70 protein-coding genes and 1 other RNA gene (1 of these 71 running past the window's edge) are annotated in these 56,177 nt (G+C 34.0%); 53 read left to right on the forward strand and 18 right to left on the reverse strand.

Features of this window, described 5'->3' with window-relative positions:
- Positions 1-188: 4a-hydroxytetrahydrobiopterin dehydratase (locus tag ACSSV5_RS04685; RefSeq protein ID WP_454244975.1), on the forward strand; the 188-nt coding region annotated here is incomplete at its 5' end.
- Here ACSSV5_RS04685 and ACSSV5_RS04690 read toward each other — a convergent pair.
- Genes ACSSV5_RS04690 through ccoS form a run of 7 tightly spaced genes read right to left on the reverse strand, consistent with a single transcriptional unit; the run spans position 189 to position 6,265 of the window.
- On the reverse strand, positions 189-896 hold the full coding sequence (locus ACSSV5_RS04690; RefSeq protein WP_454244976.1) for a sulfite exporter TauE/SafE family protein: 708 nt from the start codon (positions 894-896) through the stop codon (positions 189-191). It lies immediately after the preceding gene.
- Positions 896-1,342 carry a FixH family protein gene (locus ACSSV5_RS04695; protein WP_211065967.1) on the reverse strand — a complete coding sequence of 149 codons (447 nt, stop codon included), beginning with the start codon at positions 1,340-1,342 and terminating at the stop codon, positions 896-898. The genes ACSSV5_RS04690 and ACSSV5_RS04695 overlap by 1 nt, the downstream gene beginning before the upstream one ends.
- A gap of 11 nt (positions 1,343-1,353) precedes the next feature.
- A complete protein-coding gene (gene ccoG / locus ACSSV5_RS04700; protein ID WP_454244977.1) occupies positions 1,354-2,766 on the reverse strand; it encodes a cytochrome c oxidase accessory protein CcoG in 1,413 nt (470 codons plus the stop codon).
- A gap of 18 nt (positions 2,767-2,784) precedes the next feature.
- Positions 2,785-3,675, reverse strand: coding sequence for a cbb3-type cytochrome c oxidase N-terminal domain-containing protein (locus ACSSV5_RS04705; RefSeq protein ID WP_454244978.1), 891 nt, complete (start codon positions 3,673-3,675; stop codon positions 2,785-2,787).
- Positions 3,672-3,857, reverse strand: coding sequence for a CcoQ/FixQ family Cbb3-type cytochrome c oxidase assembly chaperone (locus ACSSV5_RS04710; protein WP_211065965.1), 186 nt, complete (start codon positions 3,855-3,857; stop codon positions 3,672-3,674). Before ACSSV5_RS04710 ends, ACSSV5_RS04705 begins: the two co-directional genes overlap by 4 nt.
- Before the next feature lie 17 nt (positions 3,858-3,874).
- Positions 3,875-6,070 carry a cytochrome-c oxidase, cbb3-type subunit I gene (gene ccoN / locus ACSSV5_RS04715; RefSeq protein WP_454244979.1) on the reverse strand — a complete coding sequence of 732 codons (2,196 nt, stop codon included), beginning with the start codon at positions 6,068-6,070 and terminating at the stop codon, positions 3,875-3,877.
- Between the two features lie 3 nt (positions 6,071-6,073).
- Positions 6,074-6,265, reverse strand: a complete 192-nt coding sequence (gene ccoS, locus ACSSV5_RS04720) for a cbb3-type cytochrome oxidase assembly protein CcoS (RefSeq protein WP_211066815.1) — start codon at positions 6,263-6,265, stop codon at positions 6,074-6,076.
- Positions 6,266-6,416: 151 nt separating this feature from the next.
- Here ccoS and ACSSV5_RS04725 point away from each other — a divergent pair, with 151 nt between their 5' ends.
- The 8 genes from ACSSV5_RS04725 to ACSSV5_RS04760 all read left to right on the forward strand — a co-directional run bounded on the left by ACSSV5_RS04725 (position 6,417) and on the right by ACSSV5_RS04760 (position 15,993).
- On the forward strand, positions 6,417-7,730 hold the full coding sequence (locus tag ACSSV5_RS04725) for a TolC family protein (protein ID WP_454244980.1): 1,314 nt from the start codon (positions 6,417-6,419) through the stop codon (positions 7,728-7,730).
- 6 nt (positions 7,731-7,736) lie between these two features.
- Entirely contained in the window at positions 7,737-8,816 is a 1,080-nt protein-coding gene (locus ACSSV5_RS04730) for an efflux RND transporter periplasmic adaptor subunit (RefSeq protein WP_454244981.1), read from the forward strand.
- Between the two features lie 15 nt (positions 8,817-8,831).
- Positions 8,832-12,026 carry an efflux RND transporter permease subunit gene (locus ACSSV5_RS04735; RefSeq protein ID WP_454244982.1) on the forward strand — a complete coding sequence of 1,065 codons (3,195 nt, stop codon included), beginning with the start codon at positions 8,832-8,834 and terminating at the stop codon, positions 12,024-12,026.
- 32 nt (positions 12,027-12,058) lie between these two features.
- A complete protein-coding gene (locus ACSSV5_RS04740) occupies positions 12,059-12,364 on the forward strand; it encodes a hypothetical protein (protein ID WP_211065960.1) in 306 nt (101 codons plus the stop codon).
- A gap of 20 nt (positions 12,365-12,384) precedes the next feature.
- On the forward strand, positions 12,385-12,570 hold the full coding sequence (locus ACSSV5_RS04745; RefSeq protein WP_211065959.1) for a YgaP family membrane protein: 186 nt from the start codon (positions 12,385-12,387) through the stop codon (positions 12,568-12,570).
- Between the two features lie 112 nt (positions 12,571-12,682).
- The gene (gcvT, locus tag ACSSV5_RS04750) at positions 12,683-13,765 is read left to right on the forward strand and encodes a glycine cleavage system aminomethyltransferase GcvT (protein ID WP_454244983.1); all 1,083 of its coding nucleotides are present in this window, start codon (positions 12,683-12,685) and stop codon (positions 13,763-13,765) included.
- 282 nt (positions 13,766-14,047) lie between these two features.
- On the forward strand, positions 14,048-14,860 hold the full coding sequence (locus ACSSV5_RS04755) for a sugar nucleotide-binding protein (protein ID WP_371815929.1): 813 nt from the start codon (positions 14,048-14,050) through the stop codon (positions 14,858-14,860).
- Positions 14,861-15,213: 353 nt separating this feature from the next.
- On the forward strand, positions 15,214-15,993 hold the full coding sequence (locus ACSSV5_RS04760) for a copper resistance protein NlpE N-terminal domain-containing protein (RefSeq protein ID WP_454244984.1): 780 nt from the start codon (positions 15,214-15,216) through the stop codon (positions 15,991-15,993).
- A gap of 41 nt (positions 15,994-16,034) precedes the next feature.
- On the opposite strand, the gene ACSSV5_RS04765 is transcribed toward ACSSV5_RS04760, so the two are convergent.
- Positions 16,035-18,683 carry a valine--tRNA ligase gene (locus ACSSV5_RS04765; protein WP_454244985.1) on the reverse strand — a complete coding sequence of 883 codons (2,649 nt, stop codon included), beginning with the start codon at positions 18,681-18,683 and terminating at the stop codon, positions 16,035-16,037.
- Positions 18,684-18,805: 122 nt separating this feature from the next.
- Here ACSSV5_RS04765 and ACSSV5_RS04770 point away from each other — a divergent pair, with 122 nt between their 5' ends.
- A complete protein-coding gene (locus tag ACSSV5_RS04770; RefSeq protein WP_454244986.1) occupies positions 18,806-19,180 on the forward strand; it encodes a DUF1573 domain-containing protein in 375 nt (124 codons plus the stop codon).
- Here ACSSV5_RS04770 and ACSSV5_RS04775 read toward each other — a convergent pair.
- On the reverse strand, positions 19,177-20,514 hold the full coding sequence (locus ACSSV5_RS04775) for an aspartyl protease family protein (protein WP_454244987.1): 1,338 nt from the start codon (positions 20,512-20,514) through the stop codon (positions 19,177-19,179). The two genes, ACSSV5_RS04770 and ACSSV5_RS04775, sit on opposite strands and share 4 nt — an antisense overlap.
- 82 nt (positions 20,515-20,596) lie before the next feature.
- Here ACSSV5_RS04775 and ACSSV5_RS04780 point away from each other — a divergent pair, with 82 nt between their 5' ends.
- From ACSSV5_RS04780 to ACSSV5_RS04820, 9 genes are all read left to right on the forward strand, one after another.
- Positions 20,597-21,787: a pyridoxal phosphate-dependent aminotransferase gene (locus ACSSV5_RS04780; RefSeq protein ID WP_211065953.1), complete on the forward strand. Its 1,191-nt coding sequence runs from the start codon at positions 20,597-20,599 to the stop codon at positions 21,785-21,787.
- Positions 21,788-22,801, forward strand: a complete 1,014-nt coding sequence (murB, locus tag ACSSV5_RS04785; RefSeq protein WP_454244988.1) for a UDP-N-acetylmuramate dehydrogenase — start codon at positions 21,788-21,790, stop codon at positions 22,799-22,801. It begins immediately after the preceding gene.
- A gap of 73 nt (positions 22,802-22,874) precedes the next feature.
- Positions 22,875-23,948 (forward strand): 2Fe-2S iron-sulfur cluster-binding protein, encoded by a 1,074-nt coding sequence (locus ACSSV5_RS04790; protein ID WP_454244989.1) that lies wholly within the window; start codon positions 22,875-22,877, stop codon positions 23,946-23,948.
- An 18-nt stretch (positions 23,949-23,966) separates the two neighbouring features.
- On the forward strand, positions 23,967-24,923 hold the full coding sequence (paaA, locus tag ACSSV5_RS04795) for a 1,2-phenylacetyl-CoA epoxidase subunit PaaA (RefSeq protein ID WP_454244990.1): 957 nt from the start codon (positions 23,967-23,969) through the stop codon (positions 24,921-24,923).
- 132 nt (positions 24,924-25,055) lie between these two features.
- Positions 25,056-25,664: a uridine kinase gene (gene udk, locus ACSSV5_RS04800; protein WP_211065949.1), complete on the forward strand. Its 609-nt coding sequence runs from the start codon at positions 25,056-25,058 to the stop codon at positions 25,662-25,664.
- 18 nt (positions 25,665-25,682) lie between these two features.
- Positions 25,683-26,003, forward strand: a complete 321-nt coding sequence (locus ACSSV5_RS04805; RefSeq protein WP_211065948.1) for a septum formation initiator family protein — start codon at positions 25,683-25,685, stop codon at positions 26,001-26,003.
- A 3-nt stretch (positions 26,004-26,006) separates the two neighbouring features.
- The gene (locus tag ACSSV5_RS04810) at positions 26,007-27,305 is read left to right on the forward strand and encodes a methylmalonyl-CoA mutase family protein (RefSeq protein ID WP_454244991.1); all 1,299 of its coding nucleotides are present in this window, start codon (positions 26,007-26,009) and stop codon (positions 27,303-27,305) included.
- A 13-nt stretch (positions 27,306-27,318) separates the two neighbouring features.
- Positions 27,319-29,448 (forward strand): methylmalonyl-CoA mutase, encoded by a 2,130-nt coding sequence (gene scpA / locus ACSSV5_RS04815; protein ID WP_454244992.1) that lies wholly within the window; start codon positions 27,319-27,321, stop codon positions 29,446-29,448.
- Between the two features lie 13 nt (positions 29,449-29,461).
- Positions 29,462-30,343 (forward strand): SDR family oxidoreductase, encoded by an 882-nt coding sequence (locus tag ACSSV5_RS04820; RefSeq protein ID WP_454244993.1) that lies wholly within the window; start codon positions 29,462-29,464, stop codon positions 30,341-30,343.
- Here ACSSV5_RS04820 and ACSSV5_RS04825 read toward each other — a convergent pair.
- Positions 30,340-31,257 (reverse strand): glycerophosphodiester phosphodiesterase family protein, encoded by a 918-nt coding sequence (locus tag ACSSV5_RS04825; protein ID WP_454244994.1) that lies wholly within the window; start codon positions 31,255-31,257, stop codon positions 30,340-30,342. The genes ACSSV5_RS04820 and ACSSV5_RS04825 overlap by 4 nt on opposite strands.
- Before the next feature lies 1 nt (position 31,258).
- Positions 31,259-32,665 (reverse strand): class II fumarate hydratase, encoded by a 1,407-nt coding sequence (fumC, locus tag ACSSV5_RS04830; protein WP_454244995.1) that lies wholly within the window; start codon positions 32,663-32,665, stop codon positions 31,259-31,261.
- Positions 32,666-32,820: 155 nt separating this feature from the next.
- On the opposite strand from fumC, the gene ACSSV5_RS04835 reads away from it, so the two are divergent.
- Together ACSSV5_RS04835 and rnpB are read left to right on the forward strand one after the other, a co-directional pair.
- Complete coding sequence (locus tag ACSSV5_RS04835) at positions 32,821-32,997, forward strand: hypothetical protein (protein WP_211065944.1); 177 nt, start codon at positions 32,821-32,823, stop codon at positions 32,995-32,997.
- Positions 32,998-33,016: 19 nt separating this feature from the next.
- Positions 33,017-33,335: RNase P RNA component class A (gene rnpB, locus ACSSV5_RS04840), an RNA gene on the forward strand.
- A gap of 1 nt (position 33,336) precedes the next feature.
- On the opposite strand, the gene ACSSV5_RS04845 is transcribed toward rnpB, so the two are convergent.
- From ACSSV5_RS04845 to ACSSV5_RS04855, 3 genes are read right to left on the reverse strand one after another with little or no spacing between them, the layout of a single operon-like run.
- Entirely contained in the window at positions 33,337-33,873 is a 537-nt protein-coding gene (locus ACSSV5_RS04845) for an RsmD family RNA methyltransferase (RefSeq protein ID WP_454244996.1), read from the reverse strand.
- Between the two features lie 57 nt (positions 33,874-33,930).
- Positions 33,931-34,689 (reverse strand): DUF3822 family protein, encoded by a 759-nt coding sequence (locus ACSSV5_RS04850; protein ID WP_454244997.1) that lies wholly within the window; start codon positions 34,687-34,689, stop codon positions 33,931-33,933.
- The gene (locus ACSSV5_RS04855) at positions 34,673-35,317 is read right to left on the reverse strand and encodes a hypothetical protein (protein ID WP_454244998.1); all 645 of its coding nucleotides are present in this window, start codon (positions 35,315-35,317) and stop codon (positions 34,673-34,675) included. Before ACSSV5_RS04855 ends, ACSSV5_RS04850 begins: the two co-directional genes overlap by 17 nt.
- Positions 35,318-35,442: 125 nt before the next feature.
- Here ACSSV5_RS04855 and ACSSV5_RS04860 point away from each other — a divergent pair, with 125 nt between their 5' ends.
- Positions 35,443-36,867 carry an ATP-dependent DNA helicase gene (locus ACSSV5_RS04860; RefSeq protein WP_211065940.1) on the forward strand — a complete coding sequence of 475 codons (1,425 nt, stop codon included), beginning with the start codon at positions 35,443-35,445 and terminating at the stop codon, positions 36,865-36,867.
- Positions 36,868-37,041: 174 nt separating this feature from the next.
- Here the strand turns inward: ACSSV5_RS04860 and ACSSV5_RS04865 are convergent, their stop codons facing one another.
- From ACSSV5_RS04865 to deoC, 4 genes are all read right to left on the reverse strand, one after another.
- A complete protein-coding gene (locus tag ACSSV5_RS04865) occupies positions 37,042-37,689 on the reverse strand; it encodes a rhomboid family intramembrane serine protease (protein ID WP_211065939.1) in 648 nt (215 codons plus the stop codon).
- A gap of 291 nt (positions 37,690-37,980) precedes the next feature.
- Positions 37,981-38,769 carry a DUF1853 family protein gene (locus tag ACSSV5_RS04870; protein ID WP_454244999.1) on the reverse strand — a complete coding sequence of 263 codons (789 nt, stop codon included), beginning with the start codon at positions 38,767-38,769 and terminating at the stop codon, positions 37,981-37,983.
- Between the two features lie 50 nt (positions 38,770-38,819).
- On the reverse strand, positions 38,820-39,524 hold the full coding sequence (gene deoD, locus ACSSV5_RS04875; RefSeq protein ID WP_454245000.1) for a purine-nucleoside phosphorylase: 705 nt from the start codon (positions 39,522-39,524) through the stop codon (positions 38,820-38,822).
- A 4-nt stretch (positions 39,525-39,528) separates the two neighbouring features.
- Positions 39,529-40,185 (reverse strand): deoxyribose-phosphate aldolase, encoded by a 657-nt coding sequence (gene deoC / locus ACSSV5_RS04880; RefSeq protein WP_454245001.1) that lies wholly within the window; start codon positions 40,183-40,185, stop codon positions 39,529-39,531.
- A gap of 312 nt (positions 40,186-40,497) precedes the next feature.
- On the opposite strand from deoC, the gene rpsL reads away from it, so the two are divergent.
- The 31 genes from rpsL to ACSSV5_RS05035 all read left to right on the forward strand — a co-directional run.
- Positions 40,498-40,872 carry a 30S ribosomal protein S12 gene (gene rpsL / locus ACSSV5_RS04885; RefSeq protein ID WP_125087410.1) on the forward strand — a complete coding sequence of 125 codons (375 nt, stop codon included), beginning with the start codon at positions 40,498-40,500 and terminating at the stop codon, positions 40,870-40,872.
- A gap of 17 nt (positions 40,873-40,889) precedes the next feature.
- A complete protein-coding gene (gene rpsG / locus ACSSV5_RS04890) occupies positions 40,890-41,366 on the forward strand; it encodes a 30S ribosomal protein S7 (RefSeq protein ID WP_454245002.1) in 477 nt (158 codons plus the stop codon).
- Between the two features lie 6 nt (positions 41,367-41,372).
- Positions 41,373-43,487 (forward strand): elongation factor G, encoded by a 2,115-nt coding sequence (gene fusA / locus ACSSV5_RS04895; protein ID WP_454245003.1) that lies wholly within the window; start codon positions 41,373-41,375, stop codon positions 43,485-43,487.
- A gap of 10 nt (positions 43,488-43,497) precedes the next feature.
- Positions 43,498-43,803, forward strand: coding sequence for a 30S ribosomal protein S10 (gene rpsJ, locus ACSSV5_RS04900; protein ID WP_125087413.1), 306 nt, complete (start codon positions 43,498-43,500; stop codon positions 43,801-43,803).
- A 27-nt stretch (positions 43,804-43,830) separates the two neighbouring features.
- On the forward strand, positions 43,831-44,445 hold the full coding sequence (gene rplC / locus ACSSV5_RS04905) for a 50S ribosomal protein L3 (protein WP_454245004.1): 615 nt from the start codon (positions 43,831-43,833) through the stop codon (positions 44,443-44,445).
- Positions 44,445-45,074, forward strand: a complete 630-nt coding sequence (rplD, locus tag ACSSV5_RS04910) for a 50S ribosomal protein L4 (RefSeq protein ID WP_454245005.1) — start codon at positions 44,445-44,447, stop codon at positions 45,072-45,074. The genes rplC and rplD overlap by 1 nt, the downstream gene beginning before the upstream one ends.
- A gap of 2 nt (positions 45,075-45,076) precedes the next feature.
- Positions 45,077-45,367 (forward strand): 50S ribosomal protein L23, encoded by a 291-nt coding sequence (gene rplW / locus ACSSV5_RS04915; RefSeq protein WP_211065933.1) that lies wholly within the window; start codon positions 45,077-45,079, stop codon positions 45,365-45,367.
- Positions 45,368-45,376: 9 nt separating this feature from the next.
- Positions 45,377-46,201, forward strand: coding sequence for a 50S ribosomal protein L2 (rplB, locus tag ACSSV5_RS04920; RefSeq protein WP_211065932.1), 825 nt, complete (start codon positions 45,377-45,379; stop codon positions 46,199-46,201).
- A 3-nt stretch (positions 46,202-46,204) separates the two neighbouring features.
- Entirely contained in the window at positions 46,205-46,477 is a 273-nt protein-coding gene (gene rpsS / locus ACSSV5_RS04925) for a 30S ribosomal protein S19 (protein ID WP_211065931.1), read from the forward strand.
- A 16-nt stretch (positions 46,478-46,493) separates the two neighbouring features.
- Entirely contained in the window at positions 46,494-46,901 is a 408-nt protein-coding gene (gene rplV, locus ACSSV5_RS04930) for a 50S ribosomal protein L22 (RefSeq protein WP_211065930.1), read from the forward strand.
- An 8-nt stretch (positions 46,902-46,909) separates the two neighbouring features.
- Positions 46,910-47,623 (forward strand): 30S ribosomal protein S3, encoded by a 714-nt coding sequence (rpsC, locus tag ACSSV5_RS04935; protein ID WP_454245006.1) that lies wholly within the window; start codon positions 46,910-46,912, stop codon positions 47,621-47,623.
- Between the two features lie 12 nt (positions 47,624-47,635).
- On the forward strand, positions 47,636-48,055 hold the full coding sequence (rplP, locus tag ACSSV5_RS04940) for a 50S ribosomal protein L16 (protein ID WP_454245007.1): 420 nt from the start codon (positions 47,636-47,638) through the stop codon (positions 48,053-48,055).
- A gap of 8 nt (positions 48,056-48,063) precedes the next feature.
- Positions 48,064-48,255, forward strand: a complete 192-nt coding sequence (rpmC, locus tag ACSSV5_RS04945) for a 50S ribosomal protein L29 (RefSeq protein WP_211065927.1) — start codon at positions 48,064-48,066, stop codon at positions 48,253-48,255.
- 12 nt (positions 48,256-48,267) lie between these two features.
- Positions 48,268-48,525 (forward strand): 30S ribosomal protein S17, encoded by a 258-nt coding sequence (gene rpsQ, locus ACSSV5_RS04950; protein WP_211065926.1) that lies wholly within the window; start codon positions 48,268-48,270, stop codon positions 48,523-48,525.
- A 2-nt stretch (positions 48,526-48,527) separates the two neighbouring features.
- The gene (gene rplN / locus ACSSV5_RS04955) at positions 48,528-48,896 is read left to right on the forward strand and encodes a 50S ribosomal protein L14 (RefSeq protein WP_211065925.1); all 369 of its coding nucleotides are present in this window, start codon (positions 48,528-48,530) and stop codon (positions 48,894-48,896) included.
- 10 nt (positions 48,897-48,906) lie between these two features.
- Positions 48,907-49,221: a 50S ribosomal protein L24 gene (rplX, locus tag ACSSV5_RS04960; RefSeq protein ID WP_454245008.1), complete on the forward strand. Its 315-nt coding sequence runs from the start codon at positions 48,907-48,909 to the stop codon at positions 49,219-49,221.
- A 2-nt stretch (positions 49,222-49,223) separates the two neighbouring features.
- Positions 49,224-49,775, forward strand: coding sequence for a 50S ribosomal protein L5 (gene rplE / locus ACSSV5_RS04965; protein WP_211065923.1), 552 nt, complete (start codon positions 49,224-49,226; stop codon positions 49,773-49,775).
- Position 49,776: 1 nt separating this feature from the next.
- On the forward strand, positions 49,777-50,046 hold the full coding sequence (gene rpsN / locus ACSSV5_RS04970) for a 30S ribosomal protein S14 (RefSeq protein ID WP_211065922.1): 270 nt from the start codon (positions 49,777-49,779) through the stop codon (positions 50,044-50,046).
- Positions 50,047-50,065: 19 nt separating this feature from the next.
- A complete protein-coding gene (rpsH, locus tag ACSSV5_RS04975; RefSeq protein ID WP_454245009.1) occupies positions 50,066-50,464 on the forward strand; it encodes a 30S ribosomal protein S8 in 399 nt (132 codons plus the stop codon).
- Positions 50,465-50,484: 20 nt separating this feature from the next.
- Positions 50,485-51,027, forward strand: a complete 543-nt coding sequence (gene rplF, locus ACSSV5_RS04980; RefSeq protein WP_211065920.1) for a 50S ribosomal protein L6 — start codon at positions 50,485-50,487, stop codon at positions 51,025-51,027.
- 2 nt (positions 51,028-51,029) lie between these two features.
- Complete coding sequence (gene rplR / locus ACSSV5_RS04985; RefSeq protein WP_211065919.1) at positions 51,030-51,380, forward strand: 50S ribosomal protein L18; 351 nt, start codon at positions 51,030-51,032, stop codon at positions 51,378-51,380.
- Between the two features lie 4 nt (positions 51,381-51,384).
- Positions 51,385-51,909 carry a 30S ribosomal protein S5 gene (gene rpsE / locus ACSSV5_RS04990; protein WP_211065918.1) on the forward strand — a complete coding sequence of 175 codons (525 nt, stop codon included), beginning with the start codon at positions 51,385-51,387 and terminating at the stop codon, positions 51,907-51,909.
- A 12-nt stretch (positions 51,910-51,921) separates the two neighbouring features.
- Positions 51,922-52,104, forward strand: a complete 183-nt coding sequence (rpmD, locus tag ACSSV5_RS04995) for a 50S ribosomal protein L30 (RefSeq protein ID WP_138932474.1) — start codon at positions 51,922-51,924, stop codon at positions 52,102-52,104.
- Between the two features lie 11 nt (positions 52,105-52,115).
- Positions 52,116-52,568 carry a 50S ribosomal protein L15 gene (gene rplO, locus ACSSV5_RS05000; RefSeq protein WP_454245010.1) on the forward strand — a complete coding sequence of 151 codons (453 nt, stop codon included), beginning with the start codon at positions 52,116-52,118 and terminating at the stop codon, positions 52,566-52,568.
- Positions 52,569-52,578: 10 nt separating this feature from the next.
- Entirely contained in the window at positions 52,579-53,922 is a 1,344-nt protein-coding gene (secY, locus tag ACSSV5_RS05005; protein ID WP_454245011.1) for a preprotein translocase subunit SecY, read from the forward strand.
- A gap of 2 nt (positions 53,923-53,924) precedes the next feature.
- Positions 53,925-54,140, forward strand: a complete 216-nt coding sequence (infA, locus tag ACSSV5_RS05010; protein ID WP_125087435.1) for a translation initiation factor IF-1 — start codon at positions 53,925-53,927, stop codon at positions 54,138-54,140.
- A 4-nt stretch (positions 54,141-54,144) separates the two neighbouring features.
- Complete coding sequence (ykgO, locus tag ACSSV5_RS05015) at positions 54,145-54,261, forward strand: type B 50S ribosomal protein L36 (RefSeq protein ID WP_015361145.1); 117 nt, start codon at positions 54,145-54,147, stop codon at positions 54,259-54,261.
- A gap of 2 nt (positions 54,262-54,263) precedes the next feature.
- Positions 54,264-54,638 carry a 30S ribosomal protein S13 gene (gene rpsM, locus ACSSV5_RS05020; RefSeq protein WP_211065915.1) on the forward strand — a complete coding sequence of 125 codons (375 nt, stop codon included), beginning with the start codon at positions 54,264-54,266 and terminating at the stop codon, positions 54,636-54,638.
- A gap of 2 nt (positions 54,639-54,640) precedes the next feature.
- The gene (rpsK, locus tag ACSSV5_RS05025; protein WP_125087437.1) at positions 54,641-55,024 is read left to right on the forward strand and encodes a 30S ribosomal protein S11; all 384 of its coding nucleotides are present in this window, start codon (positions 54,641-54,643) and stop codon (positions 55,022-55,024) included.
- A 67-nt stretch (positions 55,025-55,091) separates the two neighbouring features.
- Complete coding sequence (gene rpsD, locus ACSSV5_RS05030; protein ID WP_211065913.1) at positions 55,092-55,697, forward strand: 30S ribosomal protein S4; 606 nt, start codon at positions 55,092-55,094, stop codon at positions 55,695-55,697.
- A gap of 20 nt (positions 55,698-55,717) precedes the next feature.
- On the forward strand, positions 55,718-56,177 hold the start of the coding sequence (locus tag ACSSV5_RS05035; RefSeq protein WP_454245012.1) for a DNA-directed RNA polymerase subunit alpha. The gene runs 533 nt beyond the window's last position; the window shows 460 of its 993 coding nt (coding positions 1-460); it begins with the start codon at positions 55,718-55,720; the stop codon falls past the right edge of the window.

Below are 56,177 nucleotides of genomic sequence, written 5' to 3' on the forward strand. Positions count from 1 at the left end.
AGGATTTTAAAAATGCTTTTACGGCGATGACGCGTATTGCCTTTGAAGCTGAACGCCTTCAACATCACCCAACTTGGTCTAATACCTATAATTCTGTCAATATTTCACTGTCAACACATGATGCTGATGGCGTTACTGAAAAAGATTTTGAATTAGCTGAAGCGATTGAAACGGTGTTAGGGCAATGACTAATGACACTCTATGTTAGCTTCAACTTGCTCAGTTTGCGGGTCAAGTTTTGGCGAAATGTATTTGATTCCTAAACCCATACCACGTAGAATAAACAAAACACCAACAATCACCACAGCTATAGGAATCAGCTTTTTATAATTAAATCGTAAATGCTTTTTGATGAAAGATTGAGCGTAAACCACGCTTGTCATCATGGGAATTGTACCGAGTCCAAACAAAGCCATATAGAGCACACTACCACCAAAACCTTCGGTGGCGAAAGCACCAACTACAGCCATATAAACCAACCCGCAGGGCAAAAAACCATTAAGAAAGCCAAGACTATAAAAAGTATCGTAAGATTTTTTGTGCAAAGCTTTTCCTAATTCAGATTTAATGCTATTGATAAATCTAAAAAAAGGTCTAAAAATTCCAAGTGGCTTGATATAAGATTGTGGAATCAAAACCAAAATAATCATTAAAACCCCAACTGCAATTGAAATATGTTGTTGATAACCAAAAGCGATAAAACCTTGACCAACAAGCCCAAAAACCAAACCAATAATGGCATAAGCAGAAATTCGCCCAAGATGATATAAACCGATTTGAAAGCCTTTTTTTAAGGGTTGATCATGGCTAACAGGCAACATAAAGGCTATTGGTCCACACATCCCTACACAGTGCAAACTCCCAACCAAACCTAATATAAAAGCCGACCACAACATTATTGAATATTAAAAGATTTTGTGATAAGATATTCTTTACCACCGTGAGAAAAAGCTAAGGTAAACTCCCATAAACCTCTATCTAATGGTCGATTGACTAAAGTTTCTCCTTGGCTATTCAGTTTTATTGAGCTATTGAAATCTAAATCTTTATCGGAAGCACGATAGCCATAAACATCAATTTTTTCTATATCTTGTAATTCTTTTGGAAAATTAAGTAGTAAGCCTCCTTGATTAGCTGTAAATTTAATTTCAGATGCGTACAATTTACCATTTTCTATTTTTTGCAACTTGTCATTGAATGTCATTTCTTTTTTATAATATTCATCAACAACCAAGTCATGATCATAGGCTTTTTGTGTCGTCATAGTAATAACCATATACATAATAAAGCTTATAAATAGTACCATAGCAATAACAATAGATGTTCCCCAATTCAGTTTCATAATTTTTGTTTTTAATAAAAAGACCTTGGTCCCATAAAGTTAGTACTGGTTTTTTCAATCAATTCATCACCTTTATAAACTCCTATTTTCAAAGTGTTTTCTTCTCCATCAATTTCAGATTTTGGAATTTCTATAAATAAAGTGCCTTCAGACAATCCTGCTTCTGGGACATTAAAATAATCTCCTTTGACTAACTTGATTTTACCTTGATGAGAAAGCAATTTAAAGCTTATGCTATCCATAGGATGTGTGGTTTTATTGACCAATTTATAAGTGTAAACGTTGCTTAAATTACCTTCAGCGGTGGTTTCGTAAAGTTGACCTGGCAAGCGTAGAATATCAGCTTCAATATTACTTCTTATAAAAAGTAAACCAACCAATAGACCAACTAATATTGTTAACACTCCTGTATAGGCTTTCAATCGTGGTGTAAATTGAAATTTGGCTTTTTTAGTGATATTATCTTCACTGGCATATCGGATTAATCCCTTAGGCAAATCTACCTTTTCCATAATGTCATCACAGGCATCTATACAAGCCGTGCAGTTTACACATTCTAATTGTGTGCCGTTTCTGATGTCAATACCTGTAGGGCAAACGTGTACACACTGGTTGCAATCAATGCAATCGCCATAACCTAATGCTGTTCTATCTTCATTTTTTCTGAATTTTTTACGGCCTTTTTCAGCTTCACCACGCTTGTGGTCATAAGCCACAACTATAGATTTGTTGTCGAGTAAAACGCCTTGTAAACGTCCATAAGGACAAGCAATAATGCAAACTTGTTCTCTGAACCAAGCAAAAATAAAGTAGAAAACAAACGAGAAAATAATTAGTGGTATAAAAGTTCCGAGATGTGCTTGAGGTCCTTCTGATACATACTTTAAGAGTTCATCACTACCAATTAAATACGCTAAAAAAACATTAGCAATTAAAAATGATATGATATAAAACACAAACCATTTGCTACTTTTTTTTATGATTTTTTCTTTGTTCCACGGCATTTTATCTAAGCGGATTTGTTTACCGCGGTCGCCTTCAATAGCATATTCTATGCGTCTAAAGACCATTTCCAAAAAAATGGTTTGTGGGCAAATCCATCCACAAAATATACGTCCAAAAGCCACTGTAAAAAGTGTAATAAACACAACACCAATCAGCATAGCAATCACCACTAAATAAAAATCTTGTGGCCAAAAAGGAAATCCAAAAATATTAAACTTACGCTCCAATACATTGAAAAGCAAAAACTGATTGCCATTAATTTTAATAAATGGCGAAGCAAACAAAAACAATAACAAGAAATAGCTTACCCATTTACGGTATTTGTAAAAAATCCCTTTTGGTTTTTTAGGATAAATCCATTGACGTTTGCCGTCATCGGTGATGGTACCAATACTATCTCTAAAATTTTCGTCAGCCATTATACATCTTTAAATTAATTATTTTTCATTTTCAGGCTTCCAAATTTCACCTTGTGGTTCTTTTGGTTCTGCAGGTGTTGTCCCTTGAAGAGTCATAACATAACTTGCAACTTCATGCATTTCAGATGGTGAAAGAGTATTTTTCCAAGCCACCATACCTTTGCCAGAACGTCCACCTTCACTTATGGTATTAAATATATTTTTGATACCGCCACCAAGAATCCAATATTCATCTGTCAAATTAGGCCCAATACCGCCACCACCATCAATTTTGTGACAAGCTACACAGTTTTGAACAAAAATTTGTTTCCCGTTTTGAATGCGTGCTTCATCTTCAAGCATAGTAACATTTTCAGCATTGACAAAGTCCTTGGCAGTTTCTTTCCATTTTTCAATAGCTGCTTCAGCTTCAGCCACTTCAGTCAGGTATTCTTCTTCTTGATCGTAATCATTAAATACTTCAAAACGAATCAAATAAACGACAGCAAAAATGATAGTGATATAAAAACTGTAAACCCACCAAGGCGGTAATCGGTTGTCAAGTTCACGAATACCGTCGTAATTATGGTCGAGTTCTATCTCGTGTTCTTCTTCAATTTTTTTACTTTTTGTCAAAGCTTGCATCAATCTTTCTACCTTTCTTGAGAAATAAGTCGATCTTTCAGCTTGAGCTTTGTCATAGGCTTTCTTCTTATCTTCAGATAAAGACAAATACAAGATTTTATTTAAAGCTGCCACTGTAACTTCAATAGCTATGGCAACAATTAAAACCATAAATACAAAAAGTGCAGCAAAGGGATTTACAAATATAGCATATTCACCTTTGGGCAAATCCGTGAAATATTCGGTTCCGATAATGGCTATAACTACAAGAGCTATAACTCTAAAATATGATGCAGTTGTTCTCATTGGTCTTCGTCTTTTGGGTTGTTTTCTAAAGGCATCTCACTCATTGCTTTGCTTTGCTGTTTTGAAGTGGTAAGCACCCACCAAAATAACACTACAAAGAAGCTAAAGAAAATGAGCAAGGTGATAATGGGGTAGATTTCAACCCCATCTATGGTTTCTAAATATTGTTTTGCAAATTTCATTGATTCAAGGTTTTATATTAATTAGAAGCTGTCGATTTGTCTTCTGTTGCTTTTTTAATATCCGTACCAAGACGTTGTAGATAGGCAATAAGTGCTACAATTTCTCTATCTTTCATTTCCACAAACTCCCGACCACTATCTTGAGCTGCTTTTTTATCGGCTTCATACGTTTTTACAAAATCTGGGTCAGTGTATAGGTTTTCTTCAATGGTTTGTCCTTGTTTCTCCATTGCTGTTTGGGCATTAGCAATTTGCTCATCAGTGTAAGGTACGCCAAGTTTTACCAAAGTTTTCATTTTAGATTCTATATCAGATTTGTCTAATTTATTTCTAATTAGCCAAGGATATTTAGGCATAATAGAGCCAGGCGATGTACTGCTCGGATTATACATATGATTAAAATGCCAATTGTCATTATACTTGCCACCTACTCTCAACAAATCTGGTCCAGTTCGTTTACTTCCCCATAAAAATGGTCTGTCGTAAACGTATTCGCCACCTCTAGAGTATTCGCCATATCGTTCGACTTCGCTTCTAAACGGTCTTATCATTTGGGAGTGACAACCCACGCAACCTTCACGGATATAAATATCACGACCTTCTAATTCTAAAGGTGTGTAAGGCTTAACAGAGCTGATGGTTGGAACGTTAGAATCAACCATAATGGTTGGAATAATTTGCACTGCCCCACCAATTAAAATCGCTATTGTAGCCAAAATAGTTAGCTTGACAGGTTTGCGTTCTAACCATGTGTGAAAAGTTTCCGATTTTTGACGTTTAGTAATTTTAACTAATGCTGCGGCTTCAGCCAACTCGTCTTCAACTTTAGATCCAGAAGCTACTGTTCGCCATACATTATAAAGCATCACAAAAACCCCTAAAATATATAAGCTACCACCAATAGCACGCATCCAATACATTGGCATAATTTCGTTTACCGTTTCTAAGAAATTACCGTAAACCAGAGTTCCGCTAGGATTGAATTGTTTCCACATAAAAGCTTGAACAAATCCAGCCACATACATCGGTAAAGCATAAAGGACAATACCAAGTGTTCCAAGCCAAAAATGCACATTAGCCAAACCTATTGAGTGAAGTTTTGTTTTGTATAGTCTTGGAATCAACCAATACAACATCCCGAAGGTTAAAAAGCCATTCCAAGCCAAAGCTCCAACGTGAACGTGAGCAATGATCCAATCGGTAAAGTGAGCAATAGCATTTACATTTTTAAGCGATAACATCGGTCCTTCAAATGTTGCCATACCATAACCCGTGATAGCTACAACCATAAATTTAAGAATAGGATCTTGCCGCACTTTATCCCAAGCACCACGTAAAGTCAAGAGCCCGTTTATCATACCGCCCCAAGATGGCATTATCAACATTACTGAAAAAACAACACCGAGATTTTGTGCCCAATCTGGTAAGGCTGAATATAACAAATGGTGAGGTCCAGCCCAGATATAAATAAAAATCAATGACCAAAAGTGAATAATGGATAATTTATAAGAATAAATAGGACGATTAGCGGCTTTAGGCACAAAATAATACATCAAGCCTAAGAATGGTGTTGTTAAGAAAAACGCCACAGCATTATGTCCGTACCACCATTGCACCAATGCATCTTGAACGCCAGCATAGGCAGAATAACTTTTTAAGAAATCTACGGGCAATGCTAAACTGTTAAAAATATGAAGCACAGCAACTGTTACAAATGTGGCGATATAAAACCAAATTGCCACATACAAATGTCGCTGACGACGTTTAAGCATTGTCCAAATAAGGTTAGCACCAAAAGCCACCCAAACCAAAGCAATCATAATATCGATTGGCCATTCAAGTTCAGCATATTCCTTTGAAGTTGAATAACCTAATGGCAAAGTAATAGCTGCTGCTACTATAACAGCCTGCCAACCCCAAAAATTTAATTTACTCAAAAAGTCGCTTGCCATTCTTGCTTTTAATAAACGTTGAGTAGAGTAATAAACCCCAGCAAAAATAGCGTTACCTACAAAAGCAAAAATAACCGCATTGGTATGCAAAGGTCTAATTCGCCCATAGCTTAACCATGGAATACCTTCAGTTAAATTTGGGAATAAATACAAATAAGCCACCAGCAAACCAACTGACATGCCAACAACGCCCCAAACAATGGTAGCGTAAATAAAGTTTTTTACGATTTTATTATCGTAGTGAAACCGTTCTAATTCCATAATTTATTGTGTTTCGTTAACAGGTTTTTCATCACTTTCTGAGTCTTCATCTACAAGCTCGTCGTCAAACAGCATTCGCACAGATGGCGTGTAGCTATCATCGTATTGTCCCTTTTTTACCGAAAAGATAAAAAGCACAAAAAAGAAAACAGCAACTAAAGTACTGATGGCTAAGAGAACATAAATGACACTCATAAAAAGAATTTTAGCCAAAAATAGAACGGAGATAATGTTTAAAAAATGACTATCATCATATTTTAGAAAAAGTGTTGAATAATTTTTTTGGGTAACATAGGTTACTGATAGAATTGAACCAATCATCTATTTTTGTAGCAAAATTCATATTATGAAAGCAGTTTGGTTTGGCATAATGAGTGTAATATTCTTCCAAATAACTTGGGCTCAAGATTATAAAGCCATTTCTATGGATAGCTTGACCTCAGCAATTCAGTCCAAAAACTTGTCTATTAAAATAAATGCTGAAAGTCTTGATATCGCTCAAGCTCAATACCGTGAAACTAATGCTGCCATTTTACCTCAGATTTCATTTAGCCATCAAGGGATTAGAACCAACAATCCTGTTATGGCTTTTAGCTCTAAACTCAATCAAGGTATTTTTAATCAAAGTGATTTTGATATCAACGCCTTAAACAATCCCGATGCCTTATCAAATTTTACAACCACTTTTGAAATTGCTCAGCCTGTTTTAAATATCGACAAACTCATTCAACGCAAAGCTTTAAAATATGCACACAAAGCTCAGGAGTTTCAAAATAGTTATGCAACATCGGCTTTGATTTTAAAATCTCAGACCCTTTATATGCAATTGCAATTGGCTTACGATTCTGAAAAAGTCATCAAAAAAGCCTTAAAAACAGCACGAATCAACAAAGATCAAACACAAAATTTTTATAATGAAGGGCTGATTCAAAAAGCAGATTTTTTGGCTGCACAAATTAGACTTTCTGAAGTTGAAACTCAACATATAAAAGTCCAAAATCAAATCCAAAATCTTTCAGATGAAATAAAGCAATTGATACAAGATGAGTCTGAAGCAACTTTAAAACCAATTGATTCGCTTGAAGTTATTGATTTATGGACTGGTTCTACAATAAAAACTACCAATCTTGAAAACACTTCAGATATCAAAGCTTTTGAACTTAAAGCACAGTCTTTTTCTAAACTACATGACGCTCAAAAATATAGTTTTCTACCACAACTGAATGCGTTTGGACAATTGCAGTTTTTTGATGATCAAATTTTTGGCACATCAAGTGATAACTATTTTTTTGGTGCGGAACTCAAATGGGATTTATTTAAAGGTTATAGCAGAATCGCCAAGCTTCAAAAAACCAAAGCTGAAGCTGAAAAGGTCAAATTAGAACAACAAAACTATTTACAACAAAAACAAAATGACGTCAAGCAAAGTATCAGAAATATTGAAGTTTCTGAGCAAAATATGAATAGTCAAAAAATTGCTGTAGAACAATCTAAAGAAGCTTATCGTATCCTTAAAAACCGCTACGAAGAAGGTTTAGAAAAAACCACAGATGTTTTAACTGCTGAAACAAAATATGCCAATATGCAATTGACTTACCTTCAATCGGTCTTTAATTATAATTATAACCTTTTATACTATCAATTTTTAACTGAAAAGTAAAACCCTATGAAATCACTTTCTTATATCATATTAAGTTTTGTGGCAATAAGTTTTTATGCCTGTGGAAATCAAAATTCTAATTCAGGTCAAAATGAAACTGAAGCTATACAAGTTAAAACCATAACTGTAGAATCTTCAAATGATTCTGGCTTGAGTTTTAGTGGTATGCTTAGCGCAGAACAAATGTCAACTTTAAAAACACGGCAAGCGGGCTATGTGAAAAATATTTTTGTCAATGTTGGAGATGAGGTTCAGAAAAACCAAAAACTCATTCAAATTGACAGCGAAGAGCTCAATGCACAAAAAAAACAAGCTCAAGCTGCAGTTAATCAAGCTCAAAAACAATTTGACTTAGCACAAAAAAACCTAAAACGTTTTGAAAGATTAAGACAATCTAAAAGTGTATCCGACAGTGAGTTTGAACAAGTAGAGTTAAAATTCCAATCCGCTCAATCTGGTTTAGAGTCCGCCAAGCAACAACTCAACCAAGTGCAATCTATGATGAGTTACACCAGTATAAAAGCACCATTTTCTGGTAAAATTAGTCAAAAGTTGATTCAAGTTGGAGATATGGCTATGCCAGGAATGCCTTTGTTAACACTATCATCATCAAATCAACTTGAAGTGAAATCTACAGTGAGTGAATCTCAAATCAATAGTATCAAAAAAGGGCAAAACGTTCAGATTGAAATACCGAGTATTGGTAAAGTTTATTCAGGAAAAATCACTGAAGTCAGTAACTCATCAGAAAGTTCAAACAGTCAATACTTTGTAAAAAGCATTTTTACTGAAAAGCCAGAAAAGGCATTAGCTGGTATGTATGCAAATATATCTGTAAAAGCACCACAAACTAACTCTCAATATGAAAATTCGTCAATTCGTATTCCACGTTTTGCTATCGTTCAAAAAAATGGATTACAAGGCGTTTACGTTGTTGGAAAAAGTGATACAGCTTTATTAAGATGGATAAAAACTGGAAGTGCAGATGAAGAAACTATCGAGGTTTTATCTGGTCTTTCTGCTAATGACAAAATCATTATCGATGCCGATGGCAGATTGTATAACGGAGTAAAAATTAAAGAATAACAAAACAAAACTATCGTGAAAAAAGGATTTGCAGGAAATATAGCCAAAGCATTTTTAGACTCAAAAATCACAATCTTACTGATGATTGTTTTTATGGCCATCGGGGTTTACAGCTCGTTTTTGATTCCACGAGAGGAAGAGCCACAAATCGATGTGCCAATGGCTGATATTTTTGTAGGTTATCCAGGAGCCAGTCCATCTGAAGTTGAATCGCGTGTAGTCAAGCCTTTAGAAAAAGTTGTGTCAAATGTTACAGGTGTAAAATATGTTCACTCTACTTCTATGCGTGGACAAGCGATGCTTATCGTTCAGTTTTATGTGGGTGAAGACATTGAGCGTTCGTATGTAAAACTTTACAACGAACTGATGAAAAATATGGCCAAAATGCCTGCAGGTGTTACGCCACCATTAGTCAAAACCCGCTCAATTGATGATGTGCCAATTATGAATTTAACCCTTTGGAGCGATGAAGTTGATGACACGCAAATGAAAAAAGTGGCACTTACGCTTAAAGATGAAATTGAAACCATTGAAGATATTTCAATCGTTGATGATATTGGCGGTCGTCGTGAGCAAATTGATATTATTATCAATCCTGCAAAGCTCGACTTCTATAAACTCAATGTTTCTCAAATTCAAAATTTGCTACAAGCTAATCACCAAAGCCAATTTACTGGTGAGTTGACCAATGCAAATCAAAGTATCAGGCTTAAAACCGGTCAATTTTTTAATTCGATTAAAGACATTCAAAAATTAATCGTGGGTCAAAATGGACAGCAACCGATTTATTTACATCAAGTTGCAGAGATAAAATATGCGGCTTCTACACCACAAAATTATGTTTCTTTTGGATATGGAGCTGCTTCAGCACAACAGAAAAATTATCCTTCAGAATATCCTGCTGTGAGTTTATCTATTGCAAAACGAAAAGGTGCAGATGCTATGCAATTAGCAGAACAAATAGAAGCCAACATCGCTCAATATAAAGCAGAATTTATTCCAGATAACATACAAGTTGAAGTTACTCGGAATTATGGTAAAACCGCATCACAAAAAGTCTCAGGGTTGCTTTTACACTTGTTAGGTGCCATCATAGCAGTAACCATTATCGTGATGTTGGCGATGGGCTGGCGTGGTGGTTTGGTCGTGTTTTTATCGGTTCCTGTAACTTTCGCCTTAACTTTACTCAGCTATTATCTTTTAGACTATACGCTCAACCGAATCACGCTTTTTGCCTTAATTTTTGTTACGGGTATTGTGGTTGACGACTCTATTATCATCGCTGAAAATATGCACCGGCATTTTAAAATGAAACAACTGCCTTTTAAAAAAGCAGCGATTTATGCTATTAACGAAGTAGGCAATCCCACCATTTTAGCAACACTTACGGTAATTGCGTCGGTTTTGCCAATGGCTTTTGTTAGCGGATTAATGGGACCTTATATGAGTCCGATGCCTATTGGTGCTTCAATTGCTATGATTTTATCCTTGTTTGTTGCTTTGACCATAGTGCCATATCTTGGGTTTATTTTTTTAAAGAAAACCAAAAAAACTTCTGAAGATGAAAAACCTAAGGATATTACAGATTCTAAAATCTATAAGTTTTATAAAAAAATACAGCTACCATTATTAGAGAGTAAAGCCAAACGCTGGGGATTTTTAGCCATCATTTTCATTCTCTTATTTGCATCTTTTATTTTGTTTTTTACCAATTCCGTTATTGTCAAAATGTTGCCCTTTGACAATAAAAATGAATTTCAAATTGTCATTGACTTACCCGAAGGTAGCACATTAGAACAAACCAACGCCGTTACGCAAGAAATTGCCCAATACGTAAGGCAACGACCTGAAGTGGTCAATTATCAATCTTATGTTGGCACAGCATCGCCTATCACATTTAATGGTCTTGTCAGACATTACGACCTAAGACAAAACAAATATCTATCTGATATACAAGTCAATATAACCGATAAAAACGACCGTTCAATTCAAAGTCACGACATTGCCAAAGATTTTAGAGCTGGCGTAAAAGCCATTGCCGACCAGTTTGGTGCACAAATCAAAATTGTAGAAGTGCCACCTGGACCACCTGTTTTGTCAACGATTGTTGCTGAAGTTTATGGTCCAGATTATCAAAAACAAATTCAACTGGCGGATAGTATCAAAACTATTTTAAATAAAACTCAAGATGTTGTTGATATTGATTGGCAAGTAGAAGCTCCACAAACAGAATATGATTTGATAATTGATAAAGAAAAAGCCCAACTCAAAGGTATTCAACAAACTCAAATTATTCAAAATTTGAATATTTTGATGCAAGATCAACCCGTTGCAAGACTTTATGAAGAAAATGCCAATTTACCAACAAGTATTTCTATTAAACTTTCTGATGCAAGTAAAAGTAGTATTGATAAAGTTTTGAATGTGCCTGTGGTTGCTCAAAATGGAGTAGCTTATCCAATTTCAGATTTTGTTAAACCCGTTAAAAAAACCATTGAAAAAAGTATCAATAGAAAAAATCAACGCCGTGTAGTTTATGTTACTGCAGATATGGCGGGCAAACTTGAAAGCCCAGTTTATGCCATTCTCGGTATGGAAGACAAGCTCAAAGCTATTGATATGCCAAAAGGCTACAATGTTAACGAATTATTTATAGGTTTTCCTGAAAACACCGATGATTTTACAGTAAAATGGGATGGCGAATGGCAAATCACCTTAGAAGTCTTTGGAGATTTAGGTATGGCTTTCTTAGGGGTCATTATCATCATTTACATGCTCATCGTTGGTTGGTTTCAAAGTTTTAGAGCACCAATAGTGATGATGATTGCCATCCCATTATCTTTAGTGGGCATCATTTTAGGGCATTGGATTTTGGGGGCATTTTTTACAGCAACTTCATTTATTGGAATGATTGCTCTATCAGGAATTATGGTTAGAAATTCTGTCCTTTTAATTGATTTTGTCAACCTAAAACAAAAAGAAGGAATGCCACTCAAAGAAGCTATTTTACAATCTGGTGCGGTAAGAACAACACCGATATTGTTGACCGCAGGAACGGTAGTCATTGGGGCTTTTGTTATTCTCTTTGACCCAATATTTCAAGGTTTGGCAATTTCACTTATGGGTGGTTCAATTGCTTCAACGGTATTGACACTTATTGTTATTCCTTTGATTTATTACATCATAGAAAAAAATAAAACAAATAATTAAATTAAAAATAAACACCTTTTAAAATTACAAAAATGAAATTAGTAATTCTTACAGCTGTTGAAAGTTATCAAAAAGATATATACAAGCTTTTTAAAAAAGCTAATATTGAAAGTTATAGTGGTTCTGAAATTGAAGGATTTAAAAATAATAATCAGATTTTAGCAACATCAAGTTGGTTTCCTAGTATTAAGGGAGCGAGTGAATCAGTTATGTTTTTTTCATTTACTGAAAATAAAAATATTGAAACTTTGTTTCAACTCATAGAGGAATACAATCAAAATATAGAAACCAATAATCCAATTAGGGCTGTGGTTTGTCCTATAGAAAAATTTATATAAACTTTTAAAAACAAATAATTATGAGAAATAGAATGGTAAGAGGTATTGCTGGAAGTTTTGTGTTAATCAGTTTATTATTAGCTGTTTACGTCAACATCAACTGGTTGTGGTTTACCGCATTTGTCGGTGCTAATTTATTGCAATCGTCACTAACCAAATGGTGTTTACTTGAAGATATCTTAAAGAAGCTTGGGGTAAAGCAATAAGTTTTGCCTCTTTTCAATAAAAGTTGTTAGCCTTAATCTTATACATAAATTAAGTGCTAAAGCATAGCTTATCTTGATATTCTCCTTATTTTTGTGCTCCAAATTACATATTATGCACAAAACAGCTTTATATCAAAAACACGTTGATTTAGGTGCCAAAATGGTGCCTTTTGCAGGTTATGAAATGCCAGTCAGTTATGAAGGCGTCAATGCTGAACACCAAAACGTCAGAAATCATCTTGGTGTTTTTGATGTCTCTCATATGGGTGAATTTTTTGTAGAAGGTCCTGAAACTCAAGATTTGTTACAATATATCACCAGTAATGATGTCTCTAAACTCGTTGATGGTCAAGCCCAATACACTTGTTTGCCAAATGAAAAAAATGGCATCGTAGATGATTTAATTATATACCGATTTAATGCTGAAAAATTTCTCCTTGTCGTCAATGCATCTAACATTGATAAAGATTGGAAATGGATAAACACCCATAATACGTTTGACGCCAAACTGAGAAATGCCAGTGAAGATTACAGTCTTCTTGCCGTCCAAGGCCCAAAAGCTATTGAAGCTATGCAAGCACTAACCGATGTTGATTTATCAGCCATTAAATTTTATCATTTCACAGAAGCTAAATTCGCAGGAGCCGACGATGTCATAATTTCAGCTACGGGTTATACAGGCAGCGGTGGATTTGAATTGTATGTCAAAAACGAAAATGCTGAACAAGTTTGGGACAAAGTTTTAGACGCTGGAAAGGATTATGGCATTAAACCCATCGGTTTGGCTGCACGTGATACTTTAAGACTTGAAATGGGCTTTTGTCTCTATGGCAATGATATTGATGAAACCACTTCACCACTTGAAGCTAAATTAGGTTGGATTACAAAATTCAACACTGATTTTATCAATAAAGATAATCTTTTAAAACAAAAAGAAGAAGGTGTCGAGCGCAAACTCATCGCTTTTGAATTGCTTGACAAAGGCATTCCACGAAAAGACTATCCTATTCTTGATACCGATAATAATCCTATTGGTTATGTTACTTCTGGCACACAATCTCCGAGCTTAAATAAAGCTATTGGATTGGGTTATGTCAAAACAGGATTTCATCAGGTTGACCAAAAGATTTTTATTCAAATCAGAAAAAAGCAAGTGCGTGCTAAAGTTGTAAAATTGCCGTTTTACAAAAAATAAGTTTGATATTTATAACTTTAACCTCGGGTCAAGTTTTTTTTTGTTTATTGATATGAAAACAATACCAAAACTTCGATAGGAACGAGACCAACTCAAGTTGGACTTGTTCAGATGTTTTAGCATCGAGCGGAATCAAGATGTAATTGTTCTCGACTTCGCTCGAACCTAAAACAATTTTAAAAAATAATAAGATTAAACATAAATATTTGTATTTTATTACAATATGATAAAAATGTCTAATTCAAATAAGTTTTCAACATTTAAAAATCCAAAACCCTTATTTTGAGAATACTAATTATTGGAGCAAGCGGATTTTTGGGTCAGGCACTTTTTAAAGAGCTCAATCCTTATTTTGATGTTTTTGGAACCTATTTTACATCACAAAAAAGCTACGACTCCAATCGGAGATATTATCAGTGGAATGTTGAAAGTGAAAGCATCTCTCCTATTCTAAATGCAGTAAAACCCGATATTATCCTGACGAGTTTTAAAGGTGCTTTCTCTGCTCAAGTTGAAGCTTATCAAGAAATGATCAGTTATGTAGTGAGACACCATAAAAAATTGATGTTTATATCAACGTCTAATGTGTTTGATGCCTTTACCAATTATCCATCTTACGAATACGACAAAACCCTTTCAGGTAGCATTTACGGTCGGTTTTTGATTAAAATTGAAAATGCATTATTGCGTTTGCCTAATGCTTATTATAACATTCTAAGGTTGCCCATGGTTTTTGGAAAGACATCGCCAAGACTTCAAGAAATTTTAAAATTATATGATTTAAATGAAGCTATTGATGTGTTTCCAAAAGTGATTATCAACGCCACAACCGACAAGAAAATATGTCAACAGACCCATTATATCATCAATCAAAATTTGCAAGGTGTTTTTCATTTGGGCTCTTCTGATTTGATACATCATAAAGATTTGATTGAAGATATTTGTGAAATCAACGCCATAGAGAACCCTATATTTAGAAATAATTATCAATCTAATCAAGATCGATATTTAGCACTTTTACCCAAACACAACAAATTGCCAGAAAATTATCAAATTTCTATTCAAGACGTTATCAATACTTCTAAAATAATGTAAGTTAAAGGGGTTTTGTTTGACTTTATTTAGGGTTTTCTCAGAAATTCAGAATTTAAAATTATAGATTTTGGATTTGTTATAAATAGTGTGACTACAATCCAACTATTTAAAACCGTTGAAAGGTTAGGATTGTGCATTGCCTTTTTAGCCTAAAAGATAATGATGGTTATCCAGCTTATGGTAATTCAAGAAAAGATTGGGACAACGGTAAGCGTTGGAGTTTTCAAAATCCTGAGTATCGATAGTTGATTTCAAATCTTTCTATAATCTATTTTTATACTTGTTTGTCTAATCTATTTAAAATAGGCTAAATTTGTTAAATCTTAACCTAAAGCTATTAATCTTTTGCGATAATGAGAAAAGTTTACTTATTTCTATGCCTGGTCAATCTGTGTTTATTGTCGTGCAACAATCCTAAATCAACAGATCAAGCCAAACCAGTTGACAAAAATTTACCCATAGCAGACAACAGCAGAAATGCTTTAGACTGGAATGGCACCTACAAAGGTATTTTACCTTGTGCAGATTGTATTGGAATAGAAACTCAAATCACATTAAATCAAGATTTGAGTTACACAAAATCAATGAAATATTTGAGTAAAAATGATAGCGTTTATTTGACAAAAGGTCAATTTAAATGGAATGATAATGGCAGTAAAATATACTTAGACAGCAGTAAAAAAAAGGCTTATCAAGTAGGTGAAAATAAGCTTTTCGTCTTAGACCAAAAAGGTGAAAGAATTTCTGGAAACCTTGAAGAACGCTTTATTTTAAACAAATTATCTTCAAAAAATCAATGGCTTGAAACCTATTGGAAACTCATAGAGATTGATGGCAAACCTATTGATGTAACAACTTTACAAAACGAAGCTCACTTGATATTTAAAATTCAAGACAGTCTTGTAGTTGGCTCAGGTGGTTGCAACAGATTGAGTGGAAGATATAGTTTGAGTGAAAACAATTTTATTGATATTTCACAAATGCGAAGCACTTTGATGGCTTGTGAAAATATGGCAATTGAACAAGCTTTAAGTCAAGCTATTCAAAACGTAAAACAATATAAATTTTATGAAGATACACTTCAATTTTTTGATGATAGTCAAAACAAAAAATTGACATTTATAAAATTCTAAAATTCAATTTAATAATTGATTATAATATCTGTTATATAATTTTAGCCTTTCAAATTTTCAAGACTTTCTTTTAAAGTTTCAATTTTAGCTATGGCATCAGCTTGTTTTTGTTTTTCTTTAGCTACCACTTGTTCAGGTGCATTATCTACAAAACGTTTGTTAGACAATTTTTTATCAACTGATTTCAGGAAACCTTGATAATAGTCTAAATCTTTTTGAAGTTTTTCTTTTTCCGCTTCAATATCTATTGAACCTTCTACTGGTATGTAATAAACATTAGATTTTACACTAAAACTCAAAGCTCCATCCTGTTGTTCATTGACGTAACTCAAATTGTCAATATGTCCTAATTTCTCGATTACGCAATCAAATTCTGCTGAAAAGTTCTCTTTGTTTTCTATTTTTAAATCGATTGAAGTTTTAAAAGGTATATTTTTTGACTTTCTAATGGATCGAACCTGTGTGATAACTTCTGCAGTTAAATCAAAGTTTTTGATGATATCCTTATCAAAAGGTTTTTGTTCTGGCCATTGAGAAACAATCAAAGCTTCATCAGCTTGGCGTGTTTTGATGTTTTGCCATAGTTCTTCTGTGATAAAAGGCATGAATGGATGCAAAAGTTTAAGATTATCTTCAAAAAATTGAATGCAAGTAGCTTTTGTTTTAGCATCAACAGGTTGCTGATAAGCAGGTTTTAATATTTCTAAAAGCCATGAACAGAAGTCATTCCAAACCAACTTGTAACAACTCATCAACACGTCTGAAATTCTATATTTTGAGTAATGATCTTCAATTTCGTGAAGACATTCTTGAAATTTGTTTGAATACCAATCAAGCCCAATCTTAGCTGCATCAGGTTGATTTATGTTTTCATCGACTTCCCAAGATTCAATTAAACGGTAGGCATTCCAAATTTTATTGGCAAAAGATTTTCCCTGTTGGCAAAGTGCTTCGTCAAAAAGTAAATCATTGCCAGCAGCACTACTCAATAACAGACCTACGCGAACCCCATCGGCACCAAAATCATCGATTAAACCAATAGCATCGGGTGAATTTCCTAAAGATTTTGACATCTTTCGACCTTGTTTGTCTCTAACCAAACCCGTTAGATAGACATTGTCAAAAGGTTTTTGATTTGCAAATTCGTAACCTGCCATAATCATTCGTGCTACCCAAAAGAACAAAATATCTGGACCAGTAACTAAATCTTTGGTTGGATAGTAATATTTGAATTCTTCATTATTGGGATGTCTTATACCGTCAAAAACTGACATTGGCCAAAGCCAAGACGAAAACCAAGTATCTAAACTATCTTCATCTTGAATCAAATCTTCTTTTGAAATTGATGAATTATCAAATTTGTCTTGAGCGAGTTTTATAGCATCTTCAATATTTTTAGCAACCACAAATTTTGTTCGGTCAACACCGTTGGATGTTTTAAGATAATAGGCTGGTATTTGGTGACCCCACCAAAGTTGACGGGAGATATTCCAATCTCTCACATTTTCAAGCCAATGTTTATAGGTATTTTTAAATTTAGAAGGAAACAGTTTGACCGTTTCATCTTTCATCACAGCATCAAGAGCAGGTTGTGCTAAATCTTTCATTTTTAAAAACCATTGTTCTGACAACTTAGGTTCAATAACGGCTTTGGTGCGTTCTGATAGACCTATTTTATTGGTATAATTTTCAGTTTTAATTAAAAAACCCTCTTCTTTTAAAGCCTTTGCAAAAGTTTTTCTAGCTTCAAATCTATCTTGACCTTGATAATCTAAGGCATTTGCATTTAAAGTTGCATCATCATTAAAAACATCTATAATTTCCAATTGATGTCTTTCTCCAATAGCTTTATCATTTTCATCATGAGCTGGCGTTATTTTTAAGCAACCTGTTCCAAATTCCATATCGACATATTCATCAAAAATGATTGGAATTTCGCGGTTAACAATTGGCACAATAGCTTTTTTTCCTTTAAGATGAGTAAAGCGTTTGTCGTTTGGATTGATGCAAATGGCCGTATCGCCAAAAATAGTTTCTGGTCGGGTTGTCGCAATTTGCAAAACTTCATCACTATCAACTATTGGATATTGAACATAATACAATAACCCCTGTTGTTCTTCATAGATAACTTCTTCGTCAGAAAGCGTGGTTTTGGCTTCGGGATCCCAATTTACCATTCGATGACCTTTGTAAACCAAGCCTTTTTTATACAAATCAATAAAAACCTGAATGACAGACTCATACATATCATCATCCATCGTAAATTTAAGGCGATCCCAATCACAAGAAGCCCCGAGGCGTTTGAGCTGAGATAATATTTGACCACCATAGTTTTGCGTCCAATCCCAAGCGTGCTTCAAAAATTCATCACGAGACAAATCTGATTTTTGGATGCCTTCTGTTTTGAGTTTTGCAACCACTTTAGCTTCTGTAGCAATAGAAGCGTGATCGGTTCCTGGCACCCAACAAGCGTTATAACCTTTGAGTCTGGCTCGTCTTATCAAAACATCTTGAATGGTATTGTTGAGCATATGCCCCATGTGCAAAACACCAGTAACATTTGGTGGCGGAATAACAATGGTATAAGAAGGTTTCTCATTGATTTCTGAATGAAAAAAATTGTTTTCCATCCAATATTTATACCACTTTTGCTCTACTTCATGAGGTTGGTAAGACGATGCTATTGCCATAAATTATTTATTTAAGCGACAAAAATACAGATAAGCTTAATAAATTGTAAAATTAATCTTTGTTAATCTCAATAAATTTTGAATTTCATTTTTTTTAGTATATTTGATTTCAATTTAAAAGCATGAAAACAAATTTTTTGATTTTATTTTTATCAATAACCAGTATTTTTTATGCCCAAAAAATCAGCAAATTAGAATTTGATTCAAATTCAAAAGATTATGGGACATTAAAATACGGCGAACATGCACAGTGTGAATTTTATATAACCAATACTGGCAAAGAAAATGTTGTCATAAAAAGTCTTAAATCTAATAGTAGAAATATTGAATTTAAGCTAGATGATAGCCTTATCAAGCCTGGTCAAAAAATCAAATTAGTTGTGATTTACAACACAGAAAATCCAGGTCCGATACGAAAAACTATAACTGTTTTTACCGATGCTAAACCCAGTGTATATACATTAAGTTTAAAAGGTCGCGTCTTGCCTAAGCCTTAATCATCAACTTCTTTTAATCGGCTTCTTAAGGTCAAAGACTTTGTGTATGTTCTACCACCGCGTTTTATAACAAAGCTGATTTCTCTGCCTTCTGTTGAGCTTAAAATTTCAAATATTTCTTCTAAATCATACCGATAACTCGCACGACTTTCAATTTTCAGAATTTGGTCACCAGCAATAAAACCAGCTTCAAAAGCCGATGAATTCAACCTTACAGCACCAACTTTCAATATTGGTCTTTTCTTTATAATCAATTTAGGCTTAACAGTTTGTGCTTTGTTATAACCTGTTGAATTATCATGTTGAACTTGAGCTCTGGAAAAGACATGTTGGTATTGAACAATTTGTTGGTAGCCATCATATTTCAAAATTAGACCGCTCATATCATAATTAAAAGGTTTGTCTATATCGTGATTTGGTTTAAAATAGATTTTTAGATTGTTATAATCAAAAATCCAATGAAAACGTCTTAAAATTTCAGAACCCAAAACCCCTATATTTTTAGCAAAACTTACGCCAGTATATGCTAAACTATCTGGATAGGCTATTTTGGGTTGTTTTAGTAGATTTGAACCTAATTTAAAAGCTTGAGCTTTAGACCGTTTCCCTTTTATCATATCAGCAAATCCATAACCTAAAATATCATCAAAACTCAAAGGTGGAATTTTAACATCAGATTTTGGATGAACCCAAATAGCATCTCCAGAACCCGTATCAATAAGAAATGTAAATTCACGCCAAATATCGTATTGTTGAAGCGAGGTTCTTATGTAAGGTTTCTGTTTAAACAATTTCAAATCAAGTGTTTCATAATTGTTGAGAGATTTACTAAAAAATTGAGGATTATATACTTTTAAGTGGTTTTTTATATAATTAATTTTCACAATTAGTGTTTTAAAAAACTCATAACCTATTATTCCTTGAACCTGATACCCAATTTTGTCAGACACATTAAAGCTTTTATCAAAAATAGCATAAACCGTATGGTTAGTATCTTTAAGTTTTCCTATTTCAAGCTCGTTATTTTTCATCTTATAAGCATAGGTTTTAGCATTAGAAACGCCCTTAATCAATATTTTTTTTGAATTATTTTTGATTTGGTTGTTAATATCATCTAAACCAAACACTACAGTTTTATCAACACCTGTATCTAATAAAAAATTCATTGGAATACCGTTAAGTTTAACCTTAACAATGATGAGATTGTTGTAATCAATAAAGTTTATTTTATATTTTCTTTTACCAGGTCTGTGAAAAATAAATCCATCATAATTTTGTGCAAGCGAAGAAAAACTCACCACAAAAATCAATAGTGTCAAAGAAATTATTTTCATAAACATGATAAAACTAAAATCTTTTGAAATAAAAATTAATCATTCAAAAATTAAAACTTTAAATTCGCAATAAAAATTATATATGCCAAAAATTTCAAGTAAAGGGATTTCTATGCCAGAGTCACCAATACGAAAACTTCAACCATTTGCAGACCAAGCTTTAAAAGAAGGCAAACATATTTATTATCTAAATATAGGTCAACCCGACATCAAAACACCTCAAAAAGCTATTAATGCTGTAAAAGAGACTGACATAGAAATCCTTTCTTATAGTCCATCCCAAGGATTTAGCAGTTATATAAACAAGCTTGTCAGATATTACTCAAACAACGGCATAAACATAAACGAAGATAATCTAATTGTTACAACTGGCGGTAGTGAAGCCTTGTCTTTTGCTCTGGGAAGCATCACAGACTTTGGAGATGAAATTATAATACCCGAACCCTTTTACGCAAATTACAACGGATTCTCAACCGCTTGTGGAGTCAAAGTAGTACCTGTAACTTCTAATTTAGACAATAATTTTGCACTTCCTCCAATAACCGAATTTGAATCAAAAATTACAAATAAAACCAAAGCCATTTTGCTGTGTAATCCAGGAAACCCAACGGGATATTTATACACAAAAGAAGAAATTGAAGCCATAGCTGATTTGGCATTGAAACACGATATTTTTATTCTCGCTGACGAAGTTTATAGAGAATTTACCTATGATGGTCATAAACACCACTCTATAATGAGTCTTGAACGCTTAAAAAACCATGCCATTATGGTTGATTCGGTTTCAAAACGATTTTCAATGTGTGGAGCACGTATCGGATGCTTAGTTTCAAAAAATAAAGACCTGATGAAAACTGCCATGAAATTTGCTCAAGCTCGTCTCAGTCCACCGACTTTGGCTCAAATTGCCAGCGAAGCCGCGTTAGATGTTGATGACCAATATTTTGAATCTATCAATGCAGAATACACAAAAAGACGAAACACCCTTGTTAAAGGTCTTGAAACCATAAAAGGCGTGAAAGTAGCTAACCCAAAAGGTGCTTTTTATTGCGTTGTAGAACTCCCTGTAGAAAACACAGAACATTTTGCTCAATGGCTTCTTGAAAAATTTGAATATGAAGGCGAAACAATTATGGTTGCTCCCGCTGCTGGTTTTTACTCTACACCTAACACAGGGCTCAATCAAATTCGAATTGCTTATGTACTCGAACAAAGCAAACTCATAAAATCTATTAATTTATTGAAAATAGCTCTCGAAGAATATCAAAAATAGATGGTTACTAAAACAAACTTTTCTCTCAAAAACAATAACACTTTTGGCATTGATGTTAAAGCTAAACAATATATTAGTGTAGAAAATTTTGAAGAATTGAAGCATATTTTAAAACGCTTTTATACAGAAGAAATTTTTGTTTTGGGTGGCGGAAGCAATATGCTATTGACCAAAGATATTTCTAAAACTGTTATTCATATCAACACCAAAGGAAAAAAAATAGTTGACGAAAAAAATAATCACATTATTATTGATGCAGATGCTGGTGAAGTTTGGCATGATTTTGTGATGTGGACTATAAATCAAGGTTTTGGCGGTTTAGAAAACCTAGCCCTTATACCAGGCAAAGTTGGCTCTGCTCCTATTCAAAATATTGGTGCCTATGGTAGAGAATTAAAAGATGTATTTGTATCTTGTGAAGCTATTCACAGACAAACGCTTGCATTAAAAACATTTACAAAACAAGATTGCAAATTTGGTTACAGACAATCTGTGTTTAAACAAGAATTAAAAGATATCTATATCATTACAAAAGTTCGTTTTAAATTAACAAAAAAACACCATGATTTAAAAACAGACTACGGTGCAATAGAAAACGAACTCAACAAAATGAAAGTTTCAAAACCACAACCCAAAGATATTGCTCAAGCCGTTATTGCAATAAGACAATCTAAACTACCAGACCCTAAACAAATTGGTAACTCTGGAAGTTTCTTTAAAAATCCAATTGTAAACAAATTACAATTTGAAAAACTCAAACATCAACACCCCAACATACCTCACTACAAAATTGATAATAACAGCATAAAAATTCCTGCTGGATGGTTAATTGAGCAATCAGGTTTAAAAGGTTATCGCGATGGCGATGCAGGCACTCATAACCGCCAAGCACTAGTTCTTGTAAATCATGGCAATGCCTGTGGTAAAGATATATTAGAACTCTCAAAAAAAATTCAAAATACTGTACTTCAAAATTTTGATATTAAATTAAGTCCTGAAGTCAATATTTTTTAAATACCGTTAATCTTTAAAAGTGTATTTGCTTTTTAAACTAACATTTGTTAGTTTTGAATACCATAAATTTGATATGTCAAAATTTTACCCTTTACAAGTTAAAGAAATATCTAAAGAAACAAACAACTGCACTGTTGTCTCATTTGATATTCCTGAAGATTTAAAACAGAAATTTCAGTTTAATCCAGGTCAACACCTAACCCTAAAAAAAGAGATAAATCAAGAAGATTTAAGACGATCATACTCTCTTTGTAGCAGTCCGCTGGACAAGGAATGGAAAGTAGCTGTAAAACAAATACCAAATGGTAAGTTTTCAACCTATATCAATACTTATTTAAAAAAAGGAGATAGCATAGAAGTCATGCCTCCAAGTGGAGAATTTGGTTTAAAATCTAAGCCTAAACAATCCAAAAATTATTTGTTTTTTGCTGCTGGTAGTGGTATTACACCAATCATATCAATGATTAAAACCTACCTAAAAAATGAACCAAATTCAAATTGTAGGCTATTTTATTTGAATAAAAACGCAAAATCTATTATATTTAAAGAAGAATTAGAGCAGATTAGAAATAAGTTCTTTGGAAGATTTGAATTATTCTATTTTCTAACTCGAGAAAATAGAGATATTGAATTGTTTAATGGTCGATTTACCTCAGAAAAAATCAAACAATTAACCGATACCATTTTAAACCTAAACACCATAGATGAATGTTTTATTTGCGGTCCTGAATCTATGATTTTCACCATTCGTGACCAATTGTCTGATTTAGGTTTTCCTAAAGAAAAAATTCATTATGAATTGTTTGTAACAGGTTTATCAAAAGCCGATAAAAAAAGAGTAGATAAAGTAAGGCAAAGCAGAAAAGGCTCTACTTCAATAACTATTTTAGATGCTGGTAAAGAGTTTCATTTTGAAATGCAAAAGGACGACGACAATATTCTAGACGCTGCTCTAAATGCTGGTGCCGATTTGCCTTATGCCTGTAAAGGTGGAGTTTGTAGCACCTGTAAATGTAAAATTAAAGAAGGAAAAGTTGAAATGAAAGTTAATTATGCTTTAGAAAAAGATGAATTAAATAATAATTTCATTTTAAGTTGCCAATCCATTCCTACAACTCCTAAAATTGTATTAGATTTTGATGTATAATCTTTAAAGAAAAAAAACATGAGTTCAAAAAAAGTTAAAAATTTAGAACAAATTTTTGAAGCAAAAATTGCTAATGACGAGAAAATTGAACCTAAAGACTGGATGCCAGAAAAATACCGCCAAACACATATCAGACAAATTTCTCAACATGCACATTCAGAAATTGTAGGTATGTTACCTGAAGGCAATTGGATCACTAGAGCACCGTCTTTAAGACGAAAAGTTGCCCTTTTAGCCAAAGTCCAAGATGAAGCTGGTCACGGACTTTATCTGTATTCTGCAACCGAAACTTTAGGGGTATCGCGTGAAGAACTCTTTGAACAACTCCACTCAGGAAAAGCTAAATATTCCAGCATATTTAATTATCCTACACTAACTTGGGCTGATATCGGTGCCATTGGATGGTTAGTTGACGGTGCTGCAATCATCAATCAAGTGCCTTTGTGTAACACCTCTTTTGGTCCCTATGCTAGAGCCATGGTTAGAGTATGTAAAGAAGAAAGCTTTCATCAACGACAAGGTTACGAAATTATGCTCACACTTTGTAATGGAACCAAAGAGCAAAAAGACATGGCTCAAGATGCTTTAAATCGTTGGTGGTGGCCATCGCTGATGATGTTTGGTCCAACAGATGATCAATCTACCCATACCGAGCAATCTATGAAATGGAAATTAAAACGCAAAACCAACGACGAATTGCGTCAACAATTTATAGATCAAACTGTGCCACAAGCTGATATTCTTGGACTTAAAATTCCTGATAATGATTTAAAATATAACAACAAAACTGGTCATTACGACTTTGGTAAAATTGATTGGGATGAATTTTGGCAAGTTGTTAAAGGTCATGGCAAATGCAACAAACAACGCTTAAATGCACGAAAAAAAGCTTGGGAAAATGGTAAATGGGTCAGAGATGCTGCAATGAAATATGCAGAAAAACAAACGGATAAAAACGTAAAGGAAGCCATCTGATTTTTATAAGTTTCTCTATTTTTTTATAATAATATCTGAAGGATATTATAACTGATATATTTTTTCTTACATCACAGCATTTTCAATTTCAAATTTCATTGAAGTGTATTACTTTTACACAAATTTTATCAAATGCTTACCATTGGAATTGCGGGTGGAACAGGAAGTGGCAAAACTACTGTTGTCAACCACATTTTAGACGAACTTCAACATGATGAAGTTGATGTGATTTATCAAGATTCTTATTACAAAGATACCTCGCATCTCAGCTTTGAAGAGCGAAAAAACATCAACTTTGATCACCCACAATCTATAGATTTTGAACTCTTAGTCAAACACCTCAAGACCCTGAAATCTGGACAACATGTTGAACAACCTATCTATTCATTCAAAACCCACAACCGAACAGGTCAAACCAAAACCACTCAACCCCGAAAAGTGATGATTGTTGAAGGAATTTTAATCCTAACCAATCCTGCTATTCGCGAAATGTTGGATATCAAAATTTATGTCCAAACCGATTCGGATGAACGCCTTATTAGACGACTTAAAAGAGATATTGCAGAACGCGGTAGAAATCTTGACGAAGTTTTAGATCGATACCAAAATACCCTAAAACCAATGCATATTGAATTTATCCAGCCAACAAAGGAGTTTGCAGACATTATTATTCCTAACAATAAATACAATAATGTTGCGGTTGAAATTGTTCAAACTATTATCAAAGAACGTCTCATCTAATTTTGTATCTTTATCCATATGAAGTGGAAAAGCCTAAAACAAAAAACTTGGTTTAAAATCCTGACCAATAGATACATTTTTGTATTACTTGTATTTACGGTATGGATGCTGTTTTTTGATACCAATTCTTGGCTAACTCACCAAAAATTAAACGATGAAATCAATGAGATTGAAAACAATATCAACTACTACAAATCTGAAATTGAAAAGGATAAAAAAACTTTAAAAACCTTAAAAGATTCTGTAGAAATTGAAAAATTTGCCAGAGAAACTTATTTTATGAAACGTGAAAACGAAGACGTATTTATCATCAAATATGAAGACAGTCTAAATAAATAAATTATGCCAAAACAACTTTTTGAAGAATTTAAGCCTGTATCTGAAAAAACTTGGAAACAAAAAATTCAAGCTGACCTCAAAGGAAAAGATTACAACCAAACAATGTTGACTTCAACTGACGAAGGCATTGATATCAAACCTTTTTATCATCAAGATTCGCATCAAAAACTCATTATTCCTTCTCCTCAACAATGGTTGATTACTGAAAAAACTGATGATTTAGAAAATTTAGACCAATTCAAATCAAAAGGTGCTGAAGCGTTTTGGATAAAATCAGACCAATTACCTGAAAATATAAGCAATCTAAACTTGCCATTAATATTAGAAATTGACCAACCTGAGCAATTTAATTTTGAATCCCAAAAAAATTTAATCTACAAATTTGATCCTATTCACCATTTAGCACAAACAGGAAATTGGTTAAAAAGTCAAGACAAAGATTTTAGTTTACTTCAAAATTTTGTTGAAAAATCGAGCAGTTTAAATATTGATTCTCGACTATACCACAACTCAGGTGCCAATATCACACAACAACTCGCCTACTCTATCGCTCACCTCAACAGCTATTTTAAAGCATTGGATTTTAGTGAAATTCAAACTTTAAAACTTTATATCTTTTGTGGTATTGGACCAAATTATTTTTTTGAAATAGCAAAACTGAAGGCTTTAAGAGTTTTAGTAAACAGCATTTGCAAATACAAAAATATCAAATACAAACTCAAAATAATTTCTGAACCTGGACAACATCACATGAGCATTTACGACTATAATGTCAATTTGCTCAGAACAACTACAGAATGTATGAGTGCAATTCTTGGTGGAAGCGATTTGGTCTGCAACACCACTTATGACAAGATTTTTAAAAACAACAACGAATTTAGCCAACGCATTGCGAGAAATCAACTCTTGATTCTTAAAAATGAAAGTTATTTTGACAAAGTTAGCAATCCTTCAGACGGCAGTTATTATGTTGATTATCTGACGAATGCCTTATCAGAAAAAGCTTTAGAACTCTTTAAATCTATAGAAAAATCTAATGGATTTATCCAACAATTATTTGATGGAAAAATACAAGAAAAAATTGACCAACAATTTTCAAAATCTTTAGAACAATTTAAAAATAAAAAATTAAAACTCGTTGGCGTGAACGTTTTTGAAAATGAAGACGACAAAATGAAAGAACAATTAGAAAAAAATATATTTCCAACAAAACACAAACGCAAAACCCTTTTAAAACCTATCACAAAACGTCGTATTGCAGAACAACTAGAACAACAAAGACTTTCTCAAGAAAACATTTAAAGACAGCTTGATTATGGCAAAAGATATCAACAACATAAAACTCAATTTCGATTTTGATGAGACCTCAAAGTCTGATGAAAAATTTTTGACGAATGAAAAAATTGAAATTAAAAATCGATATACTCAAAATGATATTCAATCGCTTGAGCATCTAAATTTTGCAGCTGGTATTCCACCCTATTTGCGTGGCCCATATTCCAGTATGTATGTTGGTCGTCCGTGGACAATTCGCCAATATGCGGGCTTTTCAACAGCCGAAGAAAGCAATGCTTTTTATCGCCGCAACCTTAAAGCCGGTCAAAAAGGACTTTCTGTGGCATTTGATTTACCAACACATCGCGGTTACGATAGCGATCACGAACGCGTAGTAGGCGATGTCGGTAAAGCTGGCGTAGCCATTGACAGCATTGAAGACATGAAAGTCTTATTTGATCAAATTCCTTTAGACCAAATGTCCGTTTCAATGACTATGAATGGGGCAGTTTTGCCCATAATGGCATTTTACATTGCTACAGCCCATGAAACAGGCGTAAAATCTGAACAACTCTCTGGCACCATTCAAAACGATATTCTAAAAGAATTTATGGTGCGCAACACCTATATTTATCCGCCAACGCCATCAATGAAAATCATTGCCGATATTTTTGAATACACCTCTCAAAATATGCCAAGATTTAATAGCATTAGTATTTCAGGCTACCATATGCAAGAAGCCGGTGCTACAGCCGATATTGAATTGGCTTACACGCTTGCCGATGGTTTAGAATACATCAAAACAGGCTTAGATGCAGGAATGGATATTGATAGTTTTGCACCAAGATTGTCATTTTTTTGGGGCATTGGTATGAATCATTTTATGGAAATCGCCAAAATGAGAGCTGCCAGAATGCTCTGGGCAAAGTTGGTCAAACAATTTAATCCTAAAAATCCAAAGTCTTTAGCTTTAAGAACGCATTGCCAAACCAGTGGCTATTCACTCACAGAACAAGACCCGTTTAACAATGTTGCGAGAACTTGTATTGAAGCTACAGCTGCAGCTTTTGGCGGTACACAAAGTTTACATACCAACGCTTTAGATGAAGCCATTGCTTTACCCACAGATTTTTCTGCACGTATAGCGAGAAACACGCAAATCTATTTACAAGAAGAAACCCAAATTACAAAAACCGTCGATCCTTGGGCTGGTAGTTATTACGTTGAAAAATTGACTGACGACATCGCCAAACGTGCTTGGAAACACCTTGAAGAAATTAAGTCTCTTGGCGGAATGACCAAAGCCATTGAAAAAGGTATTCCCAAATTGCGTATAGAACAAGCTGCCGCTAAAAAACAAGCCAAGATTGATTCAGGTCAAGACAAAATTATAGGGGTTAACAGTTATCGTCTCGACAAAGAAGACCCTATTGTAACCCTAGAAGTTGATAACCAAAAAGTAAGGTTGCAACAGATAGAAAAACTAAAAAAATTAAAAGCCGAAAGAGACGAAAAACAAGTGCAAAAAACACTTGAAAAACTCTATCAAACCGCAAAAAGCGGTCAAGGTAATTTGTTAGAAATTGCTGTGCAAGCGGCAAAACAAAGAGCAACCTTAGGAGAAATCAGCGATGCTTTAGAACGTGAATACGGAAGGCATCAAGCAGAAATTCAATCTTTTAGTGGCATTTATAGTAAAGAGATGAAAACAGATCAAACTTTTGAAAAAGCCAAACAATTGGCCGACAAATTTGCAGAACTTGAAGGTCGAAGACCTCGCATTATGATTGCCAAAATGGGACAAGACGGTCACGATAGAGGTGCAAAAGTTGTTGCAACAAGCTATGCCGACCTCGGTTTTGATGTCGATATTGGTCCACTGTTTCAAACCCCACAAGAAGCCGCCCAACAAGCCGTTGAAAATGACGTGCATGTGCTCGGCGTGTCTTCTCTTGCTGCAGGTCATAAAACCCTTGTTCCTGAAGTCATCAAAGCTCTTAAAGACTTAGGTCGAGAAGATATTATGGTGATTGTTGGTGGTGTGATTCCCTCAGCAGATTATGAATTTTTGTTTGATGCTGGTGCAGTTGCAGTTTTTGGTCCAGGAACCAAAATTAGCCAAGCTGCTATAGATTTATTAGAAATTCTTATAAAAACCATTCCCGACTAAATATAAACAAATTATGGCATATCAAGACAAAATGCTCAGAGATGATGCTCTCAAAGGAAAAAATTACGTCGTTACTGGCGGCGGTAGCGGACTCGGCAAATCTATGACTCGCTATCTGTTAGAACTCGGTGCTAAAGTAGTCATCACTTCACGAAATCTGGACAAATTAAAAAATACTGCCAAAGAACTTGAGGATGAAACAGGAAGCGAAGTCCTCGCTCTACAATGCGATGTTAGGGATTATGATGCCGTTTGTAAAATGAGAGATGATAGCATCAAGCATTTTGACCGTATTGATGGTTTGCTGAACAATGCTGCTGGAAATTTTATTTCACCTACTGAACGTTTGTCTGCCAATGCGTTTGATACCATTATTGATATTGTTTTAAAAGGTAGTAAAAACTGCACTTTAGCTTTTGGCAAAAAGTGGATAGAACTCAAAGAAAAACAAAAAGTGGTTTTAAATATTGTCACGACTTATGCTTGGACAGGTTCAGCTTATGTTGTGCCAAGTGCAACCGCCAAAGCTGGGGTTCTTGCTATGACGCGATCCTTAGCTGTTGAATGGGCTAAATATGGCATTCGGTTTAATGCCATTGCACCTGGACCTTTTCCTACTAAAGGTGCTTGGGACAGACTTTTACCTGGCGACCTCAAAGAAAAATTTGATTTATCCAAAAAAGTGCCTCTTCAGCGTGTTGGCAATCATCAAGAATTGGCTAATCTAGCAGCTTATCTTCTGTCTGATTTTGCAGAATATCTCAACGGTGAAGTGGTGACTATAGATGGTGGCGAATGGCTAAAAGGTGCGGGACAGTTTAACCTATTAGAACAAGTGCCAGAAGAACTATGGGATATGCTGGAGCAAATGATAAAAGCTAAAAAGAATGACTAATTAGAGCTTTGTAAAGCTTTTGCACGATTTGGATAATCAGTAATGAGACCATCAACGCCAAGTTCTAATAAGTTTTGCATATCGCTGATTTCGTTTACTGTCCATGGAATTACTTTGACACCACTGTTATGGGCTTGTTTAACATCTAAACTATCAAGGGTTTTAAAATATGGACTATAAATTTGTGGTGTTTTACCTAAATCTTGTAAATTCTCATAAAAGCTTCCATTTTCTACCAAATAAGCAGTAGAGATTTCGGGATAATGGTCAATAACATACCTCACAACACGCTTATCAAAACTTTGAATATTAATTTTATTTAAAGGAATCAATTCGTTTTTTATCGTTTTTATAACCAAATCTGCAAACACATCAGGTTTAGGATGATAAACACCATCGGTTTCTGGAGACGACTTAATTTCGATATTAAGTGAAACACGTGTTCCTTTTTTTTTCAGATTATCTGTTGTCATTTTGATAACCTCAGATAATAAAGGCTTATGAGTTTTGAGAGGTTTTTGCTCAGGAAAATTAGGATGTTGTAAACTTCCACAATCAAAGGTTTTTATGTCTTCATAATTCATCTTGTAAAGATTAAACTGAGATGAATCTGATATTTTTTGACCTTGAGCATTTAAACAAATCTCAGGGTTCATATAAGCATCATGTGAAACAACCACCATAGAATCTTTTGAAATCACAACATCAAGCTCTAAAGTATTCACTCCAATATCTATGGCTTTTTGAAAAGCTTGAAGACTATTTTCGGGCAAAATTCCTCTCGCTCCGCGATGACCTTGTAGGTCAAATTTATATGTTTTTAAAGCCATAGGTTTTGACGAATCAGTTTTTTTGCATGAGATTAAACTTTTGGCAAACCCCAGTAAAACAAATAAGATTAAAATATTTTTCATCCTAAAATGTTTTGCTCAAATCACCAATCATTTTTTCAGGTTTGACCCATTCGTCAAATTCTTCAGCTGTCAAATAACCGAGGTTAATAGCTGCTTCTTTAAGTGTTGAACCATCTTTATGGGCTTTGTTGGCAATTTCTGCGGCTTTGTAATAGCCTATTTTGGTGTTTAAAGCTGTTACTAACATCAGGCTATTGTTGAGCAGTTCATCAATGCGTTCTTGATTAGCTTCAATACCAATCACACAATTATCTGCAAAAGACATACAAGCATCGCCAATGAGTTCAGCACTTTGTAAAAGGTTTGCTGCCATAACAGGCTTAAACACATTGAGTTCAAATTGACCTTGCATACCACCGACGTTTACCGCAACATCATTTCCTATGACTTGAGCAGAAACCATAGTTAAAGCTTCACACTGTGTTGGATTTACTTTTCCAGGCATAATAGATGAACCAGGCTCGTTGGCTGGAATAATAATTTCGCCAATTCCACTGCGTGGACCAGAAGATAACATTCTAATATCATTTCCGATTTTATTCAATGAAACTGCGAGTTGTTTTAAAGCACCATGAGTTTCTACTAAAGCATCATGTGCTGCTAAGGCTTCAAATTTGTTTTGTGCGGTTTTAAATTCAAAACCAGTAAATTTTGAAATATATTCAGCGACTTTAACATCATATCCGTCTGGTGTATTTAATCCTGTTCCCACTGCAGTACCTCCTAAAGCTAACTCTTGTAAATGTGGTAGGGTGTTTTTTAATGCTTTTAATCCAAAGTCTAATTGAGCTACATAACCGCTAAACTCTTGACCTAAAGTTAAAGGTGTGGCATCCATAAAATGAGTTCGTCCTATTTTAACCACATTTTTAAGGTCTTTTGCTTTACGGTCTAAAGTATTTCGGAGATGTTGAACCCCAGGAATGGTGTTTTCTATAAGTTTTTTATAAATCGCAATATGCATTCCTGTAGGAAAAGTGTCATTAGAAGATTGAGATTTATTGACATCGTCATTAGGTTGTAAAGTTTTTTCACCTTCGCCTAAGGTTTTTCCTGTTATAATATGAGCACGATTGGCTATAACTTCGTTGACATTCATATTGCTTTGTGTGCCTGATCCCGTTTGCCAAATAACTAAAGGGAATTGGTCATCGTGTTGACCTTCTAAAATTTCATCACAAACTTGGGCGATTAAATCTCGTTTGTCTTCGCTCAAAACTCCTAATTCAGCATTGGTATAAGCTGCGGCTTTTTTGAGATAAGCAAAGCCATAAACTATATCTAAAGGCATAGATGCTTGTGGACCTATCTTAAAATTGTTACGTGAACGTTCTGTTTGTGCTCCCCAAAGTTTATCTTTTGGAACTTTGACTTCACCAATAGTATCTTTTTCTATTCTATATTTCATAATGCTGAGTTTTTGCTCCACAAATTTAACTAAAGTCGAGCTAAAAATTGAATTGAGAATATAAAATTATAAATTTTAATGCATTAAATTTTGTGTGCCTTTAAGATGTTTATATTAATTAAAAACATTTATATTTGTAACAAATTTTAGCAATTATGTTTGAGTTTGATCAATATCTTGGGTTTATTTTGTTTTTAACCATTCTTACTATAGGGTTTTGGTTATTAATTTTCTTAACTGCTATTTTGCCATATTGGATTAGCGGTTCTCTAAAAGAACGTTTAAGAGAGAACAAAAAACGCAAGCAAGAACAAGAGCAAGAATCGGCTTAATCTTTAGTTTCTTCACCATAAAACAAGCCGTCTTATCGCACTGACGATTAATGTCAGTAAGGAAAGTCCGGACACCATAGTGCAGCATAGCGGGTAACGCCCGTCATCTTGATAAATAATCAGGATTGGACAAGTGCAACAGAAAGCAAGTACAGTTAGGCTGTAGTGAAATCAGGTAAACTCTATGCGGTGCAATACCATGTAAACCAAGGCTTGAAAGTGGCACGCTTGATCTTGGAGGGTTGGTAGCTTGAGATTTAGAGCAATCTAAATTCTAGATAAATGATAAGATTCCGTCAAGGCGGAAACAGAATCCGGCTTATAGGCTTGTTTTATTTTTTAATAACTGAACCACGAAAACACTGAATGGCCATATTTGCGTTGTTCTTCAAAATTTGTATGCTCTGACAAATCAGTATGTTTTGAATGTTCAACAATTAAAATACCTTGTTTGGCGAGATGATTATAGTCTAAAACGGTATCAATTAAAGTATAAAATTCTTCTATGGTTAAATCATAAGGCGGATCGGCAAAGATGATATCATAAGTTTCATCTGATGTTTTCAAAAAGTGGATAACTTCTTGTGTTTTAATACTGATGTTTATATTAAGTTGTTCAGCAGTATAATCGATAAAATCGGTACAGCCTTTGTTTTGATCTACCGCAGTAATTTCCGTTGTTCCTCGAGAAGCAAATTCAAATGTAATGGAACCTATACCTGCAAATAAGTCCAAAACTTTTAGCCTATCGAGTTGGTATTTGTGATATAAAATATTAAACAAAGCCTCTTTAGCTCTATCTGTGGTAGGTCTTACGGGTAAATGTTTTGGAGCGTTTATTCTACGACTTTTAAATTGCCCTGAGATAATTCGCATGTTTGTTGGTGTTTAGCTTTAAGCTAATAGCTTTTACTTTAGTTATAAAAACAATAGTTAAACGATAAAAGCAGCAAGGTTTTTTTGCTTGCATTTTACATTCAATATGTATCGTTTAATAATTTCCAGCCAAGTTGTATCTTTTGAATCGTGATATAATTCTAATTGCATTTCACGTTGATTAAATTTTAGTTCTTCTACGCAAAATAAAACATAATACACCAAATCTAAGTCTGTTTCGTAATTAAAAGTATTGCACAATTTAAACTTTTGACCTTCTTGTGCTATAACATTGATGTGGCTTTTTTGGACATAAACCTTAAGCTGTTGAGCAGAATCAAAGGACTTCAGATAAGATTGTTTGATTAAAGCATTTGTAAAGTGTTCATATTCAAATTCTTCAACTTGGTCTAAAACGGCATTGTGATAATTCATCAATGGTATATAAACTTGGTAAGCATTGATTGATGGGATATGATCTGCAACAATCTGGTCTTCTTCAAACAATTTGACATTATATTTTAAATAATCTGCTTTGGCGTTGTCTTGATAATAATCTTCAGGTACTAAAGCGTAAAAAGCATTTGAAAAGGCCAACTTTAGCGTTTTAAATTCATAACTTTTTGTAATCTCATCAAAGCGTGTTTGAAATAAATTTAAACTTTTAGAATTTAAAACATCTGTTATGTCTTGTACCTCTAAAGACATAGATTGTTCGGGTTTATCGTGGTGTAAATAAAACAAAAATCCATCCTGACTGATCAAGATGGATAATTGTTTAAAATTATTAAAATCTGTATTACTCTTGTTTAACATAATTTATTGGCCAGTTTCCACTGGTTTTCACTTCATTCATAGAACCTACTTTTATATAAGCTCCATTTACCCCATCAACAGATATCGTTTGTTTTTCTTGAACAATCAAATCTGGATCAAGACCATCTAACACAACCGACTTATTAACCTTAGCTTCAAAGACAGGAACTTTATTTTTATTGACTGTGATGTATCCAGCATCCATTTCAAATTTGGCATTTTTAGTGGTTGGTACAATTTCTAATTTAGAATAGTCATAATTTTTAAATAAAGAATCTTTAACTTTTATAGTTCCAAGAGTGTCAATAACAACATCTTCAATCATTCTATCTACGCCATAAGTTTTGAGATATTCTTTATCAAGGTAAGTTGTATCTCGTCTTTGAGTCAAGACAAATTCAGCAGTGTCAACAAATCTTGTTAAACTGTCAAAAGTGCTTGTAAACTTGCCTGTTACTTCTCGATATGCCAACTGGGCTTTACGGATTTTATCCATTTTACTAATGACCTTAGCATAACGCTTTTCTTTTTCTTTATTAAACTCGACTGGACCGTAAATCGATTTGTAATTTAAATATACGAGTACCGCAATTGCTATCCATAAAACAATCTGAAAAACTACTTTCATAATTTATAATATAAGTTTTAGACTTGAGACAAATCTACAATTTTTTTTTAAATCAAAAAGATTTATACTTTAAATTCAATAATATTTCCTTAATTTGAAAAGTATTTCCTTTGAAAACATTGATTATGAAAGAAAACGAACTTTACAAAAATTTAATAAATGATTTTGCTTACTCTCCTACACCAGACCAAACTACAGCATTAAAGCATCTTTCAAAATTTTTAATCAATGAAAATAACGAACAAATATTTTTACTCAAAGGCTATGCTGGTACTGGAAAAACAACAATTATATCTACCGTTGTCAAAAATCTTTCCAAATTAAAATTAAAGGCTTCATTAATGGCTCCAACAGGAAGAGCGGCAAAAGTGATGAGCAACTACTCTAACAGACCAGCTCAAACCATGCATAAACGTATTTACTTTCCTCAAAAAAACAACAAAGGTGGCGTTAACTTTGTTCAAAAAGAAAACAAATTTAAAAACACGGTTTTTATTGTAGATGAAGCCTCAATGATTCCTGATTTTTCATCTGGAGATGACTTGTTTAGTGGCAATTCACTTCTTGACGATTTAATAGAATTTGTGTTTAGCGGTGAAAACTGTCGGTTGATACTAATTGGTGATACTGCACAATTACCTCCTGTTAAAGCTGAGCTTAGTCCTGCTTTAGATCAAGATATTTTAAGCACAAAATTTCATACAGAAGTTATTCATATTGAGCTTACAAAAGTGGTCAGACAACAACTTGACAGTGGCATTTTACGCAATGCAACAAATATGCGTAATGGGCTACAAAACGAATTTCCTGAACAATTTCAATTCAATTTAAAACAACAAAATGACCTTGTAAGATTGATTGACGGCTACGAAATTATGGATGCTATCAATACCGCTTATGAAAGTGATGGTCACGAAGAAACCGCTATTGTTGTGCGTTCTAACAAACGTGCCAATCAATACAATCAACAAATCAGGCAAAAAATTTTGATGCGCGAAGGCGAAATTGCCGTTGGTGATTTTTTGATGGTGGTCAAAAACAACTATTTTTGGGTTAAACCTACTTCTCAAGCTGGTTTTATCGCTAATGGTGATATTATAGAAATCCTTAAAATTAGAGGAATTTTTGATTTGTATGGTTTTCGATTTGCCAAAATTAAAGCCCAAATGGTTGATTATCCAGAGATGAATGCTTTTGAAACTGTGATTATTTTAGACACACTTGAAATGAATACGCCTTCTTTACCTTTTGAAGAATCTCAGAAGTTGTATCAAGAAGTGTTAAAAGACTATGCGGACATCAAATCAAAATACAAGCAATTTTTAAAAGTCAAAAACAACGAATTCTTTAATGCCTTACAAGTCAAATTCAGTTATGCGATGACCTGCCATAAATCGCAAGGTGGTCAATGGAATACCGTTTTTGTAGAACAACCCTATATGCCAGAAGGTCTTGATCAAAACAGCTTGAGATGGCTTTACACCGCATGTACACGTGCCAAAACAAAATTGTATTTAATCGGGTTTCAAAATCAGTTTTTTAAGGAATAAGTTTTGATTTTAGTATTGCCTATTGACATTTCTCTTGATAGAAAACTTTAAAAAATCAGAAATTGATACCTTTGATAATCGCTTTTTATGCAAAGGTCTTTAAATATTGAAATTACCTAAAATAGATTGTTAGCTTATTATAGTAGTAATCAGGTTAAATTAGAAACTTTCCATTTAAAGTTTACCCATTTTTTTCAACACAAAAAGCAAAACAATAGGAATTGTTAACAGGACAACCATCAAAAAATGTTCGGTTAATACCCAAGGAGAAAGGATTATTGTAATAAAAAATCCACCCATGGCACCGCCAAAATGGGCATCATGTCCGATATTGTCTTGACCGCGTTTCATAGCCCAAATGGAGTATAATAAATAGCCAATCCCAAATACATAAGCAGGCAATGGAATAAAAAAAAACAAACCTAACATCATATCAGGTCTTAACAAAATTGAAGCATACAAAACTCCAACTACTGCTCCACTTGCACCAACAGCTGTATATTGAGGCTCGTCTTTATGAAAATACAAAGACAACATATTTCCGAGCAATAAACTTCCAAAATACACCCCTAAAAAACCCGTTACACCAAGATATGCAATAACAGAATTGGCAAAGAAATATAAGGTCAACATATTTACTAACAGATGAGTCGTATTGATATGTAAGAAAGCAGAAGTCAAAACACGTAAATACTCGCCTTGTTGAATAGCACCTATTTTGAAACAATATTTATGAAAAAACAAATCATCATTAAAGCCTTTGAATGACAACAAAACATTCGCAATAATGATGAAAATAGTAACTGTAGAGATATCTTGCATAAACCTAAATCTTCAGAATGCCAAATATACATATCTTTGTAGCAAAATAAAGCCTTGTCCAATTATTATATGTTTTATTTAAGGCTGTGACATTATTGCCTTTTAGGATTATTGACATTATTTCAGATTTCTTTTATTTCATTACATACTATGCTTTTGGTTATCAAAAAAAGGAGCCTTAAAAAAAATTAAACTCACGTGAGTTTAATTTACAGAAAGCTTTAAATCAGATGATTACATCTTTTTTTTGGCAAATTTTGTCATTTCGAACGAAGAATGAGGATAACCTAATTACCACCAAACCACAACATCTTCAAAAAACTCGTCGGTTTTAGTTTTTCGCCAAATCATTTGAGAACGCTTTTCTTTTATACTTGGTTTTAAAATGTTTTGGGCTTTTTTAAAATCATACCATTGAGTGTTAGTTTCAGGTTGACATAGCCATTCGTGTTTTTGTGGCACGTAAAACAACATCTCTGAAAATTTAAATTTTTTAAAAACTTCATTATTGTAATATTTGCCTTTGACGCATGCAGAATTTAAGTGATTTAGATTAAAGTTTTTGAATTCAAACGGTAAATATAATTTGGCTTTGTAACAAATTTTCGTTTCTACTGATGCTACGTCAATGTTCAACTTTTTGAGTAGTTGTTGTGTTTGTGGTTTTTTACAAATTTGTAATTGATGGGTTTTGAGTTTTTCAATTTTATAATCTAATCTGTCTTTTAAATTTGGTCCAATCCAATTGTCAAGGTTATTAAAGTTTTCTTTTCCTGTAAAGACATAGAATTTGCAAATCAATTCTAAGTGAATCCATTTGTTTTCTTGATGGTCATAAAACAAAAAATCTAATTCGCCTAAGGTGGTTTTGTTATCCTGAATTTGCAAGCTATGATAAATGGGATGGTAATTTTTATTTTGCTCTAAATAAGCTTTCATAAAATATTCAGCACGTTTGCCGAGATATTTATGTTTGTTTAAAGCTTTAAAATCAATATCATCAAATTCGATAGTTTTGAAATCATTGGTTTCAAAAGATGGGATAGAAAAAACCTGTGAATTTGAAAACAGATTAGGCATTTTCAAAAATCCTATAAACTGATTGTAAAGTGATTTGTTCTCAAGAGGTTTCAATTGATAATAGTGTCTAAAGCAATTTGTATCATATCGCTAAAACTCTGCTCTCGTTCTTCTGCAGAAGTACGCGAGCCATTAATCAAAGAGTCTGAAATGGTCAATATTCCTAAAGCTTTGAGTCCATATTTTGCAGCTATAGTATAGAGTGCAGTAACTTCCATTTCAACACATAGCACGTTGTGTTGTGCCCAAACTTTGTAATAATCTTTATTGTCAGCGTAAAAAATGTCAGAAGAAAATACATTGCCTGCGTGAAAATTGATATGATGCGATTTTGCATAATCTACTGCTTTCTGAAAAAGTTCAAAATTGGCAGTTGGTGCGTAATCTTCATCATTAAATCGTTGTTTGTTGAAAGATGAATTGGTAGAAGCTGACATTGCTATAACCACATCTCTCAATTTGACATTGTTTTGAAGCGAGCCAGCACTACCAACTCTGATAAGAGATTTAACGTCATAGTCATTGATCAATTCTTCTATATAGATACTTGCAGATGGCATTCCCATTCCAGTACCTTGAACGGAAATTGGTTGACCTTTATAATGTCCTGTGTATCCAAACATATTTCTTATGGTATTGTAGCAAACAGGTTTTTCTAAAAAGGTTTCAGCAATCCATTTGGCACGCAAAGGATCACCAGGCAATAATACTTTGTCTGAAATATCGCCTCTTTTGGCGTTGAGGTGTACACTCATAATTTTAGTAAGTTTTGGTTGAATTTTTGCCTTTAACAATTTCAACACCCGAAGATGTCCCGAGTCGAGTAACGCCCAAATCGATATAGGCTTTGGCAGTTTTGTAATCTCTAATACCACCTGAAGCTTTGATTTGGACTTGACTTGAAATATTGGCTTTCATAAGTTGCACGGCTTCTAAAGTTGCACCGTGATTACCAAATCCTGTTGAAGTTTTAATGAAATCCGCATTAGCATTAGAGACGATTTGGCTGATTTTAACGATTTCATCATCGGTTAATAAACTGATTTCGACAATAACCTTTAAGATATGATTCTCAATTGCTTTTTTAATAGTTGTAATTTCACTTTCAAGTTTGTCATAAAATTTATCTTTAAGCCAACTGATGTTGATGACCATATCAATTTCATCAGCACCATTTTTAATAGCGTCTTGTGCTTCAAAAACTTTGGTCGCCGTGGTGTTTGCACCCAGTGGAAAACCAATTACGGTGCAGACTTTTACAGTAGAATTATTTAACTGTTGTTTTGCTATTTCAACATAATCTGGATGAACACAAACGGATGCAAAGTTGTATGTTTTGGCTTCTTTACATAAGGTTTTAATTTGATTTTCAGTGGCTTCAGGTTTTAATAAAGTATGATCTATGTAGGTATTCATTGAATATTATAAATTTTGGATAAATATATGATTTTTTTTGAGAGTTGAGCTTTGTTTTGGTAAAGCAATACAGGTTGATAATCACGCTTAATTTAGAATATAGCACAAAAGACTATGAATAGAAACAACATCTTCAGCACAGGCAGGAATATAATATATAGCTGGTTAAAGCCGTATAATTACAAAGCTTTTAAAAGTCAGAATATTAAATTTTAAGAATATTTTGATTTAGTTAGAAGTTTGGTTTGTTTAGTAAAAATATATTTCTACATTTGCAAACCCGAAAAAACAGGGTAATTTTTATTTAATATTATGCCAACAATTTCACAATTAGTAAGAAAAGGAAGAAAGACCACTACTAAGAAGAGTAAATCGGCTGCTTTGGACTCTTGTCCTCAACGTCGTGGCGTATGTACGCGTGTTTACACAACAACACCAAAAAAACCAAACTCAGCAATGCGTAAAGTTGCTCGTGTGAGGTTAACCAATGGTAAGGAAGTGAACGCCTACATTCCCGGCGAAGGACACAATCTTCAAGAGCACTCGATAGTATTAGTAAGAGGTGGAAGAGTAAAAGATTTACCTGGTGTTAGGTATCACATCGTAAGAGGTGCACTTGATACAGCAGGTGTAGAAGGAAGACTGCAACGCCGTTCTAAGTATGGTGCAAAACGTCCAAAAAAATAATTAAATCTTAAGAAGACATGAGAAAAAGATTAGCCAAAAAACGTTCCATCATACCCGATCCAAAATTTCATGACCCATTGGTCACACGTTTTGTGAATATGCTGATGTGGGACGGCAAAAAATCTGTGGCTTTTGATATTTTTTATCAAGCTATTGATATTGTTGAAGAAAAAAAACAAGATGAAGAGAAGACAGCTTTAGATCTTTGGAAAGACGCATTATCTAATATAATGCCTCACGTAGAAGTTAGAAGCCGTCGTGTTGGTGGTGCAACATTTCAAATACCAACACCAATTAGACCTGACCGTAAGGTGTCAACTGCCATGAAATGGTTGATACTTTTCGCAAGAAAACGCAACGAAAAATCTATGCCAGCTAAATTGGCTGCAGAAATACTTGCTGCTGCTAAAGAAGAAGGTGCAGCTGTTAAGAAACGTGTAGATACTCATAAAATGGCAGAAGCTAATAAAGCATTTTCACACTTTAGATTCTAATATAAAATGGCACAAAGAGATTTAAAATATACAAGAAACATCGGTATTGCAGCTCACATTGATGCTGGCAAAACAACAACTACCGAAAGAATATTATACTATACAGGTATTTCACACAAAATTGGTGAAGTTCACGATGGTGCAGCGACTATGGACTGGATGGAGCAAGAGCAAGAGCGTGGTATTACAATTACTTCTGCTGCTACGCATTGTACCTGGCCGTATAGAGATCACGAATATATTGTAAACATTATTGACACACCAGGTCACGTTGACTTTACCGTTGAGGTAGAGCGTTCATTGCGTGTTTTAGATGGTGTTGTTGCACTTTTTAGTGCAGTTGATGGTGTTGAGCCACAATCTGAAACCGTTTGGAGACAGGCTGATAAATATAAAGTACCGCGTCTTGGTTTTGTCAATAAAATGGACAGACAAGGTGCTGACTTCTTTATGGTTTGTAAGCAAGTTAAGGAAATGCTGGGTGGCAATCCTGTTCCGCTTCAAGTTCCAATCGGTGACGAGATTGATTTTAAAGGTGTAGTAGATTTAATATCTAAAAAAGCTATCATCTGGAACGATGAAGATATGGGAATGACTTATGAAGTGGTTGATATTCCTGCTGAACTTCAAGAAACTGTTGATAAATACAGAGCTGAATTAGTAGAAGCTGTAGCTGAATATGATGAGGAGTTGATGGAAAAATTCTTTGAAGATGAAAACTCTATCACAGAAGATGAAATCATCGCTGCTTTACGTGCCGCTACAATAGATATGTCTATCATCCCAATGATGTGTGGTTCTGCCTTTAAAAACAAAGGTGTACAAGCTATGCTTGACGCAGTAATGCGTTACTTACCATCACCTGTAGATGTTGAAGCTATTGAAGGCACTAATCCTGAAACCAATGAAGTAGAAAGCAGAAAACCAAACGTTGAATCTCCATTTGCAGCTTTAGCATTTAAAATTGCTACAGATCCATTTGTTGGTCGTTTGGCGTTTTTTAGAACTTATTCTGGTACACTTGATGCGGGTTCTTATGTCCTAAATACACGTTCTGGTAAAAAAGAACGCATCTCAAGAATGTATCAAATGCACTCAAACAAACAAGAGCCTATCGATAAAATTGAAGCAGGTGATATTGGTGCTGCTGTTGGTTTTAAAGATATTAAAACTGGAGATACACTTACAGACTTAAATCACCCCATCGTTTTAGAATCGATGACTTTTCCTGCACCAGTCATCGGTATTGCAGTTGAGCCAAAAACTAAAGCCGATGTTGAAAAAATGGGTGTTGCCCTATCTAAACTGGCTGAAGAAGATCCAACATTTGTTGTAAAAACCGATGAAGCTTCAGGTCAAACTATTATTTCTGGAATGGGTGAACTTCACCTCGATATTTTAATTGATAGAATGAAGCGTGAGTTTAAAGTTGAAGTCAACGTTGGTGAACCACAAGTAGAATACAAAGAAGCTGTTAAGAAAACCGCTCAACACAGAGAAGTTTACAAAAAACAATCTGGTGGTCGTGGTAAATTTGCTGATATAGTTTTTGAAATGGGTCCTGTTGATGAAGACTTTGAAAAAGAAGGACTTCAATTTGTTGACGAAATCAAAGGTGGTCGTGTTCCTAAAGAATTTATACCATCGGTTCAAAAAGGTTTTGAAGAAGCAATGAAAAATGGCCCTTTAGCAGGCTTCCAAATGGATAGCCTAAAAGTAACCTTAAAAGATGGATCATTCCACCCTGTGGATTCTGATCAATTGTCTTTTGAACTTGCTGCTAAACTAGGTTTCAAATCTGCAGCAAAATCTGCAGGAGCTGTAATCCTTGAACCAATGATGAAAGTTGAAGTAGTTACCCCTGAAGAAAACATGGGTGATATTGTTGGCGACCTCAACAAACGTCGCGGACAAGTCAATGATATGTTTGATCGTGCTGGTGCTAAAGTTATTAAAGCCATTGTACCACTTTCTGAAATGTTTGGTTATGTAACGACCTTAAGAACGCTTTCTTCTGGTAGAGCAACTTCAACAATGGAATTTTCACACTATGAAGAAACACCATCTAACGTGTCTGAAGAAGTTATAGCTGCAGCTAAAGGAACCACAACTAACGAATAATTCTTGAACAATGAGTCAAAAAATTAGAATAAAGTTAAAATCATACGATCACAATTTAGTTGATAAATCAGCTGATAAGATTGTTAAAACGGTAAAAACCACTGGTGCTGTAGTTACAGGTCCAATACCACTTCCTACAAAGAAGAAGATATTTACTGTATTGCGTTCACCTCACGTCAATAAAAAAGCAAGAGAACAATTTCAATTAGATTCTTACAAGCGTTTGTTAGACATCTATAGTTCATCATCAAAAACAATTGATGCTCTGATGAAATTAGAATTGCCAAGTGGTGTTGAAGTCGAGATAAAAGTATAATCAATATTAAATTAAATCAATAAACAAATGTCTGGGTTATTAGGAAAAAAAATAGGTATGACCAGCTTATACGACGAGAACGGGAAAAACATTCCTTGCACTGTCATTCAAGCTGGACCATGCACAGTTACCCAAGTCAGAACCAATGAGGTTGACGGGTATGAAGCTCTTCAACTTGGTTTCGATGACAAGACAGAAAAAAGCTCAACCATGGCCGAAAAAGGCCATTTTAAAAAAGCGGGCTCATCTGTAAAACGTAAAGTTGTCGAATTCCAAGATTATGAAGGCGATTTTAAATTAGGAGATCAGATTACAGTTGACATCTTTAAAGAAGGTGAATTTGTAGATGTATCTGGTATAACTAAAGGAAAAGGATTTCAAGGCGTTGTAAAACGTCACGGCTTTAGTGGTTCAGAACGAACTCACGGTCAGCAAAGCATGTTGAGAGCTCCTGGTTCTGTTGGTGCAGCTTCTTATCCTGCTAGAATTTTCAAAGGAATGAGAATGGCTGGACAGATGGGAAATAAAAAAGTAAAAGTTACTAACCTTAAAGTGTTAAAAGTTGTAGAAGATAAAAATCTACTTGTGGTTAAAGGTTGCGTACCTGGCCATAAAAACACTTACCTAACAATTCAGAAATAATGAAAGTAGAGGTATTAGACATAAAAGGAAAAGAAACGGGTAAAACGGTTAACCTTTCTAAAGATGTTTTTGGCATTGAGCCAAACGAGCACGCGGTTTATCTTGATGTTAAGCAACATCTCGCCAGCAAGAGACAAGGTACACATAAAGCTAAAGAAAGAGCCGATATAAAAGGAAGTACTCGAAAAATTAAAAAACAAAAAGGAACTGGTACTGCACGAGCTGGAAGTATTAAATCACCCATATTTAAAGGTGGTGGTCGTGTATTCGGTCCTCGCCCTAGAAATTATCGCTTTAAATTAAACAAAAAATTAAAACGTTTAGCTAGAGCTTCAGCTTTGTCACAAAAAGCCAATGATAATGAACTATTAGTTGTTGAAAACTTTACTTTTGACAGTCCAAAAACCAAAGAATTTTTAAAAGTTTTAGAAAATTTAAAACTTGACGATAAAAAATCGGTTTTTGTGTTTGCAGATGCAAATAATAATGTATATTTGTCGTCCCGTAATTTGAAAAGACATAAGGTCTTAACAGCTTCAGAATTAAATACTTACAGAATTTTAAACAATGATGTTTTAGTATTATCTGAGTCGGTAATTGAATATTTAGAACAAAACTTGAGTCAATAGCTATGAGTATTTTAATCAAACCTATTATAACAGAAAAAGCTACAGAAGATAGTGAGTTAAACAACCGCTTCTCTTTTTTTGTAGATAATAAAGCCAACAAAATCCAAATCAAAGATGCTGTTGAAAATGCTTATGGAGTTACAGTTGACAAAGTAAGAACGATGAATATTAAACCAACAGTGAAAACAAAGTACACTAAAACAGGAATGGTAACAGGTAAGACTGATGCTCTAAAAAAAGCAATCATTCAAGTTGCCGATGGTGATACTATTGATTTATACAGTAATCTTTAATTTTAAGACATGCCTGTAAAAAAACTAAAACCAATAACGCCAGGTCAGCGATTTAAAGTTGTAAGTGGGTTCGACGCCATAACAACTGATAAGCCGGAAAAGTCTTTGCTTGCTCCGATAAAAAAATCTGGTGGTCGAAACAACCAAGGAAAAATGACAATGCGCTACCGTGGTGGTGGTCATAAAAGACGTTACAGAATTATCGATTTCAAAAGAAATAAAACCGATATGCCTGCAACAGTTAAGTCAATAGAATATGACCCTAACCGAACAGCATATATAGCATTGATTCAATATAAAGACGGAGAAAAAAGCTATATCATAGCTCCAAGTGGATTAAAAGTTGGACAAATCGTTCAATCTGGTGATACAGCATCTGCCGATATTGGTAATGCTTTACCTTTATCTAAAATACCATTTGGCTCTATCATTTCGTGTATTGAATTAGTACCAGGCAATGGAGCTGTAATGGTCAGAAGTGCAGGAACATTTGCTCAATTAACAGCTAAAGAAGGTAAATATGTAACCATCAAATTGCCATCAGGTGAAACAAGATTAGTTCTATCTGATTGTAAAGCAATGATTGGTGCAGTTTCTAATAGCGATCATCAATTATTGATATCAGGTAAAGCTGGTAGAAGTCGTTGGTTAGGCAGAAGACCTAGAACCAGACCAGTTGTGATGAACCCAGTTGATCACCCAATGGGTGGTGGTGAAGGAAGAGCTTCAGGTGGTCATCCAAGATCGCGTAAAGGCATTCCTGCTAAAGGTTTTAAAACAAGATCTTTAACAAAATCGAGTAACAAACATATTTTAGAACGTAAAAAGAAATAAAACATGGCTAGATCACTAAAAAAAGGACCTTACGTTCACTATAAATTAGAGAGAAAAGTGGCTCAAAATGTTGAGTCTGGCAAAAAGTCAGTTATTAAAACTTGGTCAAGAGCATCAATGATTACACCAGATTTTGTTGGTCAAACCATCGGTGTTCACAATGGGAAACAATTTGTACCTGTTTTTATAACTGAAAATATGGTAGGTCATAAATTAGGTGAATTTTCACCAACTCGTACATTTAGAGGACATACCTCAGCTAAAAACAAAAAGTAATAATAGATAGACTATCATGGGAGTTAGAAAAAAACAACGTGCTGAAGCTATAAAAGAAAGGAAATCTAATTTGGCGTATGCTAAATTAAACAACTGCCCTACTTCGCCAAGAAAAATGAGATTAGTGACTGATTTGGTCAGAGGTATGGACGTTGAAAAAGCTTTACAAGTTTTAAAATTCAGCAAAAAAGAAGCCGCACAACGTGTAGAAAAACTTTTGCTTTCAGCTATTGCCAATTGGCAACAAAAAAATGAAGATGCTGCTATAGAAAACGCTGGGCTATACATCAAAGAAATAAAAGTTGATAGTGCTAGAGTTTTAAAAAGATTAAGACCTGCTCCTCAAGGAAGAGCACACAGGATAAGAAAACGTTCTAACCACGTTACTTTAATTTTAGGTGAAAATAATAATTTAGATAGCTAAGATATATTATGGGACAAAAAACAAACCCGGTAGGAAATAGATTAGGAATTATAAAAGGTTGGGAATCCAACTGGTATGGTGGTAATGATTATGGTGATAATATTGCTGAAGACGATAAAATCAGAAAATATATTCACGCTAGACTGTCCAAAGCCAGTGTATCTAGAGTTATCATCGAACGTACACTTAAAATAGTAACCGTTACAATTACTACTGCAAGACCTGGAATTATAATTGGTAAAGGCGGTCAAGAAGTTGATAAATTAAAAGAAGAATTAAAACAACTCACCAACAAAGAAGTTCAAGTAAATATTTTTGAAATTAAAAGACCTGAACTTGATGCGTTTTTAGTTGCTTCAAGTGTAGCAAGACAAGTTGAAAATAGAATTTCATACCGTAGAGCTATCAAAATGGCCATTGCTGCAACTATGAGAATGAATGCAGAAGGCATAAAAATTCAAATTGCTGGAAGATTGAATGGTGCAGAAATGGCACGTGTAGAATCTTACAAAGAAGGCAGAATCCCATTATCAACCTTTAGAGCTGACATTGATTATGCCTTAGTTGAAGCCCATACAACATACGGAAGATTAGGGATTAAAGTTTGGATTATGAAAGGTGAAGTGTATGGAAAAAGAGAACTTTCACCACTTGTAGGATTACAGAAAAAAGGAGGAAAAAACACTAAGTCTAATCGCTCAAGAGATAGACGTAGAAAATAAAATATTGTAAGCATGTTACAACCAAAGAAAACCAAATTTCGAAAGCAACAAAAAGGCCGAATGAAAGGTAACTCTAATAGAGGACACCGACTTTCTAATGGTACTTTTGGTTTGAAGTCTTTAGACTCATCTTTTATAACTTCAAGACAAATTGAAGCCGCTCGTATTGCTGCCACAAGATATATGAAAAGAGAAGGCTCTTTGTGGATAAAAATATTTCCAGATAAACCTATCACTAAAAAACCTCTCGAGGTTAGAATGGGTAAAGGAAAAGGTGCATTAGAATATTATGCAGCTGTTGTTAAACCAGGAAGAATTATGTTTGAAATAGGTGGTGTAACTCAAGATATCGCTAAAGAAGCTTTAAGACTTGCAGCACAAAAATTGCCAGTTAAAACAAAGTTTGTTGTCGCTAGAGATTATCAAGAATAAAAACGATTATGAAACAATCTGAAATAATAAAATTATCTGACGCTGATTTGGTTGAAGCCTTAGAAACAACCAAACAGAAAATATCTGAACTCAAAATGGCTCATACTTTGACACCATTAGAAAACCCAATGCAAATCAGAACATTACGAAGATCTGTTGCAAGAATGAATACAGAAATCAGCAAAAGAAATTTAGTTTAATTCCTCAAAATAATGGAAAAAAGAAATTTAAGGAAAGAACGTATAGGTGTTGTAACAAGCAATAAAATGCTTAAATCAATAGTCGTGTCTGAAGTAAAAAAAATCAAACACCCTATCTACGGAAAATTCGTTCTAAAAACAAAAAAGTATGTAGCCCACGATGAAAAAGATACGTGTAACGAAGGCGATACTGTTAAAATAATGGAAACAAGACCTCTGAGCAAAACAAAGCGTTGGAGATTAGTTGATATAATTGAAAGAGCTAAATAATTATGGTACAACAAGAATCAAGATTAAGAGTAGCCGATAATACTGGTGCCAAGCAAGTTTTGGTCATTAGAGTATTAGGTGGTACCAAAAAAAGATACGCAAGCGTTGGTGACAAAGTTGTCGTCAGTGTAAAAGAAGCCACACCTAATGGTAGTATCAAAAAAGGTGCAGTATCAACAGCTGTAATTGTAAGAACCAACAAAGAAGTCAGAAGACCCGATGGCTCTTACATCAGATTTGATGATAACGCATGTGTTTTGTTAAACCCAACTGGTGAAATGAGAGGAACACGTGTTTTTGGTCCAGTTGCAAAAGAATTGAGAGAAAATAAATTCATGAAAATCGTTTCATTGGCACCTGAAGTGCTTTAAAACTATAATGATGAAAAAGTTTAAAATCAAAACAGGTGATACTGTTCAAGTTATAGCCGGTGAAAATAAAGGTCAAGAAGGCAAAGTTTTAAAAGTATTATACGATTCTGAGAAAGTTATTGTAGAATCTGTTAATATGATTAAAAAACACCTCAAACCAAGTGCTCAAAATCCACAAGGTGGTATTCAAGAAAAAGAAGCCCCTATACATATTTCAAATGTAGCACTAATAGATAAAAATGGAAATCCAACTCGTGTTAGATATGAAATTCAAGACGGAAAAAAAGTAAGGGTTTCAACAAAAACTAACGAAGTAATCAGCTAGTTATGGAATATATACCTAGATTAAAAAAAGAATATCAAACAAGAGTTAAAAAGAATCTTGTTAAAGAGTTTAGCTATTCTAATACCATGGAAACCCCAAAACTTCAAAAAATTGTTTTGAGTAGAGGTGTTGGAGAAGCTATTGCAGACAAAAAACTTATTGATCAGGCTGTTGATGAACTCTCTAGAATAGCTGGTCAAAAAGCAGTACCAACTGTATCCAAAAAAGATGTCGCATCTTTTAAATTAAGAAAAGGAATGCCTATCGGTGCTAAAGTAACTTTAAGAGGTCATAGAATGTATGAATTCCTAGACCGGTTGATTACTTCTGCCCTACCTCGAGTAAGAGATTTTAGCGGTATAAACCCTGATGGTTTTGACGGAAGAGGAAATTATAATCTGGGAATTACAGAACAAATCATTTTTCCAGAAATAAATATAGATAAAGTAAATCGTATCTCTGGTATGGACATCTCATTTGTAACGTCAGCTGATACCGATAAAGAAGCAAAAGCATTATTAACAGAATTAGGTTTGCCTTTTAAAAAGAATTAATATGGCTAAAGAATCAATGAAAGCTCGCGAAGTAAAACGCGAAAAATTAGTAGAAAAATATGCTGAAAAGCGTAAACGCCTCAAAGAAGAAGGCGATTATGAAGCACTACAAAAGTTGCCTAAAAATTCTTCTCCTGTAAGACTGCACAACCGTTGTAAACTTACTGGAAGACCAAAAGGCTATATGAGAACGTTTGGAATTTCTCGTGTTATGTTTAGAGAAATGGCAAATAAAGGTTTAATTCCAGGTGTTAAAAAAGCAAGCTGGTAATTTTTAAAAGCAATATAAAATGAATATAGATCCTGTATCAGATTATTTAACCAGAATTAGAAATGCTGTCGCTGCTGGGCATAGAACGGTAGAAATACCAGCTTCTAATCTTAAAAAAGAATTGACAAAAATTCTTTTTGACCAAGGTTTTATTTTAAGCTATAAATTTATAGATGACAACAAGCAAGGTGTCATCAAGATAGCTCTTAAATATGATAAACTTAGCCAAGAACCTGTAATAAAAAAGATTCAGCGTATCAGTAAACCTGGTTTGAGAAAATATGCTGGTAGCAATGAAATACCCCGTGTACTCAATGGACTTGGAATTTCAATTGTTTCAACTTCAAAGGGCTTAATGACAGGAAAACAAGCACAAAGAGATAATGTTGGTGGAGAGTTGCTCTGTTACGTATATTAATATAAGATAAAAGATTAGTTATGTCTAGAATAGGAAATAGTCCAGTAAAAATACCAGAAGGTGTCGAGATTAAACTCGAGGACAACTCTATATCAGTTAAAGGTAAGCTTGGTGAACTCACTCAAAAATTTGAAGACGTTAAAATCAAGCAAGAAGATGGTGAAATTATCGTAGAACGACCAAACGATAACAAAAATATAAAATCTAAACACGGTTTATATAGATCTCTCATCAACAACATGATAACAGGAGTAACTAAAGGTTACTCAAAAGAATTAGAACTTGTAGGCGTAGGTTACAGAGCATCCAATCAAGGTCAAAAATTAGATATCGCTATTGGATTTTCACACAATATAGTTATTCAACTCGCCCCAGAAATAAAAGTTGAAACTGCGAGTGAAAAAGGCAAAAATCCAATCATAAAATTAACATCACACGATAAACAACTTGTTAATCAAGTTGCAGCTAAAATCAGATCATACAGAAAACCAGAACCATACAAAGGTAAAGGAATTAAGTATGTTGGTGAATACATAAGAAGAAAAGCAGGTAAATCAGCATAATTATGAGATTTTCTAAACAAAAAAGAAGAAAAAAGATTCATCAGAGAATCAGAAAAAGTATAAAAGGTACAGCAACTAAACCAAGATTATCTGTTTACAGAAGCAATTTTGAGATTTATGCTCAACTCATTGATGATGTCAATGGCAAAACACTTGCCTCAGCATCTTCAAGAACTGATGCTTCAAAAGATAAGCCTAAAGTTGAACGCTCTAAAGCAGTTGGTCAAGCCATCGCTGAAAAAGCAAGTAAAATCGGTATCGAAGAAGTTGCTTTTGATAGAAGTGGCTACCTGTACCACGGTAGAGTTAAATCATTGGCTGAAGGAGCCAGAGAAGGTGGATTAAAATTTTAATTATATGTATCAAAATTATAAAAACGTAGAGTTTGTTAAGCCTGGAGGTTTAGATTTAAAAGATAGACTAGTAGGGGTTCAACGTGTTACTAAAGTAACTAAAGGTGGTAGAGCTTTTGGGTTTTCTGCTATAGTTGTTGTTGGTAATGAAAATGGCGTTGTAGGTCAAGGTCTTGGCAAGTCAAAAGAAGTTGCTGATGCTATTGCAAAAGCAGTTGAAGATGCTAAGAAAAACTTGATAAGAATTCCTCTAAACAAAGGAACCTTACCACACGAGCAAAAAGGAAAATATGCTGGAGCAAAAGTTTCTCTTTTTCCTGCATCTGAAGGTACTGGTGTAATTGCCGGCGGTCCCACTAGAATTGTATTAGAATCTGTTGGAGTTCATGATGTATTGTCAAAAAACCAAGGTTCTACCAATCCTCACAACGTAGTAAAAGCTACTTTTGACGCACTCTTACAATTAAGAAATGTCGATACAGTTGCAAAGCAAAGAGGAATATCAATAGATAAAGTATTTAACGGATAATAGCTTTTGAAAATGTCAAAAATATTAGTTACTAAAACAAAAAGTGCCATCAAGAGAACTAAACAACAAAAGTTGACTCTTGAAGCATTAGGTTTAAAAAAAATAGGTCAAAGTGTTGAACATCAAGATACACCAAATATTTTGGGTATGATTGATAAAGTCAACCACTTGGTAAGTGTAGAAAAGATTAAATAAGATTATCAACTATGAAATTACATCAATTAAAACCAGCAAAAGGCTCTGTAAAAGGAAAAACAAAACGTCTCGGACGTGGTGAAGGTTCTGGAACTGGTGATACAGCTGGTAGAGGCCATAAAGGTGCTAAGTCAAGATCTGGGTATTCTAGAAAAATTGGATTTGAAGGTGGTCAAATGCCTTTACAAAGACGTATTCCTAAGTTTGGATTTAACAATATCAACAGAATTGAATACAAACCTGTCAACCTCTCAGATCTTCAAGCTTTAGTTGATAACAAAAAAATTAAAGACAGCGTTGATTCTGATATCCTTAAAAATTTAGGTATTATCAAAAAAAATGACCTTGTCAAAATTTTAGGCAATGGCGAATTAAAATCTAAATTGAAAGTTCAAGCACATAAGTTTTCAAAATCAGCTAAGGAAGCAATTGAAAAAGCCGGTGGAGAAGCTATAACATTATAATATTTACTCGATGCAATTTATTGAAACGATAAAAAATATTTGGAAAATAGACGAGCTCAAAAACAGAATTCTTCTGACTTTGGGCTTATTAATCGTTTATAGATTTGGAGCACAAGTTGTTCTACCAGGTATAGATGCTTCTCAGTTAGCAAGTTTAGGAAGTCAAACTGAAGATGGTATTTTAGGCTTATTAAACGCATTTACTGGTGGTGCATTTTCAAACGCTTCAGTCTTTGCATTGGGTATTATGCCTTACATCTCTGCTTCTATTGTCGTTCAATTGATGACTATTGCTGTCCCCTACTTACAAAAGCTTCAAAAAGAAGGTGAAAGCGGAACTAAAAAAATTACTCAAATTACACGTTGGCTAACCATTGGTATTACTTTAGTACAAGGTCCTGGATATATTTATAACTTATACAATATTTTACCCGACGACGCATTTATGGTTCAAAGTAATACAATGTTTATTACCTCTGCAGTAATAATCCTTACAGCAGGTTGTATTTTTGCAATGTGGCTAGGTGAAAAAATAACTGATAAAGGTGTTGGTAATGGAATTTCATTACTTATAATGGTAGGTATTATAGCCAGATTACCTCGTTCATTTGCACAGGAATTAGCTTCCAGAACTGGTGATGATGGTTCAGGTGGTTTAATTTTAATATTAATTGAACTTGTGATTTGGTTTGTTATTATTCTTGCCTCTGTTTATTTAGTAAAAGCAGTAAGACAAATACCTGTTCAATATGCAAGAAAAAATGCTTCTGGTAAATATGAGAAAAATATATTTGGTGGAGCAAGACAATTTATACCTTTAAAACTAAATGCCTCTGGCGTAATGCCAATTATATTTGCTCAAGCCATCATGTTTGTCCCCGCTGCACTTGCAGGATTATCTGACACGGCAACTGCTCAAGGTATTGCAGCTGAGTTTAATGATATGTTTGGATTATGGTACAATGTTGTATTTGGCTTACTCATCATTATTTTCACATATTTTTACACAGCTATTACCGTACCAACTAATAAAATGGCAGACGATTTAAAAAGAAGCGGTGGATTTATCCCAGGCATAAGACCAGGAACAGAAACCGCAGAATACCTCGACAGAATTATGTCTCAAATCACTTTACCTGGTTCTGTGTTTTTGGCAATCATTGCTATATTCCCAGCAATTATTGTTTCCCTACTTGGTGTGCAATCGGGCTGGGCTTTATTTTTTGGTGGTACATCTTTAATAATTATGGTTGGTGTTGCAATAGACACTATAGATCAAATTAATGTTTACTTATTAAATAAACATTACGACGGATTAATGAAATCAGGCAAAAACAGAAAAGCAGTAGCATAATTATGGCTAAACAACCTTCAATAGAACAAGATGGAACTATTATAGAAGCATTGTCCAATGCAATGTTTAGAGTAGAACTTGAAAATGAGCACGTAGTAACTGCTCATATATCTGGTAAGATGAGAATGCATTACATTAAATTATTACCAGGCGATAAAGTAAAATTAGAAATGAGTCCTTATGATTTAACTAAAGGACGTATAACTTATAGATATTAATATTATGAAAGTAAGAGCATCAATCAAAAAGAGAAGTGCAGATTGCAAAATCGTAAGACGTAAAGGAAGACTTTATGTTATTAATAAAAAGAATCCAAAGTTTAAACAAAGACAAGGTTAATTATGGCAAGAATAGCAGGTGTTGATATCCCTAAACAAAAAAGAGGCGTAATTGCTCTAACCTATATTTTTGGTATAGGTAAGTCAAGAGCACAAAGAATTCTGAAAGAAGCTAAAGTTGATCCAAACAAAAAAGTTTCTGACTGGAATGATAGTGATGTCTCTGGCGTTCGTAACGCTGTTTCGCAATTTACCATAGAAGGCGAATTAAGATCACAAACTCAAATGAACATCAAACGTCTTATGGATATTGGTTGTTATAGAGGTGTTAGACACAGATCGGGTTTACCTTTAAGAGGTCAGCGAACTAAAAACAACTCACGTACACGAAAAGGTCGAAGAAAGACAGTAGCTAACAAGAAAAAAGTAACTAAATAATCATGGCTAAATCAACAACAAAAAAGCGTAAAGTCACAACAGACGCCTTTGGTGAAGCTCACATATTTGCTTCATTTAACAACATAATTGTTTCTTTAACCAACAATAACGGTGAAGTCATATCATGGTCTTCAGCTGGTAAAATGGGTTTTAGAGGCAGTAAAAAAAATACCCCTTACGCCGCTCAACTCGCTGCAGAAGATGCCAGTAAAGTTGCTCACGAAGCAGGACTAAGAAAAGTGAAAGTTTATGTAAAAGGTCCTGGCAATGGAAGAGAATCAGCTATTAGAGCATTGCACAATTCAGGCGTTGAAGTTACTGAAATTATAGACGTTACTCCTATTCCTCACAATGGTTGTCGTCCACCTAAAAGAAGACGTGTTTAATCGAATAAAAAATAAGGTTATCGAAGGAAAGACCTTAATTCATAACCTATAACCTAAATACTTAGAAATGGCAAGATACACTGGTCCTAAAACTAAAATTGCTCGTAAATTTGGCGAGCCTATTTTCGGCGATGATAAATCGTTTGAGAAGAAAAAATATCCACCTGGTCAACATGGCAACAACAGAAGACGTGGTAAAAAATCTGAATATGCTATCCAATTAATGGAAAAGCAAAAAGCAAAATATACCTATGGTATTTTAGAGCGTCAATTCAGAAATATGTTTGAAAAAGCTAACAGTGCAAAAGGTATTACTGGTGAAGTTTTACTTCAAATGTGCGAAAGACGTCTCGACAATGTTGTTTACAGATTTGGTCTATCACCTTCTAGAAGTGGAGCAAGACAATTAGTTTCACACAAACACATTACAGTAAATGGCGAAATTGTAAATATCCCATCTTATCAGCTAAAAATCAATGATATTGTAGGCGTTAGAGAAAAATCTAAATCTTTAAGCGTTATTGAAGAATCACTATCAAACTCTTCAGCTGTTTATGAATGGTTAAGTTGGAATTCAGAAAAAAAAGAAGGTACATTCGTTAGCGTTCCTGAAAAAACACAAATTCCAGAAAACATTAACGAACAGTTTATCGTCGAATTATACTCTAAATAATAATTAGATACTACAACACTATGGCATTATTCAATTTTCAAAAGCCCGATAAAGTAATTATGATAGACTCTTCTGAGTTTGAAGGTATATTTGAGTTTAGACCTTTAGAACCTGGATACGGTCTTACCGTAGGTAATGCTTTACGTCGCGTTTTATTATCTTCTCTTGAAGGTTTTGCAATTACTTCGATTAAAATAGAAGGAGTCGAACATGAGTTTTCTACAATCCCTGGCGTGGTGGAAGATGTTACTGAAATTATACTTAATCTTAAACAGGTTAGATTCAAACAACAAATAGAAGATAATGATACAGAATCTGCTGTGATTAGCGTTTCTAATCAAAATCAACTCACGGCTGGTGATTTTCAAAAACACCTCTCTGGATTTCAAGTATTAAATCCTGATCATGTTATTTGCAATATGGATAAAAAAGTATCCTTAAATATGCAAATCACAATTGAAAAAGGAAGAGGATACGTTC

Source organism: Psychroflexus sp. MBR-150 (genome assembly GCF_053628795.1).

Coding starts and splice junctions, on each gene's coding strand:
- ACSSV5_RS04690 (WP_454244976.1), bottom strand. CDS start 896: ATGTTGTGGTCGGCTTTTATATTAGGTTTGGTTGGGAGTTTGCACTGT.
- ACSSV5_RS04695 (WP_211065967.1), bottom strand. CDS start 1,342: ATGAAACTGAATTGGGGAACATCTATTGTTATTGCTATGGTACTATTT.
- ccoG (WP_454244977.1), bottom strand. CDS start 2,766: ATGGCTGACGAAAATTTTAGAGATAGTATTGGTACCATCACCGATGAC.
- ACSSV5_RS04705 (WP_454244978.1), bottom strand. CDS start 3,675: ATGAGAACAACTGCATCATATTTTAGAGTTATAGCTCTTGTAGTTATA.
- ACSSV5_RS04710 (WP_211065965.1), bottom strand. CDS start 3,857: ATGAAATTTGCAAAACAATATTTAGAAACCATAGATGGGGTTGAAATC.
- ccoN (WP_454244979.1), bottom strand. CDS start 6,070: ATGGAATTAGAACGGTTTCACTACGATAATAAAATCGTAAAAAACTTT.
- ccoS (WP_211066815.1), bottom strand. CDS start 6,265: ATGAGTGTCATTTATGTTCTCTTAGCCATCAGTACTTTAGTTGCTGTT.
- ACSSV5_RS04725 (WP_454244980.1), top strand. CDS start 6,417: ATGAAAGCAGTTTGGTTTGGCATAATGAGTGTAATATTCTTCCAAATA.
- ACSSV5_RS04730 (WP_454244981.1), top strand. CDS start 7,737: ATGAAATCACTTTCTTATATCATATTAAGTTTTGTGGCAATAAGTTTT.
- ACSSV5_RS04740 (WP_211065960.1), top strand. CDS start 12,059: ATGAAATTAGTAATTCTTACAGCTGTTGAAAGTTATCAAAAAGATATA.
- ACSSV5_RS04745 (WP_211065959.1), top strand. CDS start 12,385: ATGAGAAATAGAATGGTAAGAGGTATTGCTGGAAGTTTTGTGTTAATC.
- gcvT (WP_454244983.1), top strand. CDS start 12,683: ATGCACAAAACAGCTTTATATCAAAAACACGTTGATTTAGGTGCCAAA.
- ACSSV5_RS04760 (WP_454244984.1), top strand. CDS start 15,214: ATGAGAAAAGTTTACTTATTTCTATGCCTGGTCAATCTGTGTTTATTG.
- ACSSV5_RS04765 (WP_454244985.1), bottom strand. CDS start 18,683: ATGGCAATAGCATCGTCTTACCAACCTCATGAAGTAGAGCAAAAGTGG.
- ACSSV5_RS04770 (WP_454244986.1), top strand. CDS start 18,806: ATGAAAACAAATTTTTTGATTTTATTTTTATCAATAACCAGTATTTTT.
- ACSSV5_RS04775 (WP_454244987.1), bottom strand. CDS start 20,514: ATGAAAATAATTTCTTTGACACTATTGATTTTTGTGGTGAGTTTTTCT.
- ACSSV5_RS04780 (WP_211065953.1), top strand. CDS start 20,597: ATGCCAAAAATTTCAAGTAAAGGGATTTCTATGCCAGAGTCACCAATA.
- murB (WP_454244988.1), top strand. CDS start 21,788: ATGGTTACTAAAACAAACTTTTCTCTCAAAAACAATAACACTTTTGGC.
- ACSSV5_RS04790 (WP_454244989.1), top strand. CDS start 22,875: ATGTCAAAATTTTACCCTTTACAAGTTAAAGAAATATCTAAAGAAACA.
- paaA (WP_454244990.1), top strand. CDS start 23,967: ATGAGTTCAAAAAAAGTTAAAAATTTAGAACAAATTTTTGAAGCAAAA.
- udk (WP_211065949.1), top strand. CDS start 25,056: ATGCTTACCATTGGAATTGCGGGTGGAACAGGAAGTGGCAAAACTACT.
- ACSSV5_RS04805 (WP_211065948.1), top strand. CDS start 25,683: ATGAAGTGGAAAAGCCTAAAACAAAAAACTTGGTTTAAAATCCTGACC.
- ACSSV5_RS04810 (WP_454244991.1), top strand. CDS start 26,007: ATGCCAAAACAACTTTTTGAAGAATTTAAGCCTGTATCTGAAAAAACT.
- scpA (WP_454244992.1), top strand. CDS start 27,319: ATGGCAAAAGATATCAACAACATAAAACTCAATTTCGATTTTGATGAG.
- ACSSV5_RS04820 (WP_454244993.1), top strand. CDS start 29,462: ATGGCATATCAAGACAAAATGCTCAGAGATGATGCTCTCAAAGGAAAA.
- ACSSV5_RS04825 (WP_454244994.1), bottom strand. CDS start 31,257: ATGAAAAATATTTTAATCTTATTTGTTTTACTGGGGTTTGCCAAAAGT.
- fumC (WP_454244995.1), bottom strand. CDS start 32,665: ATGAAATATAGAATAGAAAAAGATACTATTGGTGAAGTCAAAGTTCCA.
- ACSSV5_RS04835 (WP_211065944.1), top strand. CDS start 32,821: ATGTTTGAGTTTGATCAATATCTTGGGTTTATTTTGTTTTTAACCATT.
- ACSSV5_RS04845 (WP_454244996.1), bottom strand. CDS start 33,873: ATGCGAATTATCTCAGGGCAATTTAAAAGTCGTAGAATAAACGCTCCA.
- ACSSV5_RS04850 (WP_454244997.1), bottom strand. CDS start 34,689: ATGTTAAACAAGAGTAATACAGATTTTAATAATTTTAAACAATTATCC.
- ACSSV5_RS04855 (WP_454244998.1), bottom strand. CDS start 35,317: ATGAAAGTAGTTTTTCAGATTGTTTTATGGATAGCAATTGCGGTACTC.
- ACSSV5_RS04860 (WP_211065940.1), top strand. CDS start 35,443: ATGAAAGAAAACGAACTTTACAAAAATTTAATAAATGATTTTGCTTAC.
- ACSSV5_RS04865 (WP_211065939.1), bottom strand. CDS start 37,689: ATGCAAGATATCTCTACAGTTACTATTTTCATCATTATTGCGAATGTT.
- ACSSV5_RS04870 (WP_454244999.1), bottom strand. CDS start 38,769: ATGCCTAATCTGTTTTCAAATTCACAGGTTTTTTCTATCCCATCTTTT.
- deoD (WP_454245000.1), bottom strand. CDS start 39,524: ATGAGTGTACACCTCAACGCCAAAAGAGGCGATATTTCAGACAAAGTA.
- deoC (WP_454245001.1), bottom strand. CDS start 40,185: ATGAATACCTACATAGATCATACTTTATTAAAACCTGAAGCCACTGAA.
- rpsL (WP_125087410.1), top strand. CDS start 40,498: ATGCCAACAATTTCACAATTAGTAAGAAAAGGAAGAAAGACCACTACT.
- rpsG (WP_454245002.1), top strand. CDS start 40,890: ATGAGAAAAAGATTAGCCAAAAAACGTTCCATCATACCCGATCCAAAA.
- fusA (WP_454245003.1), top strand. CDS start 41,373: ATGGCACAAAGAGATTTAAAATATACAAGAAACATCGGTATTGCAGCT.
- rpsJ (WP_125087413.1), top strand. CDS start 43,498: ATGAGTCAAAAAATTAGAATAAAGTTAAAATCATACGATCACAATTTA.
- rplC (WP_454245004.1), top strand. CDS start 43,831: ATGTCTGGGTTATTAGGAAAAAAAATAGGTATGACCAGCTTATACGAC.
- rplD (WP_454245005.1), top strand. CDS start 44,445: ATGAAAGTAGAGGTATTAGACATAAAAGGAAAAGAAACGGGTAAAACG.
- rplW (WP_211065933.1), top strand. CDS start 45,077: ATGAGTATTTTAATCAAACCTATTATAACAGAAAAAGCTACAGAAGAT.
- rplB (WP_211065932.1), top strand. CDS start 45,377: ATGCCTGTAAAAAAACTAAAACCAATAACGCCAGGTCAGCGATTTAAA.
- rpsS (WP_211065931.1), top strand. CDS start 46,205: ATGGCTAGATCACTAAAAAAAGGACCTTACGTTCACTATAAATTAGAG.
- rplV (WP_211065930.1), top strand. CDS start 46,494: ATGGGAGTTAGAAAAAAACAACGTGCTGAAGCTATAAAAGAAAGGAAA.
- rpsC (WP_454245006.1), top strand. CDS start 46,910: ATGGGACAAAAAACAAACCCGGTAGGAAATAGATTAGGAATTATAAAA.
- rplP (WP_454245007.1), top strand. CDS start 47,636: ATGTTACAACCAAAGAAAACCAAATTTCGAAAGCAACAAAAAGGCCGA.
- rpmC (WP_211065927.1), top strand. CDS start 48,064: ATGAAACAATCTGAAATAATAAAATTATCTGACGCTGATTTGGTTGAA.
- rpsQ (WP_211065926.1), top strand. CDS start 48,268: ATGGAAAAAAGAAATTTAAGGAAAGAACGTATAGGTGTTGTAACAAGC.
- rplN (WP_211065925.1), top strand. CDS start 48,528: ATGGTACAACAAGAATCAAGATTAAGAGTAGCCGATAATACTGGTGCC.
- rplX (WP_454245008.1), top strand. CDS start 48,907: ATGAAAAAGTTTAAAATCAAAACAGGTGATACTGTTCAAGTTATAGCC.
- rplE (WP_211065923.1), top strand. CDS start 49,224: ATGGAATATATACCTAGATTAAAAAAAGAATATCAAACAAGAGTTAAA.
- rpsN (WP_211065922.1), top strand. CDS start 49,777: ATGGCTAAAGAATCAATGAAAGCTCGCGAAGTAAAACGCGAAAAATTA.
- rpsH (WP_454245009.1), top strand. CDS start 50,066: ATGAATATAGATCCTGTATCAGATTATTTAACCAGAATTAGAAATGCT.
- rplF (WP_211065920.1), top strand. CDS start 50,485: ATGTCTAGAATAGGAAATAGTCCAGTAAAAATACCAGAAGGTGTCGAG.
- rplR (WP_211065919.1), top strand. CDS start 51,030: ATGAGATTTTCTAAACAAAAAAGAAGAAAAAAGATTCATCAGAGAATC.
- rpsE (WP_211065918.1), top strand. CDS start 51,385: ATGTATCAAAATTATAAAAACGTAGAGTTTGTTAAGCCTGGAGGTTTA.
- rpmD (WP_138932474.1), top strand. CDS start 51,922: ATGTCAAAAATATTAGTTACTAAAACAAAAAGTGCCATCAAGAGAACT.
- rplO (WP_454245010.1), top strand. CDS start 52,116: ATGAAATTACATCAATTAAAACCAGCAAAAGGCTCTGTAAAAGGAAAA.
- secY (WP_454245011.1), top strand. CDS start 52,579: ATGCAATTTATTGAAACGATAAAAAATATTTGGAAAATAGACGAGCTC.
- infA (WP_125087435.1), top strand. CDS start 53,925: ATGGCTAAACAACCTTCAATAGAACAAGATGGAACTATTATAGAAGCA.
- ykgO (WP_015361145.1), top strand. CDS start 54,145: ATGAAAGTAAGAGCATCAATCAAAAAGAGAAGTGCAGATTGCAAAATC.
- rpsM (WP_211065915.1), top strand. CDS start 54,264: ATGGCAAGAATAGCAGGTGTTGATATCCCTAAACAAAAAAGAGGCGTA.
- rpsK (WP_125087437.1), top strand. CDS start 54,641: ATGGCTAAATCAACAACAAAAAAGCGTAAAGTCACAACAGACGCCTTT.
- rpsD (WP_211065913.1), top strand. CDS start 55,092: ATGGCAAGATACACTGGTCCTAAAACTAAAATTGCTCGTAAATTTGGC.